This is a genomic window from Cyclobacterium sp. SOCE241, assembly GCF_056867545.1.
This window is the reverse complement of sequence record NZ_CP149779.1, coordinates 922,744-980,414: the sequence shown is the minus strand read 5'-3', so window position 1 is coordinate 980,414 and position 57,671 is coordinate 922,744. Positions and strand designations below refer to the sequence as shown.

43 protein-coding genes and 4 pseudogenes (1 of these 47 running past the window's edge) are annotated in these 57,671 nt (G+C 36.2%); 18 read left to right on the top strand and 29 right to left on the bottom strand.

All coding sequences use genetic code 11. The annotated features are described in order from the left end of the window. Positions 1–394: 394 nt before the first annotated feature. The 18 genes from WG932_RS04625 to WG932_RS04540 form a co-directional block, all read right to left on the bottom strand. The gene (locus tag WG932_RS04625; protein ID WP_483087130.1) at positions 395–652 is read right to left on the bottom strand and encodes a hypothetical protein; all 258 of its coding nucleotides are present in this window, start codon (positions 650–652) and stop codon (positions 395–397) included. Between the two features lie 140 nt (positions 653–792). Further along, positions 793–1,170, bottom strand: a complete 378-nt coding sequence (locus WG932_RS04620) for a LuxR C-terminal-related transcriptional regulator (protein ID WP_483087129.1) — start codon at positions 1,168–1,170, stop codon at positions 793–795. After that, the gene (locus WG932_RS04615; RefSeq protein WP_483087128.1) at positions 1,134–1,424 is read right to left on the bottom strand and encodes a response regulator; all 291 of its coding nucleotides are present in this window, start codon (positions 1,422–1,424) and stop codon (positions 1,134–1,136) included. The genes WG932_RS04620 and WG932_RS04615 overlap by 37 nt, the downstream gene beginning before the upstream one ends. Continuing rightward, positions 1,417–1,875, bottom strand: a complete 459-nt coding sequence (locus tag WG932_RS04610; RefSeq protein ID WP_483087127.1) for a sensor histidine kinase — start codon at positions 1,873–1,875, stop codon at positions 1,417–1,419. Before WG932_RS04610 ends, WG932_RS04615 begins: the two co-directional genes overlap by 8 nt. Next, on the bottom strand, positions 1,875–3,122 hold the full coding sequence (locus WG932_RS04605; RefSeq protein ID WP_483087126.1) for a histidine kinase: 1,248 nt from the start codon (positions 3,120–3,122) through the stop codon (positions 1,875–1,877). The genes WG932_RS04610 and WG932_RS04605 overlap by 1 nt, the downstream gene beginning before the upstream one ends. Before the next feature lie 720 nt (positions 3,123–3,842). Beyond that, positions 3,843–4,154 carry an FtsX-like permease family protein gene (locus WG932_RS04600; protein ID WP_483087125.1) on the bottom strand — a complete coding sequence of 104 codons (312 nt, stop codon included), beginning with the start codon at positions 4,152–4,154 and terminating at the stop codon, positions 3,843–3,845. Then, the gene (locus WG932_RS04595) at positions 4,151–4,999 is read right to left on the bottom strand and encodes an ABC transporter permease (protein WP_483087124.1); all 849 of its coding nucleotides are present in this window, start codon (positions 4,997–4,999) and stop codon (positions 4,151–4,153) included. The genes WG932_RS04600 and WG932_RS04595 overlap by 4 nt, the downstream gene beginning before the upstream one ends. Before the next feature lie 45 nt (positions 5,000–5,044). After that, complete coding sequence (locus tag WG932_RS04590) at positions 5,045–5,806, bottom strand: outer membrane lipoprotein-sorting protein (RefSeq protein WP_483087123.1); 762 nt, start codon at positions 5,804–5,806, stop codon at positions 5,045–5,047. Positions 5,807–5,823: 17 nt separating this feature from the next. After that, positions 5,824–7,098 (bottom strand): ABC transporter permease, encoded by a 1,275-nt coding sequence (locus WG932_RS04585; protein WP_483087122.1) that lies wholly within the window; start codon positions 7,096–7,098, stop codon positions 5,824–5,826. Beyond that, entirely contained in the window at positions 7,095–8,252 is a 1,158-nt protein-coding gene (locus WG932_RS04580) for an ABC transporter permease (protein WP_149393232.1), read from the bottom strand. The genes WG932_RS04585 and WG932_RS04580 overlap by 4 nt, the downstream gene beginning before the upstream one ends. Then, positions 8,249–8,953 carry an ABC transporter ATP-binding protein gene (locus WG932_RS04575; RefSeq protein ID WP_483087121.1) on the bottom strand — a complete coding sequence of 235 codons (705 nt, stop codon included), beginning with the start codon at positions 8,951–8,953 and terminating at the stop codon, positions 8,249–8,251. The genes WG932_RS04580 and WG932_RS04575 overlap by 4 nt, the downstream gene beginning before the upstream one ends. Before the next feature lie 10 nt (positions 8,954–8,963). Beyond that, a complete protein-coding gene (locus tag WG932_RS04570) occupies positions 8,964–9,341 on the bottom strand; it encodes a hypothetical protein (protein ID WP_483087120.1) in 378 nt (125 codons plus the stop codon). 121 nt (positions 9,342–9,462) lie between these two features. After that, positions 9,463–10,095, bottom strand: a complete 633-nt coding sequence (locus WG932_RS04565) for a hypothetical protein (protein WP_483087119.1) — start codon at positions 10,093–10,095, stop codon at positions 9,463–9,465. Then, positions 10,092–10,679, bottom strand: coding sequence for a TetR/AcrR family transcriptional regulator (locus tag WG932_RS04560; RefSeq protein ID WP_483087118.1), 588 nt, complete (start codon positions 10,677–10,679; stop codon positions 10,092–10,094). The genes WG932_RS04565 and WG932_RS04560 overlap by 4 nt, the downstream gene beginning before the upstream one ends. Positions 10,680–11,248: 569 nt before the next feature. Continuing rightward, on the bottom strand, positions 11,249–12,055 hold the full coding sequence (locus WG932_RS04555) for a hypothetical protein (RefSeq protein WP_483087117.1): 807 nt from the start codon (positions 12,053–12,055) through the stop codon (positions 11,249–11,251). Then, positions 12,004–12,777, bottom strand: coding sequence for a serine hydrolase domain-containing protein (locus WG932_RS04550; protein WP_483087116.1), 774 nt, complete (start codon positions 12,775–12,777; stop codon positions 12,004–12,006). The genes WG932_RS04555 and WG932_RS04550 overlap by 52 nt, the downstream gene beginning before the upstream one ends. A 34-nt stretch (positions 12,778–12,811) precedes the next feature. Beyond that, entirely contained in the window at positions 12,812–13,183 is a 372-nt protein-coding gene (locus WG932_RS04545; RefSeq protein WP_483087115.1) for a hypothetical protein, read from the bottom strand. Between the two features lie 204 nt (positions 13,184–13,387). Then, on the bottom strand, positions 13,388–14,365 hold the full coding sequence (locus tag WG932_RS04540; protein ID WP_483087114.1) for an AI-2E family transporter: 978 nt from the start codon (positions 14,363–14,365) through the stop codon (positions 13,388–13,390). A gap of 642 nt (positions 14,366–15,007) precedes the next feature. Here WG932_RS04540 and WG932_RS04535 point away from each other — a divergent pair. From WG932_RS04535 to WG932_RS04515, 5 genes and pseudogenes are all read left to right on the top strand, one after another. Continuing rightward, positions 15,008–16,737, top strand: a pseudogene (locus WG932_RS04535) (polysaccharide lyase family 8 super-sandwich domain-containing protein); the annotation flags it as partial. A gap of 39 nt (positions 16,738–16,776) precedes the next feature. Continuing rightward, a complete protein-coding gene (locus WG932_RS04530) occupies positions 16,777–17,193 on the top strand; it encodes a polysaccharide lyase beta-sandwich domain-containing protein (RefSeq protein WP_483088578.1) in 417 nt (138 codons plus the stop codon). A gap of 43 nt (positions 17,194–17,236) precedes the next feature. Further along, positions 17,237–18,544: a sulfatase family protein gene (locus tag WG932_RS04525; RefSeq protein WP_483087113.1), complete on the top strand. Its 1,308-nt coding sequence runs from the start codon at positions 17,237–17,239 to the stop codon at positions 18,542–18,544. 473 nt (positions 18,545–19,017) lie between these two features. Continuing rightward, a pseudogene (locus WG932_RS04520) lies at positions 19,018–22,037 on the top strand (SusC/RagA family TonB-linked outer membrane protein). Between the two features lie 24 nt (positions 22,038–22,061). Further along, positions 22,062–23,732, top strand: coding sequence for a RagB/SusD family nutrient uptake outer membrane protein (locus WG932_RS04515; protein ID WP_014022170.1), 1,671 nt, complete (start codon positions 22,062–22,064; stop codon positions 23,730–23,732). A 228-nt stretch (positions 23,733–23,960) separates the two neighbouring features. Here the strand turns inward: WG932_RS04515 and WG932_RS04510 are convergent, their stop codons facing one another. From WG932_RS04510 to WG932_RS04490, 5 genes and pseudogenes are all read right to left on the bottom strand, one after another. Continuing rightward, positions 23,961–24,200 carry a hypothetical protein gene (locus WG932_RS04510; protein WP_014022169.1) on the bottom strand — a complete coding sequence of 80 codons (240 nt, stop codon included), beginning with the start codon at positions 24,198–24,200 and terminating at the stop codon, positions 23,961–23,963. A 92-nt stretch (positions 24,201–24,292) separates the two neighbouring features. Next, positions 24,293–27,447: pseudogene (locus tag WG932_RS04505) on the bottom strand (efflux RND transporter permease subunit). Between the two features lie 8 nt (positions 27,448–27,455). After that, on the bottom strand, positions 27,456–28,505 hold the full coding sequence (locus WG932_RS04500) for an efflux RND transporter periplasmic adaptor subunit (protein ID WP_149393221.1): 1,050 nt from the start codon (positions 28,503–28,505) through the stop codon (positions 27,456–27,458). A gap of 39 nt (positions 28,506–28,544) precedes the next feature. After that, on the bottom strand, positions 28,545–29,906 hold the full coding sequence (locus WG932_RS04495; protein WP_483087112.1) for a TolC family protein: 1,362 nt from the start codon (positions 29,904–29,906) through the stop codon (positions 28,545–28,547). 72 nt (positions 29,907–29,978) lie between these two features. Then, the gene (locus tag WG932_RS04490; RefSeq protein WP_483087111.1) at positions 29,979–30,338 is read right to left on the bottom strand and encodes a GbsR/MarR family transcriptional regulator; all 360 of its coding nucleotides are present in this window, start codon (positions 30,336–30,338) and stop codon (positions 29,979–29,981) included. 482 nt (positions 30,339–30,820) lie between these two features. On the opposite strand from WG932_RS04490, the gene WG932_RS04485 reads away from it, so the two are divergent. Then, the gene (locus tag WG932_RS04485) at positions 30,821–33,277 is read left to right on the top strand and encodes a TonB-dependent siderophore receptor (protein ID WP_483087110.1); all 2,457 of its coding nucleotides are present in this window, start codon (positions 30,821–30,823) and stop codon (positions 33,275–33,277) included. An 18-nt stretch (positions 33,278–33,295) separates the two neighbouring features. Beyond that, entirely contained in the window at positions 33,296–34,642 is a 1,347-nt protein-coding gene (locus tag WG932_RS04480; protein ID WP_483087109.1) for a PepSY-associated TM helix domain-containing protein, read from the top strand. 327 nt (positions 34,643–34,969) lie between these two features. Here the strand turns inward: WG932_RS04480 and gndA are convergent, their stop codons facing one another. Continuing rightward, entirely contained in the window at positions 34,970–36,868 is a 1,899-nt protein-coding gene (gndA, locus tag WG932_RS04475) for an NADP-dependent phosphogluconate dehydrogenase (protein ID WP_483087108.1), read from the bottom strand. 119 nt (positions 36,869–36,987) lie between these two features. Between gndA and mnmA the strand changes: the two are divergent. From mnmA to WG932_RS04455, 4 genes and pseudogenes are all read left to right on the top strand, one after another. After that, positions 36,988–38,201, top strand: a pseudogene (gene mnmA, locus WG932_RS04470) (tRNA 2-thiouridine(34) synthase MnmA). Between the two features lies 1 nt (position 38,202). Next, positions 38,203–38,805 (top strand): pseudouridine synthase, encoded by a 603-nt coding sequence (locus tag WG932_RS04465; protein WP_483087107.1) that lies wholly within the window; start codon positions 38,203–38,205, stop codon positions 38,803–38,805. 149 nt (positions 38,806–38,954) lie between these two features. Then, on the top strand, positions 38,955–39,263 hold the full coding sequence (locus tag WG932_RS04460; protein ID WP_483087106.1) for a hypothetical protein: 309 nt from the start codon (positions 38,955–38,957) through the stop codon (positions 39,261–39,263). Next, positions 39,229–40,449: a M28 family peptidase gene (locus tag WG932_RS04455; protein ID WP_483087105.1), complete on the top strand. Its 1,221-nt coding sequence runs from the start codon at positions 39,229–39,231 to the stop codon at positions 40,447–40,449. The genes WG932_RS04460 and WG932_RS04455 overlap by 35 nt, the downstream gene beginning before the upstream one ends. A 45-nt stretch (positions 40,450–40,494) precedes the next feature. On the opposite strand, the gene WG932_RS04450 is transcribed toward WG932_RS04455, so the two are convergent. The 4 genes from WG932_RS04450 to WG932_RS04435 form a co-directional block, all read right to left on the bottom strand. Then, on the bottom strand, positions 40,495–41,037 hold the full coding sequence (locus tag WG932_RS04450) for a GDSL-type esterase/lipase family protein (RefSeq protein WP_483088577.1): 543 nt from the start codon (positions 41,035–41,037) through the stop codon (positions 40,495–40,497). 44 nt (positions 41,038–41,081) lie between these two features. Beyond that, a complete protein-coding gene (locus WG932_RS04445; RefSeq protein WP_483087104.1) occupies positions 41,082–41,261 on the bottom strand; it encodes a hypothetical protein in 180 nt (59 codons plus the stop codon). A gap of 121 nt (positions 41,262–41,382) precedes the next feature. Then, positions 41,383–42,795, bottom strand: a complete 1,413-nt coding sequence (locus WG932_RS04440) for a sensor histidine kinase (RefSeq protein WP_483087103.1) — start codon at positions 42,793–42,795, stop codon at positions 41,383–41,385. Positions 42,796–43,567: 772 nt separating this feature from the next. Then, the gene (locus WG932_RS04435) at positions 43,568–44,614 is read right to left on the bottom strand and encodes a glycoside hydrolase family protein (protein ID WP_483087102.1); all 1,047 of its coding nucleotides are present in this window, start codon (positions 44,612–44,614) and stop codon (positions 43,568–43,570) included. A gap of 703 nt (positions 44,615–45,317) precedes the next feature. On the opposite strand from WG932_RS04435, the gene WG932_RS04430 reads away from it, so the two are divergent. The 7 genes from WG932_RS04430 to WG932_RS04400 all read left to right on the top strand — a co-directional run bounded on the left by WG932_RS04430 (position 45,318) and on the right by WG932_RS04400 (position 56,341). Then, positions 45,318–46,496 (top strand): TonB-dependent receptor plug domain-containing protein, encoded by a 1,179-nt coding sequence (locus tag WG932_RS04430; protein WP_483087101.1) that lies wholly within the window; start codon positions 45,318–45,320, stop codon positions 46,494–46,496. Between the two features lie 19 nt (positions 46,497–46,515). After that, positions 46,516–48,690, top strand: a complete 2,175-nt coding sequence (locus WG932_RS04425) for a TonB-dependent receptor domain-containing protein (protein ID WP_483087100.1) — start codon at positions 46,516–46,518, stop codon at positions 48,688–48,690. 18 nt (positions 48,691–48,708) lie between these two features. Continuing rightward, positions 48,709–49,386, top strand: coding sequence for a SusD/RagB family nutrient-binding outer membrane lipoprotein (locus WG932_RS04420; protein WP_483087099.1), 678 nt, complete (start codon positions 48,709–48,711; stop codon positions 49,384–49,386). Further along, positions 49,353–50,384 carry a SusD/RagB family nutrient-binding outer membrane lipoprotein gene (locus tag WG932_RS04415; RefSeq protein ID WP_483087098.1) on the top strand — a complete coding sequence of 344 codons (1,032 nt, stop codon included), beginning with the start codon at positions 49,353–49,355 and terminating at the stop codon, positions 50,382–50,384. The genes WG932_RS04420 and WG932_RS04415 overlap by 34 nt, the downstream gene beginning before the upstream one ends. 873 nt (positions 50,385–51,257) lie before the next feature. Then, positions 51,258–52,481, top strand: coding sequence for a TonB-dependent receptor plug domain-containing protein (locus tag WG932_RS04410; RefSeq protein WP_483087097.1), 1,224 nt, complete (start codon positions 51,258–51,260; stop codon positions 52,479–52,481). Continuing rightward, entirely contained in the window at positions 52,472–54,646 is a 2,175-nt protein-coding gene (locus WG932_RS04405) for a TonB-dependent receptor domain-containing protein (protein ID WP_483087096.1), read from the top strand. Before WG932_RS04410 ends, WG932_RS04405 begins: the two co-directional genes overlap by 10 nt. Positions 54,647–54,664: 18 nt before the next feature. Further along, on the top strand, positions 54,665–56,341 hold the full coding sequence (locus WG932_RS04400) for a SusD/RagB family nutrient-binding outer membrane lipoprotein (protein ID WP_014022150.1): 1,677 nt from the start codon (positions 54,665–54,667) through the stop codon (positions 56,339–56,341). Between the two features lie 195 nt (positions 56,342–56,536). On the opposite strand, the gene WG932_RS04395 is transcribed toward WG932_RS04400, so the two are convergent. Next, a protein-coding gene (locus WG932_RS04395; protein WP_483087095.1) for an LruC domain-containing protein crosses the window boundary here: on the bottom strand, positions 56,537–57,671 show its 3' portion. Its footprint extends 746 nt past the window's final position; the window shows 1,135 of its 1,881 coding nt (coding positions 747–1,881); its start codon lies off the right edge, out of view; the stop codon is at positions 56,537–56,539.

Here is a 57,671-nt window from a genome sequence, read left to right as displayed (position 1 = left end):
TTTGAATTGTAAAGCCTGCCTATTCTCAGGGGGAAAAATCATTTTACATAATCCGTGGTTAGAAGCTATAATATTAAAGTTTTCCCAGGAATAGAAATTAACTTTATAATATAATTGCAATGCTTGTTTTAGGGTTCTTGGGAATTGATGTAGCATAATCGCTATTGTGTACCTGACTGACTTTAGGCAGGATGAAATTCAACAACAAGGATTCTGATTTTAAAGTGATCATATCGTGAAATGGAATTTTTATAGTGTAGTAGCGTATTAATTTGCCTAATTATAAATTTTCACCAACAAAAAAGCCTTGCCATTTAAAAATGACAAGGCTTTTAAATCTGATATGTTCTTTTTTAGTTACTCCAAACTTTAGCATTTTTTGCTTTAGGTCCGGTTACTCTTGGTCTTGTTGTAACCAAGGCTGTTTCTTGGTAATTCTTGGTTTCAAGTTCCCAAGTTTTTTATTTTTCGCGGAAGGTCCTTGTAGTTTGGTTGCAGTTTCTGAAGTATAAACCTTTATGGCAGGAGCTTTATCCTCTTGTTGCCAAGGTTTATAATTTTTTGCAGCTGGACCTTTTAAATCATTATCAGTTTGTGAAAATCCAACTGTTGCTATGGTTAAAAATGCGAATGCAAATATTAAACTTTTCATAGGAATACCTTTTTTTGTTAGTGTCTTATTTATAGTAAATTTAACGCTAAACAGTCTCTGGAGATACTCTAAGAAAATCGGTAAATTATAATAAGATGAATAACGGATGAGAAACATCCGTATTAATACGTAGGTTAAATTTATAGTAAATTTAGTTGAGCAGCTTTATTGATAAGTTCAGGGGTATTTTTCACATCCAGCTTTTTCATCATATTATTTCTATGGGTCTCAACTGTTCTGGTACTAATAAATAGTTTATGTGCTATTTCTTTCGTGGTTTGACCATCGGCAATTAATTTTAATATTTCCATTTCCTTGGGGGATAGCTTTTTAGGGCTAACTCCTTCTAAGGACATGATATTAATCATCCGCTGTGAAATATCCTGATTAAAATATTTGTTTCCTTTTAACACCGTGTCTATTGCCAAAAGCAATTCCTCCTCATCAGTATTTTTTAATAAATATCCATAAGCCCCTCCCCTTATGGATTGCATGATATAGTTTCCATCATCATGCATGGAAATAGCAATTGCTTTGATGCTGGGATACTTTTTTTCAATTTTACCAAAACCTCAAATCCGTTCATTTCTGGCATCGTCAAATCAAGTAAAAGTAAATCGGGATGTATCCCTTTTTTAAGCTTTTTAAAAAAATCTTTACCATTTTCTGAACTAATTACCACTTCAAAATTTTCCTGTTTTGACAATAGGGAATGTATTCCATCTCGGAATAACTGGTGATCATCAACAATTGCAATTTTGTATTTATTCATCTTTCAATGGTATTTCAACTTCCACTTCGGTACCGTTATGGTCAGAACTAATACTAAGATAGCCATTAAATATTTCAACTCTTTCCCTAATATTTCTTAGACCGGCTCCATATTTAATAGTTTTGGGGTCAAAGCCTTTTCCATCATCCAGGTAATACAATGAAATTTTATCATTAAATTCAGTCAAAGATATTGTGATTTTTATTGCATGAGCATGTTTCAAAGTATTGTTGATCAATTCCTGACTAACCCTAAAAATACAAATATCCAAATCCATACTTAACCTTCCCGCTCTGCCTTTGGTTGCATCATCATAGACAATTTCTATTCCACTGGATTTTTTCATTCTTTCTATAAAACTAGCCAAAGCTCTACCTACCCCAAAATCAACCAATACAGATGGCATCAAATTATAGGTCATTCTCCGAATTTCATCAATAGTGCCATCCACTACTGTATTGATCTTTTTTTATCACATGAAGATAATTCAGAGGTCTGCACCATCAACTTGAGACTAGTAAGTAAGGGACCAACTCCATCATGCAAATCTTTAGACAATCGCTTCCTTTCATTTTCTTGTCCTTCAATTAATGATTTCTTCGCCATCAACCGACTTATCTTTTCTGCATTTTCATATTCCATTAATTTCTTCTGCATCACCATCAGAGATTTCCCCAATACATCCCCTTCCCCTGAAAGCTCGTACTTTGCTTTCATGTTCATGTTCCCAATTTCCGTAGAAAAATAAATGGCCTCTCGAATAGATTTTTGAAGCTTTTTTAATGCCACAAACATTTCTTTTATCTCCTTAGTCTGATAATCATTTTCAATATTAAAATCATAATTTCCACGGGTCATAAAATTGAGGAATAGTCTCATTTTTAATAGTGGTTTGGACAATACCACAGTAATTAAAAATGAAAACGTTAAAGCAAAAAGTAACACTAAAAATGAAATCAGGAAAAGTTTATTTCTCATTATCAAAAGTGGGGCGGTTACCTCTTTTACATCAATTTCAGATAATATGGCCCAGTCTAGATTAGCAATGTCTAGTTTATGATACGAACTGTAAACGGATATACCCCGATAATCATCAATTATACCAAAACCATTAATTCCTTGCAAAGCGTGTTTAGCTCCCAATGTGGATGCTTTTATTTGACCTGGAGGTGTATCGGGCATAAATCTGGAAAGAGAACGCATACGGAAATCTCTACCTACTAAATATGTTTCACCACTCTCTCCCATTCCTGTTCGCTCCATCAGAATTTCCTGTATCGCATCAGAATTGATACACTGAATCTGTTGAATTTTATTTCCTTCCTTTTTTATCATGGCTAGTTTTACAACCCCTCTTCTTGCACATGAAGTAATATCAAAAAAACTTTCTCCATTTGGAATTAAATTCAACTTGTCTTGCAAACACTGAATATCAACCTCTTCAGCAATTAAACTGTATGGATTTGAAATGGAATCGGCAGATCCTTGGCTCAATTGTTTTTTAAACTCATCCATTTCCGCTTGTAAAAAAGCTTCAAGTTGAATTCGCTTCAGTTTTTTTATAGAGGAAAGTTGAAGTAATACCCTTTCATCAAGAGCATTTTTAAATTCTTTATAGGAAAAAATTGAAAGGGTAACCACAACCAAAAACACCAAAGAATTGATTAATAGGATTATCCATGACCTTAAGCTTTTCATTGATTAAATAAAATTTTTCTTTTGATCGATAATAAATCTATTACTCACTTCTTTTCAAAATAGTGCTTCACTTACAAGTAGGTTAATCTAATTGTACGATAAAGGATAAAATTTGAGCTTCTCCAATAGAATGATCTATTCTCAGTTTTATTTCAGTATAATTTTTAGGTGAAAATGACTCAATTAACTTATGAATTATTCAATTACCATTGAATATACTCACCCAATAACCATTAAGTTTTCCTTTATAGCAGAAAACCCATACCTTTTCGCCATTCCTAATGTTTTCCATAATAACTAAATGGTCAACAGTAGTTTTAAAGGTAAAGTTAAACTAAAAAAAATTCCCGAACCAGATGATTTTGCAATGAGATAAGAAAATCGATTTTAATTCATTGCCTCATTGCTTCAATCTTTTAAGGTTCGATTGCGGATGTAAACCTTTGAGGTCCGAGTTTAGCCTTATGAGGAAGTTAGAATTTCCTCCAACTGACTTATTGACCCTATTTTTCAAGTTTCCAATCAGTGAAATTTTAGTATTCGTAGACATCAATTTTTCAACCAATCTTACACAAATTTTATCATTAAAGAGCTTGTCTTGCAAATGCTAACCCATTGGTTACATAGGATTGAATAGCAAACAAACTTAGAATTTAAATAGGTATAGAGATGATCATTGGATTTTGACTGAAATTATAATTCTAAAAGGTATTTTACCTCTCATTGAAGTTTACCTTTTAAAGCATCTATAGGATTCATTGTAACTATCTTACGAGCGGGAATAAAGCTAACTATTGTAGCAGAAATTATTACAATAAGGGCTGAAGAAATCAAAAGTGAAAAACTAAAAGATGGATAAATCTTATCTCCCAAACCTATCCCCATGTCCGCTGTCACGGACCCGAAGGAAATCCCCTTATGAGACAGGTAGCTAAATAAAGGCGATCCAATTAGTGTACCAAGCAACATGGAAAATAAACTGTACATACAGCCTTCGAGAGTAAAAAGTCCTGCGACTTCATTCTTTGTCATTCCCAAGGCAATATAGGTCCCAATTTCTTTTTTCTCCGAAATACAGATAACACTTGAGTATCAAAAATCGCCAACAAAGCAATGCTTAATAATATGAAATAAATAATTTTTGCACTGGCTCTTTCTACTTCAATTATGTCGTTTATGTTTTGTAATAACCCTTCTTGACTCACATAATTCCAATCCTCAAAAAGGTTATCAGGCCTAGGTAGATCAGCAATCAAAATGGTTGCTTCGTTGTGCATTGCTGTAATCTCCCATAAGTCTTCCAAAGTCATCCAAATTTGACCTTGATCCACTGAACTTATCGTGGTATTAAAAATAGCAGCCACCTTCACCTTTTCTGCATCGAAAGTGCCATTTTTATCCCTCCAGCGTAAGCTTATTTCATCTCCTAAGGAAAGTTTTGCGGCCCTTGCCATTCTTTTGCCAATGGCCACGGGTATGGTTCCCTCAAGATTATTCAATTGACTGACAGGTATTTTTAACAGTCGTTGGGCTTTGGGAAGGCCTTTTAAAGTAATGGCCATCATTCGGCCATTAGGGTAAATTGTTGCAGGTCGCATCAATAAAGGAGTCAATCCTTTCGTGTTAATTTCATCAAATTTACCATGTGCCTCTTGCAGACTAAATGGGTTATATGGGTCATAATCCTTGTAATGAAATTGTCCGCAACCAAATTCCCAATTAATTGCATCTCTTTTTGCCTGTAAGTTCCAGCCATCCAACAAACCATTATAGAAAAGAATAACCAAAAAAGTAAATGTCAATATGCCTACGTTAAGCCAAGTTCTTAACCCGGCGCCAATTAGGTTTCTATAGGCAAGTTGAAAGGATAGTTTCATTGGAACATTATATTGTCAATTTAATATTCAGGTTAAATTTCCTGATTATTTTTTTAGGGAGGCCTTTGTGAAAATATAAGGAGGGATGGTTGGATTGAATTGAATTTCTTTAATAATAAAATCCGTTCCATTACCCGACTTCAGCACATCCTTAAAATTTACTTTTCTTGGGTACCAACGACCGTCAATTTTCGAAATGTCTGACATTGTTGTTTTTTTTAGGAGTTGACCACTTTTCGCAAACAATTCCTCTTTTAGTGGAATAAATCTTTCCTGATCCACCCATATTTTTCGCTTGTAATAACTTACATTTTCTACAGAAGCTGTTAATTCCAAAATCCAAGTTTTTCTTTCACCAATATTTTCTTCGCCTACAATGACTGCATCATATATTTCCTTTAGTTTTCGATCTTCCATCATGTCTTCATAGGACAAATCAGAGCCCATAACAGATTGCCGTAGCATATGACCTGATAGCTGGATGGTCCTGTCTGTGGATGGTGAATAGATCCATAATCGATCTTCCAGTTTCAACATCTTAGTTCCTCTTTCTCGCTCTGGATAAAGGTATTCTGTAAAAGATTTTTTGTTGCCTTCAGTATAGGATTTTGAACCTATGGTTTGTACATTTCTTTTGCCCTTAATGATCATTTCAGATTCCGTTATTTCTGTTTTTGAAACCATATTTTCATCAACCTTGTCAAGGATGGTTTGAGCATCCTGCGCCCGGCTGGGCATTATCCACATTATTAAAATACCGGATAAAAAGATAATCTTTCTACTATTATAAATTCTTAACGTATGCATAAATTTAGATCTTAATTTTATACTTCCAACTCTTTAAATAAAGTGGCTGTTTCTCTTTTATATATCCCTATTCCGGAAAGCATATTGCCAAAGACCATTGCAAATACACCGGGGATAAAACCAATAAAATAGAGGTTCGGCGACACTTTAGCACGCATTACCGTCGGCATCATCATGGAGGCGTTGTCCACCATACCTGCGATGTTGATTCCATAATTTTGCAAATAAAAAGCACCAGCTAAACCAATACCTGTTCCAATCATAGAGCCGATAATTCCTATAAGAGTAGCTTCCAACATTAATGAACGATAAATTCTACCTTTTGACTCTCCTAAGGCTAGTCGTATTCCAAACTCTTGGTAACGTCTAAGCCCACCTATCAGTCCGGTATTCCACAATACCACCGACATAGCTCCGACAAAAATCACCACAAAAATGGCCGACATACTGTTCGCATAATCCAGCAAGTCTCCTAAATTGTTTTGGGAGCGAAGCGTAAACATCCGGGGAGCATATTCATCAGGATTGCTCTCATATTGATTGTTGAAAGAGTTCTCCAATGCCAAAGCCGCTTTATCATTATAAACACCATTGTCAAAAAAGCCTAGTATTTCTCCGGCTCCATTTTGCATATCAAGCATTTGCCGAGCTGTAGAAATATCCAGCAAAATGGCTCCTTTATCCATGGCTGCAATACCGAAGCGAATAGTACCACTGATAGTGAGATTTTGGAATGTCATGCTGCCATTCATTGTGGTACCAAAATAGGTAACCTCATCTCCTATTGTAAGCTTTAGTTTTTTTGCAAACTCATCCCCAATTAGTGCTTCATTGGAATTTTTCGGTAATTCACCGGAGACGATGGCTTTTTTTATATTCATCCGCTCTATTTCACCACTTGCGGCATCCAACAAATTAATCGCTATTCCTGCAGCAGGGCCTTGACCCTTCGATTCACCTTCAGCATCAGGAGCATCGAGCAAGCCCCCAAAGCGTATTCTTTCAACCCATTGTAAATCCGGATAATTGGATCTTAGGTAAGTAACCAAACTGTCAACCCCAAGTAAAGCCAAATCATTGGGAAGTTGATCTTTATTTTCTGCATAAGCCCTGGACATGATTTTCACATGGCCGGTTTCAAATCTTGCATTTTGATCTATCATATCCGTCATTGCACCACTTAGAAAACCACTTAACACAATGGTAAGTGATACGCCAAGAGAGATGACAACTATTGGAAGTATGCTTCTGCTTTTGTCCCGAATAATCCCTTTAAACAAAAATTTTATCATTGTAACTTTCCTTTTAAGGCTTCAACTGGATTCATATTTGCTATTTTTTTAGCAGGTAAAAAGCTAACTATTGTTGCTGAAATAATTAATAAAATCATTGTACCTGCAATTAGCTGAAGGCTAAAAACAGGGAAAATCCTTTCAGCCATGGTCACTCCCATGCCTTGCGTTACTTCCGGAAATGAAATACCATTGATGGCTAGAACGCTAAGAATAGGTATTCCTATCAGGGCTCCCATGAGCATGGCAAGAAGACTGTACATACTTCCTTCAACTGTAAACAAACCTACTACCTGCATACGTGTCATTCCTAATGCGATGTAGGTGCCAATCTCTTTTTGCCTACGAAAAACAGACAACACCTGGGTATCAAATATGGCCAATAATGCAATGGTCAAAAGCAATAAATACATTATTGAACCGGATATTTTTTTAGATGCAATTAGTTTATTTATATCCTCCAGTAGTGTCTCTTGGGGAAAAAACCTCCAGCCGTTTCTTTTTTGATGCGAATAATTACTATTGGCGACAAAATAGCTGGCTCTATCTTTTAAACCTGTCATTTCCTGAAGTTGAGCCAAAGCTATCCACATTTGTCCGGAATCAATACTACCCACATCTGAATCAAAAATTTTAACAATGGTTACTTCCAATGCATCAAACGTTCCATGTTTATCTCTCCAACGCAACAGAACTTCATCACCTTCTTCTAAATGGGCAGTTGCTGCCATTCGTTTGCCTATGATTACAGGGATTTTAGCTTGCTCAGGGCTTAAAAATGATGTGGGTAATTTCAGTAACTTTTGATCATTCGGTATCCCTTTAAGCGAAATAGAAAGCATCCTCCCATTTGGATAAATTGAGGCCTGTCGAATCAAAATGGGTGTCAGCATTTTAAATTCCTCCGGTTGATAAGATTGGTGCCCATCTTGTATGGAGAAAGGATCATAGGGATCATAGTTTGCAGCACGCAATTCACCATAACCATATTCCCATTCAATTGAAGCCCGTTTGGCCTGGTTATTCCAACCATCCAACAAACCATTATAGAAAAGAATAAGGATAAAGGTAAAGGCTAGAATCCCAACATTCAGCCAGGTTCTCAAACCTGAACCAATAAGATTTTTATAGGCAAGTATTAAGGCCAACTTCATGATTGAAAGGTTTGGCTATTTATTACATCTGAAACAACTTTTCCATCTTTTAAAGATACCGTACGATCAAGATAAGTCATGACTTTTTCATCATGTGTTGAAAACAGGAAGGTTGTCCTCAATTCTTTGTTCAAATTTTTCATGGTTTTCAAAATGGCATGTGCATTGGCTGAGTCCAAGTTGGCTGTGGGTTCATCTGCCAGCAATATTTTTGGCTTTTTCACCATGGCCCTGGCAATGGCCACCCTTTGCCCTTCCCCACCGGATAATTTGTCAGGCTTTTTATGAGCCATCTTTTCTAAGCCAACCCATTCTAAAGCTTCCATTACTTCCTTTTTCCTTGTTTCTTTTGGTACATCCTGCAAAAGCAGAGCAAATTCTACATTTTCAAAGACCGTATATACTGGAAGAAGGTTAAAAACCTGAAAAATAAAACCAATGTGGAGATTCCTTAGATTGGCCGAAGCCTTGTGACTTAATGTAGCAATGTCTTTTCCCATTACCATTGCCTTTCCATCTGTGGGACTATCTAGGGAGCCAATGATATTTAATAGTGTGGTTTTTCCTGAACCACTCGGGCCTACAAATCCTGCGAATTCTCCGGTTTTAAATGATAATGAAACATCATTTAAAGCGGTGAAGTAACCATCACCAACTTCAAATTTCTTGGTTACATGTTCTAATGAAATGATATTTTCCATAAATATATTTTTAATGGTTATAGACCAGCATCAACCTAATTCCGGGACCTTGAAACTGGTTGAATAATTCATTTTGTTGAATGCCGGTCTGTGTATTTTCAGGATTATAATAAGCCATTAAGTAGCCGGTTAATTTTTGAAATTGGTGAGAATAATTTAGGAAGAAACTAGTATTTTTTGAAGCCCAATCATAATAAAAAACGGTACTCAGGTTATCGAAAAAACTTATGGGATACATAAAAGTAGCAGCAGAAATGTGCATGCCATTGTTTACTGAAAATTGCTTTTCATCAAAATTGACTTGCATATGTTCGAGCACCGCATTTAATCCAGTTCCTAAAGGAAAGGTATAATCAACACCAATATTTAGTAAAGTCTGGTTTGTCAAATTCTGTACATTTTTTCCTTATGTATATAAACTCCTTCAAACCATAAGCCAATGCCCAAATCCCACTTACCATCTAAGCCAATCCGGTTTTCCGGAATTTTATTTAAAGCACTTACATGACCTAAGGTTGTGGTATTTGCACTCCGGTGGTGATAAGAAAAAGCCAACTCCCCTTTTGGAACAGGGTGCTGTATCCTTCCTCCGAATTCAGGAATCGAATTACTGGTAGGAACGACATCAAACCCCTGGCCTTTTCATTGCCATACAGTCCCCAAATCCTGATATTTGCATTGTTTAAAAAGGTATACCTTCCCATAATGCCATAGACACCATTGGTCAATTGGAGTGGATCCCTTGGGTCTATCTGATTGAACCATTGTAGAGGACGTAAAATTGTAGCGGATCCAAAATCTATTTTTTGTAACCCCACCCTAAGCTCAAATTGCTTGGAACTGTACCTTATCCATATTCGGTAAGGGTTTAAATTAAAATTAGTATTAGAGGTTTCAAAATCAGAAAAAAGGATGGTACTAGATAAATTTGCTGAAGCCAGTATGTCAAAATTTTTTACGGAATCGATTTTAGTTGTAAGCCTAAATTCGGGGATATACCTTGTTCCAAGAAAAAATGGCAAATCATTTTTAGGACTAAAACTTCCTACGACCGAAGCTTGACCATGAAAGGAAGTCTTTTGGGCATTGGATGGCCTAGCGGACACAATAATTAAAATCAATACAAAGACTAAAACCTTCATTTTATTTTTTCATGAGATACAATGCCATAAAAAAAGAAATTTACCAATTCCATGATTAAGTCCTCGATACTGTCATACATGGCAATTAATTTTTCATCCATTAATTTGATGTTAATGTCGTTCATCATATGGATAAGAAATGGGAAATGCAGGTCTTTTCTTATCCACCCCTCCTTCTGCCCCTCTTTCATATGATGAATAAATTTTTGCTGGCCTTTTTTATTGGCTTCAACCATCAGCTGTTGTAATTCCTCATCCTCATTGTTGGTCACATCATGGATAAATTCCTGACTAATGCCACGAGAAAACTCATGTTCTAGTAGTATGACTTCTTTGATTTTCTGAGGAAAATCAATCTCTTTACCCATGATTTCATCATACAATTGTTCGCTTTTGGAAATAACATCTTTTAACACCAAGGTGGCGACAACTTTTTTATTGGCAAAACTTCTATAATAGGTCATTTTACTTACACCAGCTTTTGCACATATTTCCTCTACGGTAACCTTATTGATTCCGTACTTCCAGAAACAATCTTTGGCAGCTTTTAAAATCGCCAATTGGCTTTTAGTTTTCTTGGTCAAAATATATGTTACTTATTTTTTATAAAAATACATTTTTAGTAACATTAAACAAAAATAGTAACAAAAAAATAACTGTCAACGCAGCGGATTTTTTACAAACAATTTGAATTGAGAGAATTTTTTTGCGAAAAAAGGATGGCATAACCTCAAAATTAGTCCATACCACTGTGCATTTAACCTATAGATTAAGCCGTTTTTAATCCGGATTATGTAATAGGATTTCTCCGCCTTGACAATTGTCAGGAGTGAAGCCTCTGCCATGTTTACGGGAGGTGTTGCAAGACCAAGAAAATCTGACTGTTTGGAAATTATAGCATAGCACTGCTAGGGTGAAATTGAAAACTGCAACGAAATAGCCAATTTTGAAGGGATTTCTGTACGCAAATGATTGTCCCTTGTCTATTTTTGGTTTAACCTCAATTGACGGACGAGAAATTAGTTAATGGAAATTATATCAAACACTTAGGCTAAAAAAACGTCAATTTTGATCTTTACTAGGGTGTTAATTTAGGAATACAATATTAACCACTGGAAATTGGCCCCACTTAATTCAAGATGCAATGAATCCATTATTCAATTAGAATACCTTGAAATACCTTACTTTTGCCTCTATTGGCAAGACTTCTCGTCTCAATATTTACCTTTTTCCCGTCAAAGTAAAATTTAATAGTTTCGGTGTGAGGACTTTCTATGTATTTAATTTCAATCACAAGAGTTTGGAAATCTTCCCAATGGTAACTAGAAAAGACCTTATGGGGAGCAAGCCCATTTAAGGCATTCTTGGCCTGAGAAACCAGATAAGGCTGTTTTCTTTCCGTCATTCCTGCAACCCAAACCTCTTTACCGGAACTTATGTTTTGGCTTTTTTGATCTTCAATAGAATTTATTTCCAAATTATTACCCTGAAAATCAAAGTAATATTCAATTCTTCTCCCATTATCCTCAATAGCAATGCTTTTTTCATCCAGTAATCCTTCCATCAATCTATTTTCAACGCCAATTGTAGGTTTGTGAGAAAGGTTCTCAAGGCGATTTTGTAAAGCCAAATCATCCGAAATATTACCTTCACTATCAAAAGCAGGCAGTATATGGTTCCAAACCTCACTTAGTAAGGCTTGAAGATTAGAGGTTTCGGAAGTAATGACAATAACGGCTTCCTGTTTGGGTAATATTAAGATATATTGCCCAAAAGCCCCATCTGCACGGTAAGATTCGTGGCGGCTTCTCCACATTTGGTAGCCATAACCCTGAAGCCAGTCACTATTGGCTTTATCTTCCTTACTTGCTTCAGGATTTTGAAGTATTTTCAAACTTCTAGCTTCTTTTATCCAGCTTTCCGGTAATATTTGTTGTCCGTTCCAATTCCCATTTTGCAAAAAAGTTGTCCTAATTTGGCCATGTCCTCCGTTTTTACCCTAAGTCCATAACCTCCGGTATTAATGCCTTGGGGACTCATTTCCCAATCTACCTCTTCTATTCCCAGTGGTTTAAAAAGTCTTGGTTGTAAGTACTCCAATAATGTTTGCCCAGAAACTTTTTGCACGATTGCAGACAACATATAAGTGGCGATGGTGTTGTAAACAAATTGCTCTCCCGGTTGATTAACTATTGGTACAGCAAAAAATGAACTGGCCCAATCCTCGGTTTTCACAATAGAAAAAGTATAATCTTTTGCATGCCCAACACTCATTGTTAATAGGTGTTTAATCTGCAAGTTTTTAAGGTTATCACTGATTTTTTCAGGCAGAGAATGAGGGAAGAATTTTATTACTTTGTCTTCAACTGAAATCAGCCCTTCATTTACAGCAAGTCCAATGGCTGTAGCTGTATACGTTTTGCTGACAGAATACATGGTATGTTTTAATTTCGGACCATAAGGTTCCCACCACCCTTCAGCAATGACTTTTCCTCTCCGCAAAATCATCAAACTATGCAGTTCATGTTCGCTTGCTTCCACCTTATCTAAGAACGATAATATTCCTTTAGCGTCTACTTTTTCTTTTGTAGGGCTACTGTATTGGAAATCTGTTGCATTTTCCTGTCCAAAAACCTGAAAAGAAACAAATAAGAGCAATACAAATTGATAGATGGACTTCATGAGATTGGTTATTTTGGTTGGGCGATTAGGTTTATTATCGAATGTAATTTTGATAATGATGCAAGGTTCCCTGGTAATCAAACTGAAGATCTTCATGCAAACCGGAGATTAATTTCTCCATTTTCTTAACCTGTGCGGAATAAAGATTATCAATGACAGGATGATGGTATCCCAGATAACCATATCCAATTAAGTTTTCACAAAAATAAATAAGAACTTCGAGGGTTGTCACCTTGTCTTTGTTAAGTTTCAAGTTTTTATTCATCAACCTTCGGATAGCTTGAATTGATTTTTTGGCTGTGTAATAACTCCTCATATTAGCTTTCTGGAAGGCTTCTTCAAGTTCCTCCTTAACCATGTTTAAATATAATTCATGGTTATCTCCTTCAAAAAGTTGAAAGTACAAAAAGCTTTATTGTCTCGGTTTAATTTGCTCAATTGTAAAATCAAATCTACCAATTCAGCTTCATTTCTTTGTTTGAGTTCCTTTTTTATAGTAACGAGGCTTGGAATTTTCATTATAAAAACGTGTCTTAACGGTCTTTAAGGCTAATATTTTTAAAAATAGTTTGCAATTTAACTCAAGGTTTGATCGATCCACTGCTATCACCTACTTTTTTCTATCATCACCATTACTTAACAAATAGGTAAAAGCCTTGGCATCTGGTGTTTCTCGGAGAATAACAGTGATAATGGCAATAATTGGGATAGATAAAACCATTCCTATAATTCCCCATATGGCATTACCAATGATTACCGCTAAAATAATAAAAAAGGGATGTACATTTACCTTATTGCCTAATATAATGGGTTGAAATACGTAAGAATCCAGAAATTGAACAATTAAAAAAGTGACAGTAATTCCTACCAAGGTATATACTTCACCTCCTGACAGCAAACCTATAAAAAGTGCCAAAACATATCCGGCCATGTTTCCTATAAATGGAATCAGTGAAAGAAAAGCGGCAATAAAACTAATCAGAAAGAAATCTTCCGCACCAGAAATCCACATCCCTAAACTATAAAGCACAACAAGGATCACCATTAATATCAATCGGCCATTCAGGTAATGTCTTACTACCCGAGCAGAGTCATTCATTGCCCTACTTACATTATTCTTAATGGAATCAGGAAATAACTTAATAAAAAAAGTATAAAACATATGCCTAAAGTGAATAAAGAAAAAGAGGTAGACAAACATCAATAAAAAATCGGCTGCGGTTCCCAATACTTTTCCAAGCATCAAGAATGCTTCTTCTTGTGCTACTTCCGGTGAGGTAACTTTTCCCGTAGGTCTATCAGCATCATCATTTAATCCATATGTTGTTTTGTAAGCTTCCAACTTACTCCTTTCCAAGGGAGTATGCGCCAATACAAACAGCTCAACTTTTTGTGCTACGGGGCTTAACCGCTCTTTCATCACATCTGCATCCTCTAAAAATGACCTTACTTGCAAAGATATTATACCGGAAATCCCTATAAAAGCAACAAATACTACCCCCACTACAAAAGAAGTACTTAAAAGACAGTGTAAGCCTTTTTTTCCAAAAGTTGAGCAATGGGATATACCAACAAGGCCAATACCCAAGCCAGGACTAATGGAGCCAAAACTTTTGGGCCGCCATTAACCCCAAAACTAAAAAGTACAAGGCTATAATAATTAGGGCAGAAAGAACTATTGGGTTAAAACGGGTATTTCTTTTTCTCATGGGTACATTTTAGAACTAAAAACTTACATACAAAATGCAATAAATGTGCTACATTTTTTTACTACAACTGATGGATCCATTTCAACCGAAAACCTTTATCCATTGTTCAAAAAATAACACACGTATTTAGAAGCCTTGGAATTAACAATACCTGATAGTTTGTCTATATATGCTCATTTAGTTTTAACCTTTAGCAATTGGTTCTTAATGAATTATGGCGTTTATCCATCACTTTTTTGTTATATCGGATGTATTCCTCTGATAAAACCACACTTAAACCTATTGCATGAGATGAGAATTTAACTAAATTGAAATTTTGTAAAAATATATAATTTTAAAATTTATGATTAAGTATCAAGACTACCCATTGCTTTATGAGGCTAATCAACCTAAAACAGCAATATAGTATTTTGCATCTCAATTTATTTGTCCGAATGCTTCGAGTAATCTTTTATATCGTTTGGCCAAATAGTTCGAAAAATTACAATAAATGAAATTACTCCTATTAATCTCTTGAAATAATGCCAATGAATAATTTACCCAAAAAGCCTATTATCATTATTCAAATAATTTTTGTTTTACTTTATTGTACTGAGGTATGGGCTCAGGTAGATGAGATAAGGTTAATCCGCCAAAGAATAGTCTCACAATTGAAAAGCAATCCGATAAAGGCCGAAGAAGTTTCAAGACTAATGAATAACATTCAATCGGATGGAAGTTTTAAGTATATTAATTATGAGGATTTAAGTAGAACAGCAAGTTTTCCTCAAAGAAAACACACGGCCGGATTGGTAACTTTAGCTCAAGCCCACGAAACAGAAGGGAATCCTTATTATCTTAATAAAGTTTTATTGAATAAAATCATATTGGCTACCAATTTTTGGGTAGAAAATGATTTTGTGGGGGATAACTGGCACAATAACCAAATAACAACCCCGGGAAACTTGGTTAATTTAATGCTACTTATAGGAGAAAAATTACCGGCGGAACTAGTAAATAGAGCGCAACCTATTATAAGTAGGGCCAACATGAATGCTTCCGGAGCCAGACCTAGTGGAGATCGAATTGTAATTGCCGGGATTCTAGCTAAAAACTTGCTCTTTATCGAAGACAAAACAACTTTTGAAGAGATTATTAAAATTATAGCAAATGAGATAAAATTCAGCACAGGTGAACGTGGGATGCAACATGATTATAGTTTCCACCATAGGATTGACAGAGTTAACAATACTACTTCTTATGGTTATGGAAAATATGCCAATGCCTTTGGAGAATGGTGTGATTATGTGGCAGGTACCAAGTATGCTTTTGATAAAGATAAAATCAATCAATTGGTGGATTATTACCTGGATGGGGTTTATAAGCAGTTAGTTTTTGGAGTATACGAAGACATAAGCGTAAAGAATAGGAGCATTGCAAACAGGTCTACCTTCCAAGCTAAAGGGACTTTGGAGATAGAACGATTGCTACGAAGTACTTCTTATCGAAGTAAAGAATTAAAAGAAATTATTAAATTGAGAAAAGTGGAAGTCACTCCTACCCTATCCTTTGCCAAGTATTTTTGGCATTCTGAACACTTTGTTTTGCAAAGGCCCAATTATTACACCACTGTCCGAATGTTTTCCAGTAGAAATAAGAATATGGAAAAACCTTATAACGGGCCGGGAATAACTACCCACCACAGGGCCGATGGCACCAATTACCTGATGCTCAAAGGAGATGAATACCATAATATTTGGCCGATCTACGACTGGCAAAAAATATCCGGAACTACCATTCTACAAAAACCGGAATTACATGATGGTGAAAGTATACAAAAGGCAGGAATCATGGATTTTGTAGGTGCTGTAGAAAATGGACAAAATGGTGCGGTAGGTTTTGATTTCACCAGCCCCCATGATGGTACCAAAGCCAAAAAGCTTGGTTCTTTTTTGACCAAAGCTATGTTTGCTTAGGAACAGGCATTAAAGGGGACAAAGGATTACCAGTGGCTACTACCGTTGATCAGGTGCTGATTAGATCTCCAATAAGCACCTTGGAAACTGGAAAAAAAGCTGAACTACTACCTGATGGAAATCATAAGTTTAGGCAATTGAAATGGCTGTACCATGGAAATATAGGCTATTTGTTTCCTGTAGAAAGCAGTGTACATGTAACAAACAAAGTAGAAACAGGTCGATGGTCTGATATTACAGATCAAAAAAACATATCAAACAAAATCGTCTCAAGAGAAGTATTGAAAATATGGTTTGACCATGGAGTGAATCCACAAAATGGAAGCTATATTTATATGGTTTTTCCCGAGATTTCAGAAAGTGAGTTAAAATCCCTCTATGTATCCGGAACCCCTTATTCCATATTATCCAATACAAAAGAACTTCAGGCGGTAAAGAATAAGGAAGAACAAGAAGTGCAGGCAGTATTCTATCAATCCGGGAACTTACTATTAGAAAATAAATTAAATTTGAAAATGGATAGTGCAGGTATTATTTTGCTTCAACTGAACCATGGAAAGGTGCACTCCATATCCATCTCGGACCCAACTAGAAAATTGAAAGAAATAACATTTACGCTCGATGGACTATATAAGGTATTAAATAAAAACATTAGTGCCATTAAAAACAAGCAGTCGAATACAACATTTTTTACCCTTAAAATGCCTGAAAAAGAATATGCAGGGAAAAGTATTACCTTTCAACTTAAATAGTCAATATAAATCCTGATTGTTAAAGATTAACTCATTTATAAATATGAAAAATGCACTAGTACTTTTAATTCTTATTTCTTGTTCATTAACCCTCCTAAATGCCCAAGATAAGCCAAATATTATATTGATCATGGCAGATGATTTGGGTTACGAAGCACTGGAAGCATATGGCAATGATTTTAACAAAACCCCACAAATTGATAAAATGATTTCGAAAGGCATGAAGTTTGAAAATACGCACTCTATGCCATTGTGTACTCCATCTAGGGTTCAGTTAATGACTGGAAAGTATAATTTTAGGAATTACCTGGGGTTTGGGATTTTGGATCCTAAAGAAACAACTTTTGGACATCTATTAAAAGCGGAAGGCTATGTTACTTGTATTGTTGGCAAATGGCAGCTTTATGGAAATGAGGTACAAAGAAAATTGGCCAATGGGCAAGGAGGAAGCCTACCTCTTGATGCCGGCTTTGATAAATACAGACTTTGGCAGGTCAAGGACCTTGGCTCCAGGTATAAAGATCCATTATTAGATAGCCGTGAGACAGGAGTGGAATTCTTTGAAGGAAAGTACGGTCCGGACTTGTTTGTGGATTATATGGAAGATTTTATGGAAGACCAAGGCAATAAACCATTCTTTGTATATTACCCAATGGTCTTGACTCATGATCCATTTGAGCCTGTTCCTGCATCAAATGCATTTGCCTCCTATGATCCAAAAACCCGACTAAACGATCCGGAACTATTTCCTAACATGGTAACACATATGGATCATTTGATTGGTAGAATAATAAAGAAAGTAAATGATTTAGGAATTGCTGAAAACACCCTGATTTTATTTATTGGGGACAATGGAACAGACAGAGATGTGGTGTCTACTGTGAATGGAAAGCAGTTGAGGGGAAATAAAGGTTATACAAATGATTTGGGCACACATGTACCCATGATTGCTTACTGGCCGGGAACAATTAAAGAAGGTAGTGTCAATAATAACCTTATAGATTTTACAGATTTTGTACCTACGTTAATGGATGTTGCCGGGGCTAAAAATAAAAAGTCATTTACTGATGGAATCAGTTTTTATCCACAACTCACTGGTAAGCATAATATTAGGGAGGTTCGGGAATGGGTTTTTTGCCATTATGATCCTAATTGGGGAAAATTTGCTCCAAGAACATTTGTTCACGACACCAAATATAAGTTGTATCAAAATGGAGAAATTTATAATCTTAAAGAAGATTTGTATGAAAAGGATGCCTTGAAGAAAAATGACCTAAATAAAAAAGAAAAGAAAATAATTAGCAAATTTGAAAAGGTTTTGGATGAAATGAATTTAAGTGAAGGAGATTAAGTTCAATCTCCAATTACTTTGATTTTTCAAGACAAAAAAATATATTTTTTCCCTTTTAGTTTCATTCTTATAATACCTACTTTTTTATAGGTATCAATTAATTTAAAAAAGAATTAATAAGGCCTGGAAGTTCAAATCCGGGCCCTTTCATATTTTTTAATTTTCTTATTTTCATATAAATAAAATAAGAATTGCTTGCCCCCTATTTTCCGTAAACTATAAGAATAATATATATTGCAAATTTAGTTGGTTTTGTCTAGTTTTGATAAATTTTAAAATTTATTAAACCTAAATCAGCTTATGAATAAACTCAAATTTTTATTGCCAATGTAAAATCCATTGAATGGATTAAAGCCCAAAGGATTACTAGTTAAAACGTCTAACTTTTTATTTAAAATATCAAATAATTAGCTGGAACAAGTAAAATCCTATTAATATTACCTAAACAATTAAAAATTAAACCTAAAATTACCATGCAAAAATTATCCTTAAAATTAGGGTATTTAATCCTTTTGATTGGATTAAATACCCAATTGCTCATGGCCCAAAATGTGGAGATAAGTGGGAGAATTGTAGATGAAAATAACATCGGCATACCAGGAGCTTCTGTACTGATTAAAGGTACTTCCACCGGGGCTGCTGCTGATGTAGAAGGGAACTATAACCTTTCAGCCCCTTCCAATGCGACACTTGTGTTTTCCTTTATAGGATATTCATCCAAAGAAGTAAAAATTGAAAACCAGACAATAGTAAATGTTCAATTAGAACCGGACATCTCCGATCTCGATGAGGTGATTGTTGTTGGTTATGGTACTACTAAAAAAAGTCAACTGACAGGTGCCATTTCTTCTGTAGGAAATAAAGAAATTTTAGAACTACCAATTACAGATGCGAGACAAGCCCTACAAGGACGTGCCACAGGGGTGGACGTCACACAGGCTGGTAGTAAACCAGGAGCTGAACCACAAGTAAGAATCAGGGGCAGACGTTCATTTAATGCCGGCAACGATCCCCTATACGTTGTCGATAACATTCCTATTGTAGGTGGAATGACTGACTTTAACCCACAGGACATTGCCTCAATGGAGGTGTTAAAAGATGCTTCAGCTACTGCCATATATGGATCGAGGGGTGCAAATGGTGTGGTTATCATTACCACCAAAAGAGGAAATGCAGGAAAGACCAGGGTCTCGGTAGATTCTTATTATGGAATCAGTAAAAGTCTTGGAAGAATCCAAAATTTTAATGGAGAAGAGTTTGCAGAATATAAAAGAGAGTCCAGAAGAGCTGTTGGAGAATATCCTGAAGGCCCTGCAACTCCGGAGGCGGACGCTTCTCTATTTGAGCCTAATGAATTAGAAAGCATAGAATTGGGAAGAAGTTTCGATTACATTGATGCTTTAACTAGAACAGGATCCATTCAAAATCACAATGTCAGTGTAGGGGGTGGTAATGAAAAAACCACTTTCTTTATTTCTGCAAATTTTTTAAAGACATTGGCGTAGTTAAGTTACAAGATTTTACCAGACATACTTACCGGATAAATCTTGACCATAAGTTCAATGATAAATTTAGAATTGGTACTTCTACTTTAGCTACCTACAGTGAAAGAAACGGTGCTAATTTTAATCCTATCGGTGGTGCACTCCAGGAAAATCCTTTAGGAAAAACCTTCAATGATGACGGGACCATTAACTTCAAACCTACCCAGGATGGTTTAAGGACAAACCCGTTGGCTGAAATTGTACCAGGTGCTCATGAAGACTTAACCAAGAGGTACAGGATTTTTAATAGTTTTTATGCAGTTTATGACATTACACCTAGTTTAACTTACCGATTTAATTTTGGTCCTGATATAGGTATAAGTAGAAGTGGCAGATTTATAGGATCTCAAACCAATGCCAGGCGGGAAGGGGATCCTACAGGTAGTATTTCTGAAGAATTTCAATTCAACTACACAATTGAAAATATCATCAATTACACCAAAATTCTAAATGAATCCCATACTTTTCAATTTACAGGACTACAATCTTTACAAAGAGACAATAGGGAATATTCAAGTATTAATGTATTGGGAATCCCTGCAGAAAGCCAAAGTTATCACCAATTAGGCGATGCAAGTCAAATAACAGGTGCCAATACCAATTTAATTCAATGGACTTTATTGTCATTTATGGGGAGGTTAAATTACGATTACCAAGGTAAATACCTGATGACTGCTACTTTAAGAGCTGATGGTTCATCAAGGTTTGGTAAAAACAATCGTTTTGGCTATTTCCCTTCGGTAGCATTAGGCTGGAATATTGGTGATGAGCGCTTTCTACAGGAAAGCACAGTTTTAGACCAGTTAAAACTAAGGATAAGTTACGGAGCCATCGGCAATCAGGGTATTGCACCTTACCAAACTCAACCTTTGCTTGCTAGAACTTCATATGAATTTGGATCAAATGCTGCTTTTGGCTACTTACCCAACACCATTGGTAATCCGGATTTAAAATGGGAAACTTCTACTACAGCCAATGCCGGTCTTGATTTTGTTTTCTCACAGGGAAGAATTGCAGGTTCTGCAGAATATTATATTACCACCACCACTGACCTATTGGCTCCCCAACCCTTGCCTAATTCAACAGGTTTTGGAGGTTTTATTACCAATATAGGTAAAACGCAAAATAGAGGTATTGAATTGACTTTAAACACAATAAATATCGATAAAGGAAATTTTAGGTGGTCCACAGATTTTATTTTTAATAGAAACAGAGAGGAAATTCTAGAATTGGCTGATGGAGATGATGTAGGTGCAGGACGCTTTATCGGAGAACCTTTAACGGTATTCTACGATTGGAACAAAATTGGCATTTGGCAAGTAGATGAAGCAGATGAAGCCGCAGTTTATAGTGATCAACCCGGTATCATTAAAATAGAGGATGTGAATAACGACGGACAGATCAATGCAGACGATCGCCAAATTCTAGGTTCACCGGTTCCTGATTTTGCAGGAGGAATCACCAATAGGTTTTCTTACAAAGGGCTTGATTTTTCCTTTTTTATTTTTGGAAGGTTTGGGTCCATGATCAGAAGTGGTTTTCATACAGGCGGGTTCAATGCACTTGCAGGTAGATACAATAATTTAAACGTGGATTATTGGACCCCGGACAATCCAACGAATGATTATCCTCGTCCAAATGTAAACCAAGAATTTCCAAAATATTCCTCTTCTTTGCAATATTTTGATGGCACCTTCCTTAAAATTAGAAATATAAATTTTGGTTACACCATGCCGGAAGGCATTGTTGAAAGACTCAAAATGGAAAGCCTTAGGGTTTATACCAGTATTCAACAACCATTTATTTTCTCAAAATACAGAAGCAGACATGCAGGAATTGATCCTGAAACCTTTATAGATGGAGAACAGGGCGTAGAAGGTGGAGTTATCAATTCTAATATTGCTCCTGCTGTTACACAGTTTACTTTTGGAATTAATGCTAAGTTTTAAAACTGAACCTAAATTTTGCTAAAAATGAAAATTAACTATAAAAATAAATTATTAAGCTATTTTAAAGCCAGCTTGATAAGTGCAGCAATTTTTGCGGCAGTAAGCTGTGAAGGTTTATTGGAAGAAAATGTTGTTTCAAACATTGGAAACGATTACTTAAACACACCCAGTGGGCTGAATGATGGGCTGCAAGCCGCTTACAGCTCTTTTAGGTCATGGTATGGAACCGAAAGGGGAAATAATTTTACCGTTTTCGGTACTGATACTTATACCAATGGATCTGATGGCTCCTTTAAATACATGAATTTTTACACTTCTGATTTTGATTCTCAAAACTCACATGTAAGAGAGGTTTGGGACCAGCTTTATCAAGGAATTAATACGGCCAATGCTGTTATTGAAAGAGCACCGGAAGTTGAAGGTCTATCAGAAGAAATTCGGCAAATTAGAATCGCAGAAGCCAAATTCATTAGAGCCCATCATTATTTTATTTTGGTGCAGCTTTTTGGTCCTATTGACTTACAGCTTTCCGAATCAGTCATTCCAAATAATGAAGTAACGCGTACACCTGTTCCGGAAATTTATGCTGCAATTATTAATGATTTAGAAACAGCTATTCCTGAGCTGCCAGCAGTTTCTCAAGCGGATGATTATGGAAGAGCCACCCGACCAGCAGCAGAAAATTTATTGGGTAAAGTTTATGTTACTAAAGCTACTTCTGAGGCAGCCGCCAATGATGATTACGCCAAGGCTGAATCCCTACTACAATCTGTGATTGAAAATTACAGTTTTAGGCTTCTGGATAATTATGGGGATATACATGCCTTTGGAAATGAAGTAAACGACGAGGTAATATTTGCAACGCAATACAGCAATAACCCATTGACCAATGGAACTGGCAATAATACACATGTTTTCTTCTTAATGGAATATGATGTTCAGCCTGGAATGCGAAGGGATACAGAAAATGGTAGACCGTTTAAAAGGTACATGCCTACTGATTATACCTTAAATGTAATTTTTGCAGATAGAGAAAATGACAGCAGGTATCAACAATCTTTCAAACACACTTATTATTCTAACAATCCGGGAACTTTCAATACTAGTTTTGATCACTCCAAATCTCAAGTAAATTTTGCTGCAGGAGATACTGCTATATATGTGCCAGGTTACGAGATGTCAGAAGAAGTAAGGGCACAAAAGCCTTACCAGGTATTGGTGCCAAGTGCCTATACAGAAAGGTTGTTCCCTACTCTCAATAAACACCTCGATCCGGGGAGAGCAGACTTAACTCAGTTTCAAGGTACGAGAGACTATATCTCATTTAGGTTGGCAGATACTTACCTTCTTTTAGCTGAAGCTCAATTGAAGCAAGATAAAATTGCAGAGGCCACCGAAAATGTCAATATGGTAAGAAGAAGGGCTGCTTTTCCCGGCAAAGAAGGGGAAATGGAGATTTCTACTTCAGATATGGATATGGAAATGATTATTGAAGAAAGAGCAAGAGAACTATTGGGAGAGCAACAAAGATGGTTAGACTTGAAGCGATGGGGCATTCTTGTGGAAAGAGTCAGGGCACATAACCCTAAATCTATCGGAATAGAAGAGTTCCATGTTTTAAGACCTATACCTCAAAATCAAATAGACCGCGCCCAAGGTAATAGTGCAAATTTCCCTCAAAATCCAGGGTATTAATAGATATCGAGAGAGTCACTGGTTCTTTCTGAGCTGAAGATTTCACTGGTAGTTGAGACCAAAAGTCATATAATAATTTATTCACAGACTTAAGGGTTTTTACTTATTTAGGAGATCTTCGGATGCACAAGAATTACAAGAGAATAAGTTTTAAAGTAAAAGGTCTGGATAGAATCCAGACCTTTTTTATGACCTAACCTAAAAAGGTTATATTGATAATAAATGTTTTTAGTTCTGATGTTGGAGAAAATATTGAATTAAATCTTCTGGTTTTTTCAAGGAATTCACAATTTCCTCATTTAGCTCCATCTGGAGAACATTTTCCACATCAAAGATCAATCCATTGAGGAAAACCTTGTCAAACCCAAGATCGTCTACAAAATCAGCTTGTCTTACCTTGGCTACAGGAGAAATACCATATTGTCCCATTACCTCTACAATTGCTTTTAATCTAGTGTAATTGTTCATCTTATTTGATTTAATTGTATGTAGTAAGCTAGTATTAAGCTGTTTAGGAGTAAACGGCCTAATACTAACTTTTATTTTAAATATGATTCTATTTATACATAAGCAGCTACTTCGGAATCTTCTTCGGACAATTCCGTTTCTTCTACCACAATTTCCTTTTTCTTATCCATACCAAACTTGGCCAATATCCTATCAAAAACATAATAGATAACCGGTACAATTACCATGGTCAAAAACATAGAGGAGATCAGTCCACCAATCAAAGCCCATGCAAGTCCATTTTTCCATTCAGCACCGGCACCGGAAGCAAGAGCAATAGGAAGCATACCAAAAACCATCGCAAGAGTGGTCATAAGGATCGGTCTAAACCTGATCTCGACAGCCTTAAATAGAGCTGTTTTAACTTCTATGCCTGCAGCTTTCAACTGGTTGGCAAAATCCACCAATAAAATCGCATTTTTAGCAACCAGTCCCATTAGCATAATCAATCCAAGAATACTAAATATGCTTAAAGAAGAACCTGACAATGCCAAGGCTAACAAGGCACCTATGATAGCTAGGGAAGCGAGAACATCACCACCAAAGGATATACGTAATTGTCATAAAGAGCGACCATAATTAAATAAATTAGTAATATGGAAGCCAATAATGCAATACCCAAACTACCAAAACCTTCATCCTGCATTTTCATATCACCTTCATAAGAAATACTCACTTCATTGGGCATGTCAAGCTTTGCAATTCTATCTTTAATCTCCTGCCCTACTGTTCCTGTTGGTCGACCTGAAACCTGGGATTTAACCGAAACAGAAGTGATTCTATCTTGACGTTCAAGTTGACTTGGTCCTTCAGAAGGAATGGCAGAAGCAAATTGCTTTAGCAAAATCACTTCGCCTCTTTTGTTGACAAAAGCCAAATTTTCTATGTCAGCAACAGATTTTCTATCAAACTCATCCAACTTAATGTTAATGTCATATTCAAAGTCACCATCCCTGTATTTTGTATCAGTATTTCCATTGAAAGCAACTTGCATGGTACCACCTACCAGTGCCATGTCAAGCCCCAAATCGGCCATTTTTGCTCTGTCTACTTGAACACTTATTTCCGGGTTTCCCTCTTCTAGGGAGGTTTGTACCTTTCTTGTACCTGGAACTTTACTAACTTCTTCCAAAACTTTATCAGAGAAAACTTTTAGTTCATCTAAATCCGGACCTGAAAGAAGGATTTGGATAGGTGCATCACTGGCTGTCCCTGTAATGGCAATGGGCACAGCAGTAAATTCAGCCCCCACAACATTTTCCTCTAAAGCAATTTCCATTTCTCTGGCAAATTCAGGAGCGGTTGTATTCCTCTCATCTGCAGGAACCATTTTAACTGTTAGTTCAGCAGCATATGGTGTGGAAGTTGCACCTGAAAAACCTCCTGTAGTTTGCCCTACTGAAGTAAAGATTCCACTTATCTCCGGGTAATTTCTTAGGAAGTGTTCTGCCTCCATGGTTTTGAAATTTGTTTCCTCTAAAGTAGCGGATTTAGGTAGTTCAATCCTCATAAGAAACTCTCCCTTATCACCTTGTCCAACAAATTCGCTCCCAATAAAACCATTGCTTACCAACATAAAGGAGGAAACAAACATTACAAAAGTCAAGATTAATGTAATGGCTTTGTTGTTGAATGCCCAGCTAAGAATACCTGTAAGCCAAGCCACAATGCTGTCAAGAATCTTTTCAAAACCGTTGATTATTTTACCAAAAATACTGTTAGCATCTACATGTTCTAATTTTGAAAATCTAGAAGTTAAGAGTGGAATTAAAGTAAATGCCACCAATAAACTGATCAAGGTAGCCACTGCCACAGTAATACTAAATTGTGTCAATATTCCTGCAATCAAACCGCCTGTTAAGGAAAGTGGAACAAATACAACAACGATTACTAGGGTAATGGAAACCACCGTACCACCTATCTCTCGAATTCCATCATAAGAAGCTTGAACAGCAGATTTTCCCTTTTCCATATGTCGGTATATATTTTCAATCACCACAATGGCATCATCGACCAGAATCCCCACTACTAGTGAAAGGGCTAACAAACTCATTAGGTTAAGTGTGAAACCTGCCAGATACATTAATGTAAATGTAGCGATGATAGAAGCAGGTACTGCTATCATTACAATCACAGCATTTCTGATACTGTGCAAAAACAATAACATGATTACTGCCACCAATACTACGGCTATAACTAAATCGTGAATCACAGCATTTGCAGCTTCTAAAGTAAAAGTTGAGCTGTCTTGAGAAACTTCAAACTTCAGGTTATTGTCTTTATAAGTATCTTCTAGGCCGGCTAATGCAAGGGTTACATTTTTAGCAACATCCACCGCATTGGCATCCGATTGTTTTTGAATGGATACTCCAATGGCAGCATTTCCATTTAGCCTACTCAAAATTTCTTCGTCTTTATTGGAATCAACTACCTCGGCAAGATCTTTTATTCTAACGATTGAAGCACCATTTTGAGCTACAACAAGATTCCTGATTTCATCAACAGAAGTGAATTTCCCCGCCAATCGAATCAATATTTGCTCGTCATCATTTATTAGCTTACCTGTAGGAAAATCTAAATTTTCTGTAGCTATGGCTTGATTCACTTGAATTGGCGAAATACCCAAAGCTTCAAGCTTATTTTGATTCAAGTTTACCTTAATTTCTCTTTCAGTTCCCCCCAATAAATTTACCTGTGCTACACCATCAATCTGAGCCAATGTAGGCTGGATTCGTTGGTCCATTAGGTCATAAAAATTAGTGGCACTCATTGTGGAGTAGGCTCCCAACTGCATGATAGGCATATCATCTAAACTAAATTTGCCTAAAGAGGGAGGGTCTACATCATCTGGAAGATCCCCTAATATGGCATCAATCTTACGCTGAGCATCCTGTAATACTACATCTACATCTACTTCATCTTTTAACTCAATGGTGATAATAGAAAAACTTTCCAAAGAGGTAGATTTCATCACATCAATCCCTTCAAGAGAGGCCAATGCATCCTCCAGTTTTCGTGTAACTGAATTTTCAACTTCCGAAGGTGCTGAACCCGGATAAAGAGTAGATACAGTAACTACATTTGGACTGAACTTCGGCAATAGCTCATAAGACATTTGACTGTAGGAAAAAATTCCTAGAGAAGTCAATATGGTAAAGAGCACCACCACTATGGTGGATCTCTGTATGGATATTTTAGTAATTTGCATCGCTTCTACTATTGAATTTCAGTTACAGCCATTCCATCTTTAAGGTTGATCAATCCGGAGGTGATCAACTTATCCCCAATTTCTAAGCCATCAAGAAGCATCAATTTATTGTTACCTACCTGAGCAATTTTAATTTCCTTTAAATTGGCTTTGCCATCTTTGAGTACGAATACCTCTGGATTCTTTATTCCTCTGATAAGGGATGTTCTCTCAATCATTATGGCCTCTTGGGCAGGATACTCAAATGTGGCATAAGCAAACATTCCCGGTTTGATCTTTTCTGATGCCTCTTCCAAATCAATTTCTACCTTATATTTAAGGGAAGCATCCCCTTTGCTACTTGTAAATGAAACCTTACCGGTGAATTCCTGATCAGGGATTACACCTACTTTAACCTTTACTGAATCTCCAACCTGAATATTCGCAATTTCCATCTCCGATACGTTCACTACCAATTTTAATGGCATCACATTGACGATTTCAACGACATTCATACCCGGACTCATTAAGGTACCTATTTCAATAAAATCTTCATTGATAAACCCTGATATAGGTGCAGTGATTACGGTGTTGGCAAGTCTTCGGTTGATCATTTTTATTTCCGAAGCTCCCATTTTATGCGCATTCTGAATTTCCTCAAGTTGTTTTTCAGTAATTGCCTCCGTGCCCGCTAGGTTTTCATACCTGCTGAGGTCTCTGGTATATTGATTAAATTTAGTTTCTGCAATAGCTAGTTCAGCTTGTATTAGTTCATCATCTAATTTCGCTATAACTTCTCCCTTCGAAACTTGATCTCCTTTTTCTTTAAAAATCTGTGTTACTTTACCACTTCCTTCAGATTTAAGCAACAATTCTCGACTTGGAATAAAAGTACCATTAATCGTAAATGAAAGTGCATTCGAAGTTTTAGCAATCTTTTGTGTTCTCACAGGAATAGATGTACTAGTTTTCATTGCTTCTTCTGCTTTTACTTCCATTTCTTGTTTATTTTTATAAAGTGTAAAACCAATAACAGCGGCTATAAACACAAATACCAAGGGTGTGATTAATTTTTTCATAATTATTTGAAACAATTTTCTTTTTAATTTCTATTTATTTTATTCTGCTATCTTTTCAATTTGACCAATGGATTGATAAAAATCTGCTTCCGCAGTTTTAACATTGATCATTTGATTAAAATAAGCGGCACGTGCTTCTCTAAGTGCAGTTTCTGAATCCAAAACATCTGTTAGCGGAGATAAGCCTTCTCTATACAGTTGATTTGTTTGATCAAAAACGGTCTCTGATAAAACCAAATTAGATTGCTGAGCCTCTAAACTTTTTAAGCTGTTATTTATTTTCTTAACCGCATTCAAATAGTCAGCTTGTGCTTTTTGTTCTGCCAAATATTGATCATGTTTTAATTTTTCACTTTGCATCCTCGCTTGCGCAATCTTATTTTTTCGCTGATTTCCATCGAAGATTGGTATGTTTAATTGTATGCCAACTAAAGAGCCCCTATACCATTGGTGGCTACTCGATAAAAAATCAAAACTATTTGAAAATGCATTGTAATTTAGATCTGCAAAGGCAGCAATAGTGGGATAATAACCCGATTTTATATTTTTTATATTAAGCGCGTTCAACTCCTGTTGTTTGTCCAATACCTGAAGGTCATAGCGATTGCTTAAGTCAACATCTTCAAGCAATATTCCATGTTGATTGGAATGGTCTTCAAAGTTATATGCAGCAAGAGACAATTCATCTGTTACCGGAATACCCATAACCAATTTCAAATAATTACTCCTTTGTTCAATAAGCGTTTCCAGGTCATCCATTTGTGTTTCTAAACTGGTAAGGTTTACCTTAACCCGATTATAGTCAACTTTTCTGGCCAAATCATTCTCGTATTGGGACTTAATAATAGCTTCAAGCTTTATAAGTTTGTCATGATTTGCCTCAAGATTGATCATTTGAAGTTGGGTAGCAATTACCCCGTAATAATTCATGGCAATATCATAAATGATGTCTTCGGTTGTCATTTCTGTAATAAGCCTGTAAAACTCTTCAGAAGTTTTTGCAGCCTTTAAGCCTATAAGATAGGATTGACTAAATACCAATTGACTTAATTGAACGCCTCCTTTCAAACTCTGAGGAACTCCAAAGGCGATCACATCCACACCATTCGGATCAGAGTTTGGATCTAATATACCTCCCGGAATTGCTTGAGGATACACATCCAAAAAATTATTGTAGTTACCATAGGCTTCTAACTGGGGTAAACCGGTGCCGGTTATTTCTTTTCTTAAATATCCAGCTTCTTTCTCATCTAGAATTGATTTTTTAATTTCAGCATTATTTTTTAAACCCAATTCAATACATTCTTTTAAGGTATATCCTTCCTTATTTCCCTCTTGTGCATGCACCACTCCTCCAAATAAAAGGAATAAAATAAGAGGCAACCAGTTTTGTTTTTTCATTTTATTTAATTGTATTATATTTAGTAAATAATAGTTTGTTCTGTATTTTATGAACCAACCGAATCAAAAAAATTATTTGATCTGATTTTTATAAGTTTCAATCATTCTTGGTAACTCTGCTTTCATGAATTTCATGAAATTAGAAACCTCGATCAAATACCCATTAAACTCTTGATTCTTTTCTCCTCTAAGCACAATGATTTCTTCGATAATATCATTGAATTTAAAAACACCCTTCATGTCTTCATGAATATCTTCTTTCCAATTACGAATTTTCAGTCTAAAGTATCTTTTCCTTTCTCCCGGTTTAGTAGTATACTCAACTTTATTTTGCCCTTGTAACAAAGTTAAGGCTTGACTTACAGCACTCTTACTTACAAATAAAGCATTTTGAATATCTTCAAATGTAGCCTCTGCCTCATCAACAACCATTAGTAATCCTATGATTCTACCTAATATTGGTTGGTTTCCTTTTTCTCAAAAAATACCCCAATCTTTTCTATAATCTGTTGTTGTTCTTTGGTAAGTGTCATAATGGTTTTTTATTGCTTTATCCAATTAACGATGCAAATATACAAAAGGTTTTTTGGTTCATAATTTAATGAACTAAACTTTAGAATTTTTTTAAGAACTGAAAAAAAGGTTAGCATCAAATACATGGTTGATCAATTCTATTTTTCCTCATCATTAAAATACTATCAAAAATTGAATACTTTTTTATCCTTTACAATAGTATGGTTGTGTTTTTTCTTGCCATTATACCTGGCTTAGTAGCGTTCTCAATATAAATAGTTGAATATTTCATACCACTAATTTTAATTAGATTTATTCTAAATAAATGAGGAAATTCTTTGGGAAATTAACAGTTAGCCTATACTTTTGCCACTGTTAAGAATAATTCTAAATAATAAACTATGAAATATATTATACCATTACTATTTTGGCTAATAACAGTTCCGGCTATTGCACAAACCGGGAATTTATCAGGCTCAATAAAAAACAATAAAGGTGAACCTCTTGAATTTATCAATATACTGATAAAAGGAACCCAATTGGGTACAATAACTGACAAGGACGGGTATTATTTAATTACCGGAGTACCTATTGGAAGCCTAACGGTGATCGTAAGTTCATTAGGTTATGAAAGTCAAGAAAAAATTGTGAAAATATCCGAAAAGGAAACTTTTGTTTTGAACATCGAAATGACTGAATCTGAGTTAACATTGCAGACAGTTGAGATATTGGGAAGGTCAGAAACCTCCTATCAAAACAAATCATCTTTTATTGGAACCAAATCTGCGACGGCACTAAAAGATGTACCACAATCGATAGGTTATGTTACCAAAGAGTTGGCTTTAGACCAAGGAGCTTTCCGGGTAAACGATGTAGTAAAAAATATCAGTGGTGTTAATCAGTTCACTTTTTACAATGATATCACCATCCGAGGTCACAGAATCCAGGGACAAAAAACTTCTGGAAATCTAGTGAATGGTATGAGGGCCATGACCAGTTTTTGGAAACAACAATTAATTCCGCATATAGAACGAGTAGAGGTAATTAAAGGACCCGCTTCAGCTTTATTTGGTAATGCCTCGGCAGGTGGAACCATTAACCGGGTAACCAAAAAACCTTTGAAGGAGTCGAGAAAGTCGGTAAGTTCTACCCTGGGTAGTTTCAATACCTTTAGAGTTTTGGGTGATTTTACCGGACCTATGACTGAGGATGAATCTTTATTGTTTCGATTAAATTTAGGATACGAAAATTCAGGGAATTTTAGAGACTTACAATATGATAAAAATTTGGTGGTAGCTCCCTCCTTTTCATTTTTACCTTCAGACAAAACTAGGTTAAACTTGGACGTTGTTTACCAACAGTCTGATGGAAGATTGGACAGAGGTCAGGCAGTATTCGGCAATGGAGATTTATTTTCAGTACCAATTACTAAATCTCTAAATGCTGTTAATGATTACCTAAAAGAAGAAAGTGTCAATGCTACTATCTCCTTAAACCACCAATTTAACTCCAATATTAGCTTTAACTCCGTTTATATGCGTTCCAACTATGCAGAAGATTTACTTGAACATAGGTCCAACAACGTCTTTGCCTTAAATGGAGATGGAAGCATAGATCCTGAAAAAGTAGGTATGCGTGTCGGTATTCGTAAGCGAAATTGGAGCAATAACAACTTTAGCAATTACTTTAACTTTGATTTTACTACCCAAAAGATTTCACATAAGTTACTTCTAGGTTATGATTATTTCCAACAAGTATTGCTTCCGGGAGGTTCTCAATTAGCGGCTAGAGGGTACTATAGTGCTGATGGACAAAGTGCCATAAATTCTTATAACCCGGAAAATAAATCGGATTATTTGCTCGACAGTAACGGCAACCCTGTTCCCATTGTTGCACATTTTGATTTGACAGACCCATTTGCCAATCAAATGAGAGACATGAGTAAGTACATTTATAGTACAAGTAATTTTGCACCTTCAAAGCTTAATTCCCATGGTTTTTATATTCAAGAACAAGCCAGTATTGGAGACCTTAAAATCCTTTTAGGTTTGAGGCAAGAATTTTATAGGGATATCTTGAATTATAAAGTAGGAACAGAAGAAGATGTAAGTCAAGACGCCCTGATTCCCAGACTTGGACTAGTATATAGCATCAGCCCTAAAATTAATGTGTATGGTACATATGTTCAAGGGTTTCAACCACAAACAGCAACGGTTATAAATAATCCGGATGCCGGAGGACCGTTTGATCCATTAACCAGTGAACTTTTAGAGATGGGGGCGAAAAGTGAATGGTTTGATGGTAAATTAAGTGGAAGTCTTGCCTTATATAATTTAAAAGAATGGGGTTCTTTATACAATGCCAATGAACCGGGTCAACCTGATCTTTTGGTACAAAATGGAGAAGAGGTTTCCAAAGGTGTAGAAATAGACTTAGCTGGAAATATTACTCCAAATTGGAGCATAACGGTAAGTTATGCATTTAATGACGCCGTGATCACACAAAGTGATGATGAAAACCTGATAGGAAGACAAAAGCCCAATGCACCAAGAAACACAGGTAATATTTGGACCAAATACTTAATAAAACAAGGTAGTCTAACAGGTCTAGGATTTGGTTTTGGTGCCAATTTCGTTTCTGAACGTTTTGGTTCTTTAGGTTCTTCCGAAAATCCACCAATATTCCCTAGTTATGAACTATTCGATGCGGCAGTTTACTATAAAATGAATAGGTTTCAAATTCAAATGAATGTCAACAATCTGTTTGATAAAACCCACTGGGTAGGTGGCTATGATTACCTTCGCGCATTTCCGGGTGCACCTAGAAATGCCATGACTACTATCTCCTATATATTTTAATTAACCAAACAACCTTTCTTGAACATTTCAAGAAAGGTTGTTTACTTTAATATGAATAAAAACTTTCTCTGGAAAATTCACAATTGGCTAGGTCTTTATACCGGTATAGTTATTCTATTTCTAAGTATAACTGGTGCTGCAGCTTTATTTAGACCGGAAATTGATCTTTTGCTAAATCCAAACCTAAGGCAAGTAGAAACAAGCCCTGAAAAAGCATCTTTGACAGCAGCAGTGGACAAAGTTCTTCCCATGCATCCAGACAAATACCTTTTTGAAGTGGAGATGCCAAAGGGCAATTTAGACACCTGGATTATTCGGATGATGCCAAAGGAAAAAAGCAGCCTAAACCCAATGATTTGGGAGGTTTTTGTGAATCCCCACACGGGAGAAATTCTAGGAGAACGCAATTACTTTAAATCGTTCAGCTACTTTTTAAGGAATATACATGTACGGTTTTATGAAGCCTATTACGGTAGGCAAATCGTAGGCCTAGCTGGGATAGCCCTATTTTTGTCTACCATCACCGGTCTTTTGATATATGGGAAGTTTATGAAAAAACAACCATTTGGTAAGATCAGGAAAAGCAAACTTAGAATCACACAGGCAGACATCCATAAATTGGTGGGCATTAGTTCACTTGCCTTTAACTTGATGATAGGCATCACTGGTGCCTGGTTAGGCCTTCAGGCCTATTTGATGGTGGGACTAAATATTGAGCAACCTAATAGCTTTACCCGTTCTATAAAAGTTTTAGATGCCGAGGATGACCTCAACTACCAATTGGACTTTGATGCGATCTATGAGAAATCCAGAATAGCATTTCCAAACATGATCCCTTGGTTTATACGGCCTACCACCAATGGTGAAGGCATCGTGCAGGTTCTAGGAAATGTTCCAGGACAAGCCTATGAAAGGCGCTCTAATAAGCTTGTATTTGACAAGCAGAATCAAGATCTCCTTTTTAAGTACAATATTAGTGAGCAGAACGTTGGAGCTAAATTATACTTCGTTCAGGAATCTTTTCATTTTGGAGATTTTGCCGGAATATCTTTGAAAATAGTATATTTTCTATTGGCCTTGAGTTCAGGATTTCTTTCTTTGAGTGGCTTTATTATTTATTTGGAACGTACCAGGAAATCCAAATCTAGCCTTGGAAAATCCATCCCTTTAAAATCTCAGATAAGCCGATGGACAATTGGTATTTTGGGTACAATTGTAACCATTGGCATCCTGAGTATGAATTTCGGCTTAGGTATTCCTGCCTTGCTGGTAGGGATAGCATTTTACGGATTTTTTATTGTCATGATTATTAAAAAACTCCTATCAAAATTTAAAGGAAGTTCATTGATTAACCCGAAAATATGAGAACCAAAACAGATAGAATGACCGAGCACTACCTAATTCCCATACTGCTTTTTTTAGCAGTATATTTTTGGTGGCAGGTATTTTTTATTGGAATGAATGGTTGAATGTGTATTCAGAAAACTACCTATCACCCTTTTACCCCTCAGGGATCTTGGAGGCCGTAGGGACTTCTTAGCAGCCACCAGTATACATGCCCTATGTTATTTAACAATTGCAATGGTGAGTATTGGCTCAATTGCCCTTAAAAACAAAATCCTGTGTGTTTTTAGCATTTCCCTTTCCTTGATAGGCTTTTTTCTCCTATTTTATTAAATAAAACCTCTCCTTTTATTCTTTCCAATTGGTATGAAAAGCCTGATCTGCGTCTTTATCATTCCTTCGATAGGTATGAGCACCAAAATAATCCCTTTGCGCTTGAATTAAGTTGGCGGGTGAGTTTGCGGTTGTGACTCCCAATAAGTAATTGATGGCATTGGATAATACCGGTACGGCAAAACCATTTTGTAACGCCTGACCCACTACATAGGATAAATCACCTTGGTAACTTTTTAAGGCTATTATGGCTTCATAATTAAGTAAGATATGGTTACTTTCCTTAAAAATTTCTACCAATTCTTCCATTAATTTAGAACGTATGATACAGCCGTTGGTCCAAATTCTAGCTATTTCGGAGAAATTTAAAGCCCAATTGTTTTTTTCTGAAACTTCCAGCATAAGTGAAAAACCAACTTCATGGTTGATGATTCGTGTCGCCTGGTAGGCCGCCTGTAATTTATCCAAGAAGTTGTCTACATCTTCTATTCCCGGAAATCTTTCAAGATCATAAAGGCCTGATGAAATCATCCTCAGTCCCTTTCTTGCGGAAAGATTCCTTGCCATTACTGCTTCGCCAAGCACCCCATAAGGCACCCCATATTCCAAAGCGGTATTTAAAGACCAACCACCTGTTCCTTTTTGAGCAGCTTGATCCAGTATCTTATCTATTAAAGGTTCCCCATTTTCATATTTTCTTAAAATATCAATGGTAATTTCTAACAAATAACTGCTTAAATCACTGTCCATCCATTTTTCAAAAATAGAAGCAATTTTAATAGGATCTAATTGCAAGTAATTTCGCATCAACGAATACACTTCAGCAATGGCCTGCATCTCTCCATACTCTATGCTGTTGTGCACCATCTTCACAAAATGACCGGAACCACCGGGTCCAACATAAGTAACACAAGGATTGCCTTGAAAATCCTTTGCAGCAATCTTTTCTAGAAAGCCTTCTATTTTAGAAAAACCCTCCTTATCACCCCCAGGCATAATTGAAGGACCTCTTCTTGCTCCTTCCTCACCTCCGGAAACTCCAGTACCGACAAATAATATCCCTTTCTCTTTTAATAATTCAGATCTTTGAATGGTATCCTTGTAAAATGAATTTCCCCCATCAATAATAATATCTCCTTCATTCAGTAAAGGAATCAATTCCTGTATTTGAAGATCCACTGCTTTTCCTGCAGGAATCATTAGCAATATGGATTTAGGAGAGGAAAGTGAAGCAACGAACTCCGAAATATTTTCAAAAGGTTGAATAGTAAGGTAAGCAGGATTTTCCTCCAAAACTTTTGCAGCTACGCCTTCTTCTTTTCCTTCAACATATCTATTATAAATTGATATATTCACACCATTATCAGCCAAATTTAGCGCAAGGCTTTTGCCCATCACTCCCATACCAATCACTCCAAAGTCGGATTTACTTTCCATTTTCTTAAAATTTTTGATGATGTCTTGAACAATTTTTTCAGGTGAACTATCAATGGTCACCTTTAAACCATAATCAGGAACTTCCAAAGCTTCCATTTGTGAAGCAAGTAATGCAGGATTCATAAAGTGTCCTACCCTATCTCCTAATCTTTTTTCTACAAGTGATTTTTTTCCATCAAGTAAAACCCATTCTATATTTGATGTTACTTTTAAAATGTTTCTGTATTTTTCATTCAATGCTGAACAGGCCAAAACAGCTCCTTTTTCTTTGGCAGCATCCTGCAACTTCTTGGCAACATTTCTTAGCCAAGGGATACGGTCTTCGTCATCCAAAGGTATGCCGGCATTCATTTTGGTTTTATTGGATTTGGGGTGAAAATCATCCGCGTCAAGAAAAGGTAATTCCATTTTATTTGCTAATAATTCTCCAATGGTACTTTTTCCACAGCCTGTAACCCCGTAAACTATTATAATCATAAACGAAATTATGAAATTCAACCGGATCAAACCATTTTAAATTGTAATTTTACCATTTGAACCATATCATTTATTTTTATTGTTACCTATTGAATTTGGGTTCAAGGATAATACAAATTATGTCTCAGCGTAAAAAAAGAGTAGTAGTAGGCCTTTCAGGAGGTGTGGATAGTTCGGTTACCGCTTATTTGCTAAAAGAGCAGGGCTATGAGGTAATAGGTATGTTTATGAAGAATTGGCATGATGAATCAGTAACCATTTCTAATGAATGTCCCTGGGTGGAAGACAGTACTGATGCCATGTTAGTGGCCCAAAAGTTAGGCATTCCTTTTCAAGCCATAGACCTTAGTGAAGATTACAAATCCAGAATTGTAGCTTATATGTTCTCTGAATACAAGGCAGGAAGAACACCAAATCCTGATATTCTATGTAATAGAGAAATAAAATTTGACATTTTTTTAAAGGCAGCCATGAAACTAAAAGCGGATTTTGTTGCCACCGGACACTATTGTCAAAAAGAAGAAATAAGTGTCAACGGACAACCTATGTACAAATTGATAGCAGGGGCAGATAATAATAAAGATCAAAGTTATTTCCTTTGTCAATTGGATCAAGAACAATTGAGCAAGGCTTTGTTTCCCATTGGCCACCTGCAAAAAGCAGAAGTCAGGGAGATCGCCAAAAAACAAGAATTAATAACTGCCGAGAAAAAGACAGCCAAGGATTATGCTTCATTGGTAAGGTGAAGCTACCGGACTTTTTACAGCAACAGCTCAAACCCAAAAAGGGGGATATTCTCACTGTACCTGCTGAATCCCCAATTTATGCTACTATGGGAATTCCGGCAGGTGTGGCCTTTGAAGATTTGGACACGAACCAGTTGAATGAAACCTGCTATCCATTACAGTACGAGGCAAGCATGGGTGAAAAAGTAGCCAAGCACAATGGTGCACACTATTTTACCATCGGGCAGCGAAAAGGCCTCAACGTGGGGGGGACAGGTAAACCATTATTTGTAATTGCAACAAACACCAAAGATAATATTATTTACACAGGTTTGGGAGAAGATCATCCCGGACTTTTAAGACATGGTCTTTTTGTCAAAAAGGAAGACATCCACTGGATCAGACCTGATAAAACTTTAAATGTGGGGGATTCAGCTTCCTATGTTGCAAGAATTCGGTACAGGCAACCGCTATCTAAGGCCACCCTACTAATGAAGGAAAATGGTTTATATGTTTTATTTGATCGTCCACAAAGGGGAATAGCCTCCGGACAGTTTGTGGCGTGGTATGAGGGCGAAGAAACGATTGGATCAGGAGTAATCTATTAAAATGCAACAGCTTCCGATTCTATTTGAAGACCAACACTACATTGCCATCAATAAACCATCCGGTGTTTTGGTCCACAAGACGCCCTTAGAAAAAGATCCGGAGGCTTTATTTGCGGTTCAAATGCTAGAGCATCAAGTTGGGTACAAAGTTTACCCGTTACACCGAATAGATCGGCCAACTACCGGTGTTTTGTTGTTTGGAAAAAGTGCAAAGGCTGCTTCAACCATTCAAGCTCAATTTATAGACCATAGCATAAAAAAATATTACTTAGCCATTTTAAGAGGCTATTTACCAAAAGCTCATGGAATGATTGATCATCCTTTGGCCAAAGATTTGGAATTTGTACTTCAGGAGGCAAAAACGGAATATTGGACATTGAAACAATGTGAAATTCCTTTTGCTTCTACAGGGAGGTATCCAAGTAGCAGGTATTCTCTAGCCAAGATTTATCCTCATACCGGTAGAATGCATCAAATTCGAAGACATTTTGCACATTTGAGACATTATATTATTGGTGATACCACTCATGGAGATAATCGGCAAAATAATTTTTTTCTAGCCAATTTCAACTTGAAAATATGCTATTACATGCTTGGGAGTTGACTTTTTTCCAACCTTTTTCTAAAGAATCCATTACCATCAAAGCAGATTTACCTTTACATTTCCTTAGCATCATGAGAGAATTTAATTGGCCCGAGAAGGAATTAAGTAATCATTTAGTATAATTGTATATAAGCCTGAAAAAAAACCATATGATAAACATAAAATACCTCCTAGCAATTGTATTTTCATCCATGTTTTTCTTTGTAAGTTTCCAAGGAATAGCCCAAAAAGTAAAAATAGACGGGGTCATTGAAAGAGCAGAAGCCTTGTCTCATTTTAAATTTTTGGCTTCAGATGAATTGAAAGGTAGAGACCCAGAACGTCCTGAAATTGATATTGCAGCTTATTATATTGCCAATCAATTTGAAAAATATGGTGCCATTCCACTTTCTTCATTGAATGCCTATTACCAATATGTACCATTTGTCGCATCCTCCCTCCAACTGTTGGAGAATTAAATGGAAAGGCTCCAAGTTTAAGCATGGAGAAGATTTATTGGTATTGGGAGGAAACGATTTGTCAGGAGATTTTGAAATGGTAGTTGCCGGCTATGGCTTTGAAGATGACTATGCCGATAAAAATGTTAAAGGGAAATGGGTCGTTGTAAGGGTTGGTGCACCCAATCGACTCACTCCTACCGAACTTTTTAAAGCAGGGAGAGAAAAACAAGCCCTTGCCAAGTCCAAAGGCGCCATCGGTTTAATTGAGATGTACAATGTACCGACAACCCCTTGGAGAATGTTGGTAAACTATCTTAACAAATCTCAATTAGCTTTAGATTTAGACCCTGACAAGCATGATGATTTGCCTTATCTTTGGATGAAAGATCTAAAAGGAGAGATCATTAAATCCATTGCTTCCGGTAAAAATGAGATATCCATCGATATAAAAGGTAAGAAGAATAGAAAAATTAAGGGTAGAAACGTGGTAGCTGTGATTGAAGGAACCGATCCTCAATTAAAAGACGAGTATGTGATGCTATCAGCCCATTATGATCATTTGGGTATTACCAAACCTAATGCTGAGGGAGATTCCATATACAATGGGGCAAGAGATAACGCAGTAGGAACAGCAGCATTGATCCAAGCAGCAAATTATTTTGGTGAGCACCCACCAAAAAGATCCATTCTTCTATGTGCATGGACAGCAGAGGAAAAAGGCCTACTAGGTTCCTCCTATTTTGCCGATAACCCTCCATTACCATTAAAAGATATAGTTTTCAATCTTAATATTGACAATGGAGGCTATAATGACACCAGCTTGGTTACCATTATTGGCTTAGGCAGGTCATCGGTAGATCATCTTATTTCAGTTGCAGCAGAGGACTATGGCTTGGAAGCAATAGCAGATCCATCACCGGAACAAGGGTTATATGACCGTTCCGACAATGTAAACTTTGCCAAGAAAGGTATTCCGGCACCTACTTTTAGTTTAGGTTTTACTGCCTTCGACCAAGAAATCGGTAAGTATTACCACCAGGTATCTGATCAGGTTGATAATTTTGATTTGGATTATGCCATAAAATACTGGAAAACCTATATTCTATCTGCAGAGAATATTGCAAATAATCTTGAAAAACCAGTATGGAAATCCGGTGATAAATATGAAGAAGCATCAAATGCCTTGTATGGCATAGGCAATTGATCTTCCCGAATTCAATAAATAGATTGGTAAGTAAAAATTGAAAATTTATTTCATCAATTCCTCAATTTTAGGATACAAGGCTTCAAACATCAATCGATGCCCTTCAGGGTTTGGGTGAAGAAAATCTGGCATCAATTCACGGTTTACCTTTCCGTCTTCGTTATAATATACATCCGATATATCCATGTAATGAATTCGAGAATTATCTTTGGGAAACTTAGCAATTAAACGGTTGGTGGTTTTATTAAGATTGTCTCTATGATTGGGTTTGTAACCATAAGGTAAAATCCCCATCAATAAAATCTTTGTCTCCGGTAGCTTTTCTGTAATTAGGCTACAAATTTTGTGGATCCCTCCAGCCAATTCTTCCGGAGTACTTATGCTAAGATAATGATTGCCATCTGTGTTATTTGTTCCAATCAATACGACTGCAACCTTGGGGTTAATGTGTTCTAACGAGCCATTTTCCAGCCTCCAGATAACATTTTCGGTTCTGTCCCCCGAAATTCCCATATTAATTGTTTGAAACGGATTCAAATATTTTTCCCAAACCTGATTACGGTCCTCATTATCTAAGGAGTGAAATATAGAATTGCCAACTAAAATTAATTGGGCTTCAGGAGTACGCCTTCCTAGAATTTTTTGGTGACGACTAAGCCACCCTTCATCCTCTTTTTCTGAGCAATAGCAGCAGGATTTTCTTGACTTTCAGCTATTTCATTACCATTTCTAGGATGTTTGCTTTTATTTTTGCTCGGTCCGCAAGCTATTAGGATAAAGAAAGGAATAATATAAATCAAAGGTTTTATCATGGAATATTTAGTCTTATGGAGCTTTAAAGATATTATTTATTACCAATATTTTACCACACAAACAGGACACACATTTCTTTTTTAAAGACCTCCTTAAAGGAAAATCATTTTCAAACCCTGATCAAATATTAGGTAATTCTACTATAAAAACAGTACCTACCTCAATATTGCTATCAACATAAATCTTCCCACCATTCAATTCAATAAATTCTTTACAAAGGGCAAGACCTATCCCTGTTCCCTCCTCATTATTAGTGCCTTTTGTTGATATTTTCTCTTCAATTTTAAATAATTTTTTTAGGTTCTCTTTAGGAATACCAATTCCATTATCCTGAACAAATACCTTTACCATTTTTCTATTGGGGGATGATTTTATTCTCACAGTTCCTCCCGGATTGGTAAATTTAATAGCATTAGATATCAAATTTCTAAAAACCGTATCTATGGTATTTCTGTCTGCAAAAACATTTAACCTATCATCAATTTCATTGATTAATTTTATCTTTTTATTTTTCGCATTTTGGAGTTGTAAATCGAAATTAACCTTTATCAGGTCATGAATGGAAACCTTTTCCGGATTTAATGTTATCTCATTGGTTTGTGAGCGAGACCAGCTTAATAAATTTTCCAAAAGCTTAAATAGCTGAGCACTTGAATTATATATTTCCTCAAGCATATTTGTTTTCTCCTCTTCTGAAAAGGACTTTGGATTCTTCAATAACAAGTCTAACAAAACCAATAGGCCTGAAAAAGGGCTTCGTAAATCATGGGCAAGAATAGAGAAAAACTTATCTTTTGTTTTAATGTTATGTTTTAATTCTTTCGTTCTTTCTTCAACAATGAATTCCAATTCTCTCTTGTTCTCTTTTAAAAGATTTTCCTCATTTTGTCTAGCGTTCACAATAATATTGATCATGATAAAACCCATTCCAAAAAGCCCCACAATAATAAGTAGCAAAATCTTACGCATAAAGAGGTACCCTTTCAATGCCTCATTAGCGTTTATTCGAGTAGCCACTCCCATATTTAAGGTATCATCCCATACGCAAACTTCATAAATATTTTCACCCTTATAATCTTCAATTTCACTGAGCACATAACCGTTACATAAGGAAAATTTATTTTCTTGACTAACCCTAATTGAGTCTGTTTCATTTTCGAGCCTATTCTCAAGATTGAATTCTTTAATACCTTCAAGTTTTTCGTCAATTCGACTATTAGTAACTATTACACCTTGACTATTGAAGCCATATGATTCCCCACTTTCTCCTATTCTACCCATCTCTAGAATTCTAGAGAAATCTTTTTGGGTATCTAAGCGAATAGCAAATGCAGCAATGATTTTTTCTTGTTGGAAAATTGGGGTAACCAAAAACATGGTATGCCATTTTTCTTTGGTGTATTTACTTTCCAAGGCTACATCAGACTTAATTGGAGGAACCAAGATGGTTTCACCACGCAGAAGTACTTTGTCCAATAATGATTTACTTTCTTTGGCGATTAGGTTGAAACTACCTGTGTTTGAATCCCTCATTGAGAAAACACTTATGTAATTAGGAGATATCAAGAAAACTCCTAAATCTTCATTAGTATCCAAAATGGGTTGAAAAAAACCCTTAATTCTGAAGTTATAGGGGAAGATATCAATGAAGATGAATCCCTAGGTAGTTGTAAAATTTCGGAGGTTTTATTAACTAAAAAATCATTACTTCCTAACTTTTTAATATTGTTTTTTCGGAATTGGATCCATTGTTTAAGTGCTTCATGTGAAGATTTATTGACAGTAATCAAGGATGTTTCTGCCGATTGTATACTAAAACTTTTTAATTCTTTTAAGCTGAAAATAATTAAAACAACTGCAATAAAGAAACTTATTACTAATAATAAGTATTCATGTTTTTTTAAGGATAGTATTTTTTTCATGAAAAATATTATTTTACAAATAATCTTATCTTACCCTATACTGTGTGTGATAGGAGATGTAATTAAAGTTTAACCGGAAGTAAATCATTCTTTACTATTTGGAAAATTTCGGGTTAGTTTTAAGGATAAATCTAAAGAACTAGGTACGTAATAGGTGATTAAATGCTCTTTATGATTAGAAAAACGAAGAGTGATAAATTATTAGGTAAAAATTAACTTAACCTTCTGTGCAAGGTAACAATTTTTCATCTAAAAAACATTGAATTAATTAGAAAATCGGTACAATTAAAATGGAAAAAGGGTTTTTATTGTATTATTTTTATACAAATTCTTTTAAAAGGAATAGCTACCTATGCTAACATAAATTTCAAAAGGTAGGGATGTTAATTAAAGGCGATAGGTATAAAAACTGTATAGGATTGTTCGCCTTTTTTCACTGCCAAGCACAATGTTTTAGGTTGATTATTTTCAAAATAAACAAATGGTCTTTCCATCCTATCAGGTCGGATGAGATCTCCATTTGCCAAAGGAATTTCTTTATTGAAAACTTTAAAATTAGAAGGTTTCTTCCAATTAATTCCATCATTTGAATAAACCAAACCTATGTATTCATGTGCATGAAAAACACCATAAAACTTCTGATTTTCAGAATCGTAATAAAGCGACATATCCTCTGTATCCTGGTAATCTATCACAGGATTCGGCTGCATTTGAAAGGGACCTACCGGAGAATCTGAAATGGCAATAGCTTGATTTCTAATAAAACGTTCTTCATCGGGCTTATCACCTTTTACTATTAAATAAAAACGATTATCCTTTCCCTTCGCTATGGCTGGATTTACTGTTAAGGTGGTGATAGGTCCTGAAGGCTGTATGATGGGCTGATCCAGCCTTTCCCATGGTCCATCTAGTGAGGAAGAAACTGCAACACCGGTCCTTTGGTTTTCTCTCAAGGTTTTACGAATTAAACTTTGATCTAACGATTTTCCATGAGAAGCTATTAGATCATTATCACTATACTCCATCTCACCTAAATTAGTGGCAATATAATATAGGTAATATTTACCGTCAAAATACTTGATTTTTGGATTGTGTGCAGTAATAGCATCCCAATAACCTTTACCTCTACCCTTCAATACCGTTTCCCGATATTCCCAAGGTCCGTTTGAACTACTAGAAGTGGCATGTGCAATTTCAGAAAATGTCAGCCAAGCCGAAAAATCCATCTGCCACCTAGAATAAAACAAGTGATAAAGGCCATCCTCACCTTTAATTATAGATCCACCCCAGTTATAAAATTGGTGATCTTTATAAAGGTTATCTTCAGTAATTGGCTCAAATTTACCTTTGAGCAATAAAAAATCTTCTTCTTGAGTATATCCTTGGAGAAAATTCCCAATAAAAAATAAAACCAACAAACTGATTCTCATTCTTTTAATATTTTAATCAACACAATAAAAAGAATTCAATAGAAATTCTTACTGAGATTTCGGAAACAATAAAAACCAAAATTTTTCAATATTCCTAGTTTTAATATGGTGTAACCTAGCATTATTTCGGTACCCATAAGTTTCGCAAATTTTCCTATCAAAAGCATAGGCTTCAACATCCTGGTTAAAAAGTATAATTAAAATTTAAAAGGTATATAATAAATAATTAAGGGCCTTTTATCCACTAAATATTTCTTATTAAATAGACGATTTTTTTATGATTCCGGCTTATAATCATAGCCAAGATTACAATAGCCAACAAAATTAGGTAAAACCAATTGGCAATCCCTCATAAGGAAAGGTGCTATTATTTGATTAATTAATCAAGTCAATTTATTGGAAATTCGTCCCTTATTTAAACAAAAAATTATTCAAATATTATTAAACGATGATGATTGTTGAAATCGCTTAATCAGCTATTGCATTTGAATCTGTATTTACAATATTGCCGAAAATTTAAGCAAATGATCAAAAGTTTTAACCCGCTTTTGCCTTAAAATCATGATAAAGTATTAATAAATAAACCTTCCGAAAAACAATAATAGGCCTATGATGTAAAACCAAACAAAATGAAATAACTATTAGTTAGCGCCTGAATTAATGGCGTAAAGAGTCAAAAATTTCTATTTAAGAATTTCAAAAAATGAAAAAACATCTACTTTGTGAAGATTTAACCGGTCTTCCCCTTAAAACCAATCAAGTATTGCGGTTGTGCTTGATTATGTTAATACTTCAAACTGCATTGTTTAAAAGTAACACTGCATTTTCTCAACAATCTCCAAACAAAACAATTACTGGCGTAGTTACAGATTCTGAGGGATTTCCGCTTATAGGGGTAGCTGTCCTCGCTAAAGGGACTACAAACGGTACCGTAACCAAGCTTGATGGAGATTATTCCATAAACGTTCCTGCCACTACAGAGGTGTTGCAGTTTTCCTACATTGGTTACCAAGCACAAGAAATAACTATCGGATCACAATCTATTATTGATGTAACCCTTACTGATGCAGTGGTAGGACTAAACGAAGTGGTCATTACAGCCTTAGGTATTTCGCGTGAAAAAGAATCCTTAGGCTATTCCGTTGGAACCGTTGATGGGGAGGAATTAAATAAAACACCACAGGCTAGTGTACTAAGCTCTATGCAAGGAAAAATAGCAGGTGTTCAGATTTCTCAGACTTACGGGGTGAAAGGTTCATCAATGAATATGGTAATCAGAGGAGCTTCCTCTTTAAACTCAGACAATCAACCTTTGTTTGTTATAGACGGAGTGCCCGTTTACAACACTACGGATAACCTATTCAATCAGGCTGACCTTGGTAATGCTATCTCAGACATTAATCCGGAAGATATAGAATCAATGTCTGTATTAAAAGGACCTAGTGCAGCAGCTCTCTACGGGTCACGTGCAGCAAATGGAGTAGTACTTATTACGACCAAATCAGGTACAGGTGAGAAAAAAGGTTTAGGGGTGGATTTTAATTCATCATTTATTGTCGACAATCCATACGAATATCTTCCTGTGCAAACTGAGTTTGCTTCAGGCCAAGAAGGGGCTTTTGTATTTGAAAATGATGCTTATGAATTTTGGGGTCCTAAGCTAGACAATGGTTTTATTGCCCAACAAAGAAACCAGGATAGTCCAAGTGAATTGGTTTCTCATGAGAACAATATCAACCGTCAAAAAGATTTTTACCAAAACGGCTGGACACAGGTAAACAATGTGGGCGTTAGCGGTAACTATGACAAAGCCAATTTCCGCGTTTCTTTGGGTAATTACCTTAACAAGGGTATTATGCCGAATGTAGATTTGAAAAAATAATATCAGCATCAATGGAACGATGAACCTGACTGATAATTTGGAGGTAACAGTAATGACCTCTTTGAATGAGTCAAGTTCAGGCAATAGACCAAATACCAATGATGGTTTTCTTACGCCAACAAGGGCAATTTTAACTGTAGGACCACAGGTTGACATGTCTTTGTATAGTAATCCTGAAACATGGTGGATGCCCAACCAAGAAGGTATCGTTCAAACCCGCTGGAAAGAAAGGTGGAACAATCCTTACCTGATGCAAGAGTTGGCCACAACAAGTTTTGATAGAGTTCAGGCCATGACTAAAGTACAAGTAGGTTGGGAGTTTGCCAAGGACCTGCGCTTTACAGGAAGGTATTTGCGAAGTCAATTGAACCAAAGAGCAGTTAACCAAAGACCGTGGGATACAAATAGTGCCCCCAAGGGAAATTATGATATTCAGAATTCCAGTTTTAGGGAACAAAACTGGGAAGGTCTTTTCTCCTATAACAAAACATTTGGAGATTTTGACCTACAGGCCAATGCAGGTGGAAACCTAAGGTACAACTACCAGGAAAACATTCACAATTCAACCACTAATCTGGTTATTCCCGGTTTGTATACCATTAGTAATGGAGGTCCCGGTTCTGTAATATATAATAACTTCTTGAGTAAAAAGAAAGTAAACAGTCTTTTCGGCCAAACTTCCATTGGCTATAAAAACATGGTTTACCTAGACCTTACTGCTAGGAATGATTGGTCTAGTACATTACCCAAAGAGAATCGCTCGTATTTTTACCCTTCAGCTTCTTTAAGTGTGCTGGTAAATGAAATGTTTGATATGCCGGCTTGGGTTAGCCTTGCCAAGGTTCGTGCAGGTTATGCTCAGGTAGGTAATGATGTAGATCCTTATCAGCTTCAAAGGTATTATAATTTTGGTGCAGATTGGGGAGATACCAAAAGAGCCAGTATTGCCAAAGTTGCTAAAAATTCTCAACTAAAACCTGAAATAGCTACATCCAAAGAAGTGGGTATTGACCTTTCTTTGTTTAACAACAGACTAACACTAGATGCAACCTACTATACCATGGACAATAAAAACCAGGTACTTGGCATTAGCACTCCAATTACTTCAGGGGCAAACAGCAAACTGATCAATGCAGGATTGGTAAGAAGTAATGGTTGGGACATTACCCTAGGTACCTCTGTAATCAGACAAAAAGATCTTTCATTTGATTTAGGATTAAATTTCACTAGAAATAGAACTACCATTGTGGAGCTAGCTGATGGAGTTGAATACTTTGGTTACAGCCAAGGGTATGCTTATTTCTATACCTATCCGGGAGATCAGGTAGGAGATATTTACCAAGCACCATACTTTAAAGTAGAAGATCCAAATTCTGAGTACTATGGTCATGCCATTATTTATAGCAATGGTAAGCCTGAAAGAGATCGAAATCCTGAGAATTTAGAAAAAATTGGTAACTATAACCCTGATTTCATATTGGGTATTAACCCAAATGTGCAATATAAAAACTTTAGTTTTTCAGCAGTTATTGATTGGAGGTCAGGCGGTCAATTCTATTCAGAGACTTTGAGGCAAGGTAAGAATGATGGTAGATTTCCTGAATATATCAATGGTAGTGTAGATTATGACCCCAATGTAGACATCGTTCAGCAAATCAAAGATAACCCTGAGAAGTTTTCACACGAATGGGTTGGTGGACGTGATTCTGAATATGGTGGTTTTGTATGGCAAGACGAGGAACAAAGAGAAGCCAGAAGCTATATTAATGCGGATGGGGAAAAAGTTTATGTAAACGATGCCAGTTTTGATGTAGGTGTTAGAGAAGATGGCCAAGGTGGATACATAGAGAATTTTGGAGGACCGGGTACAATTTGGCTTAGTCCGTATAATGCTCAAAAAGGAGCGGATAGATACTTGGCCTCAGCTAACCTGTACAGTGCAACTTATGTGAAATTAAGAGAAGTATCAATTACTTATAGGTTCCCTAAGGCTATCGTAAATAAATTTAACCTTCAAAACATGTCTTTATCGCTACTGGGTCAAAATTTGTTTATGTGGACAAAGCACAATGTATTTATCGATCCTGAAACTGCCTATACCGCTGTAGGAAACAGGAATGAACCTGGTTATGAGTTTTACAATGTGATTCCACGAACCCGCAGTTTCGGTATGAAATTAAATGTTGGGTTTTAATTATAATATATATTGATCATGAAGAAAATTATAATAATAATATTATCTATTGCATTCATTCCAATTTTAAACTCCTGTAGCGATTTTGATAAATTGAATGTAAGCCCCAATGATGTAAACGAAGTTGATCCAAACTTCCTCTTAACGACAAGTACCTATAATTTTGCCAGTACCTATAGTGAATTTGGCTATTGGGGTTCAAGAATTCCTTCCTTATTGCAGTATTACCAAGTGGGTGATGGTTATAAATCTGAGGAATTTAACGCCCTGTATTGGACACCGGGACAAAGTAGTCCGTGGGGAACGATCTACTCTAATTTAGTAGATGTTCAAGCGATGTCCGACCTTAGTGTTGAGCAAGAAAACACTTTCACAGAGGCTGTAGCTTTAGTATATCAAGCCGGACTTATAGATCTAGCTACAAAGATTTATGGTGATGTGCCCTTTTCAGAAACCAATCAGCTGGAGGAAGGAATTGTTTTCCCTAAATATGATCGGCAGAAAGAGATTTATGAAACCTTGCTGATTAATTTAAAAACAGCAAAAAATATGATTGAAGCCCTTCCGGGGGAGGAAGTCCCCGTGTTGGATGGCTATGATCTATTGTACAATGGAGATAAAGACAAATGGATAAAGTTTGTTAATTCTCTCAGAATCAGGATGTGTTTGTTGTTGAACAACAAAAAAATGAATTAAGTATTGATTTAGATGCTGAGTTCCAAGATGCTGCACAAAATGTGTTCACCAGTACAGATGACAATGCTGTTTTAGATTATATAGGAAATTCTGCAACTACTTCTTTTCGAGGTGGGTCATTTAGGGCTTCAGAACTTACTTATGCGAGAAGAATGGGCTTAGGTTTTCTTAATTCTTTAAGGGATCAAAATGATCCGAGATTGTACAGATGGTTAAGGCCTGTAGAAAAGAAATGGGACAAGGATATTGCTACCGCAACAACGATTCAATATACGGATCCATTGGGACAAACCTTCCCTGTAGAAGTGTTGCCCTACCCTAGTGGGTATGATGACCTGGATACTAGCCTGTACGTTGGATTACCTGTAGGTAGCCAAGCTTCATGGACAGCTTATAATGCAGGTCCTCAAGCAACATCTGTTGAGCCCAAAACTACTCCGTTTAATAGTCGTCTCAGTGAGATATATTTTCAAAATGCCAATCAATATGTTGGCATGAACATTATTACCTATTCAGAAGTGGAATTTATTTTGGCAGAAGCTGCGGCCATTGGGGCATTTGGTGCCAGTGATGCAGAAGGTCATTACAAAAAGGCGATTGAAGCTTCTATGGATGAATGGGGTATATACGGTGACTATGTAGGAGGATTTGATTTTGAAGAATTTTACAGCCAGGAAGAAATAGACTTAAGTCAAGCAACCAATGTGCATGAACGCATTATGACTCAAAAATACATATCCATGTTTTTCAGACCTGAGCCTTGGTTTGACTGGCGTAGAACAGGTTATCCGGATTTTGTACCTCCTGTAGATGGTGCACAACCTGCCATTCCAATAAGGTATCATTATGATACACCTACCCCTCCGGATCCTCAGAATGTTGAAAAATACAATGACGCTGTAGAGAGATTGGAGAAATCTGAATTTGTACAGGTGCCAACGAATGATGATACCCGCTCACGTATGTGGTTATTGCAAGGAACCAATATTCCTTACTAAAATTATAAAATAGGAACCAGTTTTATAAGCACTAATTCTTTTCTGAAGGTTTACTGAGAGCAATTTCGGTAAACCTTCTTTTATTTGCTTGGGTCAATAAGACTAGCCTCATAAACTTAAAAAGCGATATATTTTGCAAACCGGAGTACCATACTTCCTAAAACCAGATTATTTAATAGGTAATATTTATTATTTCCAAATTTTATTTGTTTAGCTTTTCCGCATAGAGATTCATAATTTATCACTTTCGCCTTTTCATTTTTATAAATAATATTTACAACCCGTAATCAAATTGCATCCCTAATAGGATTATTCTAACCCTTAGCCTAATTGAGACTGAAAAATAAATTATTCCGAATTTTATTATTTAATATGTCATACATTTGTATTTTATTTAAATTTGCATAATATTTAAAACTGTTTTGTGCCCAAAGCCTGAGCATAGACCAGTTTGATTAACAATAAACCAACTATTTTTAGGTAGGTGTTAAACCTACAAAATTACTATATCCACCTGACTTCCAATATTTATTGAGATGTCGGGATGGTAGGCAATACTATTTGAATTGCTACTACTACACAAAGTATTTCTTTCAATTGTTAAATTTATTACTGCTACCACTTATCTTGTTTTAGCCTCCATTATCACCCAATAATGCCCGCTAATAATAAGAAAAAGTGATAAAGAACTTTGGCTTTAAATCAAAGATGGAACACCCATTTAATACTGTATTTAAAATATTACTTAATCAAATTTTAACCCCATAAAGTCTGCCTATGAAATAAACCAAAACAAACGATCAAAAAGTAATGACAACCGAGAATTACTAAAACAAGCTCGGTTCAATTGAATTTTATTTAAAATCGAAAAAGATGAAAGAAAAATTATTTAAAAGAGATTTTGTGAATCTCCCACGTAAAACAATGCGGATTTGGCAGTTGGGTCTGTCTTTGTTGGTGTTCAGTGCTGCAATGCTCCATAATACAATTACTTATTCCCAAAATACAGGCATTAATCAATCTCAAAGTAATACAATTACAGGAGTAGTATCAGATTCAGAAGGTTTTCCACTAGTAGGTGTTGCAGTATTAGCCAAAGGGACTACAAACGGTACCGTAACCAAGCTTGATGGAGATTATTCCATAAACGTTCCTGCCAACACTGAAGTGTTGCAGTTTTCTTATATAGGGTATCAGACGCAAGAGGTGGCTATTGGATCCAGGTCCATAATTAATGTTACTTTGGAAGAAGACCTTGTAGGATTAAACGAAGTGGTCATTACAGCCTTAGGCATTTCGCGTGAAAAAGAATCCTTAGGCTATTCCGTTGGAACAGTTGGTGGGGAGGAATTAAATAGAACACCACAGGCTAGTGTACTAAGCTCTATGCAAGGAAAAATAGCAGGTGTACAGATTTCTCAGACTTACGGGGTGAAAGGTTCATCAATGAATATGGTAATCAGAGGAGCATCTTCTTTAAACTCAGACAATCAACCTTTGTTCGTAATTGATGGCGTTCCGGTTTACAACACCACGGATAACCTATTCAATCAGGCTGACCTTGGAAATGCTATCTCAGACATTAACCCGGAAGATATAGAATCAATGTCAGTTTTAAAAGGACCTAGTGCTGCGGCCCTTTATGGTTCACGGGCAGCGAATGGTGTCGTGCTTATTACAACCAAATCAGGTTCAGATCAGAAAAAAGGGCTAGGTGTAGATTTCAATTCATCATTCATTATGGATACTCCATATGCCTATCTTCCTATTCAAACTGAGTATGCTTCAGGCCAAGAAGGAGCTTTTGTATTTGAAAATGATGCTTATGAATTCTGGGGACCTAAGTTAGACAATGGTTTTATCGCCCAACAAAGAAACCAGGATAGTCCAAGCGAATTGATTTCTTATGAAAACAATATAAATCGTCAGCAGGATTTTTATCAAAACGGCTGGACTCAGGCAAATAATGTAGGTGTTACCGGAAACTATGACAAGGCTAACTTTCGCGTTTCTATGGGTAATTACCTTAATAAAGGCATTATGCCAAATGTGGACTTAAAAAGAATAACATCAGCATCAATGGAACCATGCACTTAACGGATAAATTGGAAGTGACTGTAATGACCTCTTTGAATGAGTCAAGTTCAGGCAATAGGCCAAATACCAATGATGGTTTTCTTACCCCAACAAGAGCCATTTTAACTGTTGGACCACAAGTGGACATGTCACTTTATAGCAATCCGGACACCTGGTGGATGCCAAACCAAGAAGGTATCGTTCAAACCCGCTGGAAGGAAAGGTGGAACAACCCTTATCTGATGCAAGAGTTGGCCACAACCAGTTTTGATCGCGTTCAGGCCATGACTAAAATACAAGTGGGTTATGAGTTCGCTAAGGACTTGCGTTTTACAGCTAGGTACTTAAGAAGTCAATTGAACCAAAGAGCAGTAAATCAAAGGCCTTGGGACACAAATAGTATGCCTAAGGGAAACTACGATATTCAAAATTCCAGTTTTAGGGAACAAAACTGGGAAGGTCTTTTCTCCTATAACAAAACATTTGGAGATTTTGATCTACAAGCCAATGCCGGTGGAAACCTAAGGTACAACTACCAGGAAAATATTCATAATTCAACAACTAATCTGGTTATTCCCGGCTTGTATACCATTAGTAATGGAGGCCCTGGTTCTGTAATATATAATAACTTTTTGAGTAAAAAGAAAGTGAACAGCCTTTTTGCTCAAACCTCTATTGGCTATAAAAATACGGTATATCTTGATCTTACGGCTAGAAATGACTGGTCAAGTACATTGCCCAAAGAAAACCGCTCCTATTTCTACCCTTCAGCTTCTTTAAGTGTGCTAGTAAATGAAATGTTTGACATGCCGGCTTGGGTTAGCCTTGCCAAGGTTCGTGCAGGTTATGCTCAGGTAGGTAACGATGTAGACCCTTATCAGCTTCAAAGGTATTATAATTTTGGTGTAGATTGGGGAGATACTAAACGGGCCAGTATTGACAAGGTTGCTAAAAATGCTCAGCTAAAACCTGAAATAGCTACCTCCAAAGAAGTTGGTATTGACTTGTCACTTTTCGATAACAGAATATCGTTAGATGCGACCTACTATACCATGGATAATGAAAATCAGGTTCTTGGAATTAATACGCCTATTACTTCAGGGGCAAATAGCAAACTAATCAATGCAGGTTTGGTAAGAAGTAATGGTTGGGATATCACGCTAGGTAGCTCTATTGTTAGAAAAAAGGATTTTTCATTTGATTTAGGAATAAATTTCACTAGAAATAGAACTACCATTGTAGAGCTAGCTGATGGGGTTGAATATTTTGGTTATAGCCAAGGATACGCATATTTCTATACTTATCCGGGAGATCAGGTAGGAGATATTTATCAAGCGCCTTATTTTAAAGTGGAAGATCCAAATTCTGAATATTATGGTCATGCCATTATATACAGCAATGGTAAGCCTGAAAGAGATCAAAATCCTGAGAATTTTGAGAAAATAGGTAACTACAACCCTGATTTTGTATTGGGTATTAACCCAACTGTACAATACAAAAACTTTACCCTTGCTGCAGTTTTTGACTGGAGATCAGGAGGTCAGTTTTATTCAGAAACTTTGAGGCAAGGTAAGAATGATGGTAGATTTCCTGAATATATTAATGGTAGTGTAGATTATGATCCCAACATAGATATCGTACAGCAAATCAAAGATAACCCTGAGAAATTTTCACATGAATGGGTTGGAGGTCGAGATGCTGAACTGGGAGGTTTTCCTTGGCCAACAGAGGAACAAAGAGAAGCCAGAAGTTATATAAATGCTGATGGGGTAAAAGTTTATGTAGAAGATGCCAGTTTTGATGTAGGCGTTAGAGAAGATGGTGAAGGTGGTTATATCGAGAATTTTGGTGGTCCGGGAACAATATGGTTAAGTCCGTATAATGCACAAAAAGGCGCTGATAGATATTTAGCATCAGCTAACTTGTACAGTTCAACTTATGTGAAGTTAAGAGAGTTATCCATTACTTATAGGTTTCCAAAAGCTGTAGTAAATAAGATGAAACTTCAAAACATGTCTTTGTCTTTGTTAGGTCAAAATGTATTCATGTGGACAAAACACAATGTATTCATCGATCCTGAAACTGCTTACACGGCCGTAGGAAATAGAAATGAACCTGGGTATGAGTTTTACTCGGTGATTCCACGTACCCGTAGCATAGGTTTGAAATTAAATGTTGGGTTTTAATTGTAATAAATATTGATCATGAAGAAATTTATAATAATAATATTATCCATTGCATTCATTCCAATCCTAAACTCATGTAGTGATTTTGATAAATTGAATGTAAGTCCTAACGATGTAAACGAAGTTGATCCAAACTTTCTATTAACTACAAACACATATAATTTGGCTAGTACTTATAGCGGGCTGGGTTATTGGGGTTCAAGGATCCCTTCCTTATTGCAGTATTACCAGGTTGGTGATGGTTATAAATCGGAGGAATTAAATGCACTTTATTGGACGCCGGGACAAAGTAGTCCTTGGGCAAGTATTTATTCTAATTTAGTGGATGTTCAAGCCATGTCTGACCTCAGCAAAGAGCAAGGAAACGTTTTTACTGAGGCAGTAGCTTTGGTATATAGGGCTGCATTAACCGACCTAGTTACGAAGATATATGGAGATGCTCCCTTTTCAGAAACGAATCAGCTGGAGGAAGGAATTGTTTTCCCAAAGTATGATCAGCAGAAAGAGATTTATGAAACCCTTTTGATGGATTTGAAAACAGCAAAAAATATGATTGAAGGAATTTCCGGCAATGAAGTGCCGGTTTTGGATGGATATGATTTGCTTTACAATGGAGATAAAGATAAATGGATAAAGTTTATTAACTCCCTTAGAATCAGAATGTGTTTGTTGTTGAACAATAAAAAGGGAGAGTTAAGTGTTGATATAGATGCTGAATTTCAGGATGCTGCTCAAAATGTTTTTACTAGTAGTGAAGACAATGCTGTTCTAGATTATATTGGAAATTCTGCGGCTACTTCTTTTCAAGGGGGCCCATTCAGGGCTTCTGAACTAACTTATGCTAGAAGAATGGGCTTAGGTTTTCTTAATTCTTTAAGAGACCAAAACGATCCCAGATTGTATAGGTGGTTAAGGCCTGTTGAAAAGAAATGGGATATGGATATTGCTACAGCCACAACGATCCAATATACGGATCCTCTTGGACAGACTTTCCCTGTTGAAGTGTTGCCATACCCTAGTGGGTATGATGACCTGGATACTAGTCTGTATGTTGGATTACCGGTTGGTAGTCAGGCCTCATGGACAGCCTATAATGCGGGTCCTCAAGCTACATCAGTAGAGCCCAAAACTACTCCATTTAATAGTCGTCTTAGCGATATTTATTTCCAAAATGCTAATGAATATGTGGGTATGGATATTATTACCTATTCTGAAGTTGAATTTATATTGGCAGAAGCTGCAGAAATTGGGGCATTTGGCGTCAGTGATGCAGAAGGTCATTATAAGAAGGCTATTGAAGCTTCCATGGATGAATGGGGAATATTTGGTGACTATGTAGGAGGTTTTGATTTTAATGAATTTTACAGTCAGGAAGATGTTGACTTGAATCAGGCAACCAATAAACATGAGCGCATCATGACTCAAAAATACATATCTATGTTTTTTAGGCCCGAGCCTTGGTTTGATTGGAGAAGAACAGGTTATCCGGATTTTGTACCACCATATGATGCAGCACAGCCTGCTATTCCAATTAGGTACCATTATGATTCACCCAACCCTCCCGATCCTCAGTATGTTGAGAAATACAATGAAGCGGTAGAGAGACTGGAAAAATCTGAATTTGTTCAGGTGCCATCAAATGATGATACCCGCTCAAGAATGTGGTTATTGCAAGGAACAGGCTTACCTTATTAAACACCTATAACCACCAACTAAATTAAAAAGGTTTACTGAAAGTAATTTCGGTAAACCTTTTTTAGTTTCGGTATAAACGCTTAAAGGGATAAAGTCAAAAACAACAATTAAGATTAACTTAGTCACTGCAAAAAAACACCTTGGAAGATGATCTTCTCAAGGTGTTTGCGGTGATATTAAACAATAATAATCTCCCTATTCAATTAAATCTTCATTCCTATTTCCGGGATTATCTTTGTACCAATCCTCATAGGCAGTTCCTCCAGATTCCGCCCAAGCTCCAAAGAAATTATAAGCTGAATTAATATCCACTTTCTCTTTGGGAACTTTAAAATCATGAATAATGCTTATTGCCCATGGGTAGCCATTTTCAGAGATAAAATTCCCATCGATGTCTTTGTTATCCCCCGTGAATACATAGCTTTGATTGCCCAAGCTGGTAATGCTTTTATAAGGTAGATGTACTTCTTTTTCCCTCTCCTTGTTTATGATTATAAACGGATTAAAAGGTGCTACACCGAGTTCAGAGGTACTAATAGGTTCAACAAAACTAATCGTTATTGTGGTTTCGTTCAATAAATTGTCGACATCATCGGCTAAAATAATAACGGTATTCTCTTGATCAGCCTCGGTACCATTGTCATTGGTGGTAATATAACCTTGATTCAATACTGTACCTGTAACACTCGCCACTTTAGAAGGATTAAGACCTTCTATTTCAAAGCCTATGCCATTGGTATAGCCCGCCCCATTGGCTTTTATATTACAAATAAGCTCCAACCTAACTGCTAGATTGTCTGAATTTAAAATTGCGATGGCTTGATAACTCAATGCAGCATCATTAAAATCGTAATCACCGGAAGAAGGCCATAAATCTTCAAAAGCAATGGTACCTCTACCATACTTACTCGGAGTAAAAGACTCAAAGGCAGCATCTGCATCATCTGGAAAAGCATCATCAGAATCTTTAATGCCATCACCATCCGAATCCGTTTCATCAACCACATCGGAATACACCCTAAATGTAGTTAGGTCATTTAACTTCCTTCTATAACTTGTACCATTATTGGCACTTGCACCATATTTGTATTCCCATCCACCTGTTTCTGTGTCCATTATAATCAAATCTGCACTTGAGGAGGCTTCAGCCAACCATAATTCTTTGTTAGAATCAAAGGTCATTGAGGTTGGGGTAAATGGTAAATTATCGGCACTGATTCTAGTACTTGAATAATCTCCATCATCATTTAATTCCAACTCATATAAACCAGAAAATGTACAAATGAAAAGTGTTCCATCTTCTGCAAATGCTAAATCCCCACCAGTAGTA

Excerpts from the sequence above, each read along its gene's own strand:
- WG932_RS04525 (WP_483087113.1), top strand. The coding sequence starts at position 17,237 with ATGAAAAATGCACTAGTACTTTTAATTCTTATTTCTTGTTCATTAACC.
- WG932_RS04425 (WP_483087100.1), top strand. The coding sequence starts at position 46,516 with ATGAACCTGACTGATAATTTGGAGGTAACAGTAATGACCTCTTTGAAT.
- WG932_RS04420 (WP_483087099.1), top strand. The coding sequence starts at position 48,709 with ATGAAGAAAATTATAATAATAATATTATCTATTGCATTCATTCCAATT.
- WG932_RS04550 (WP_483087116.1), bottom strand. The coding sequence starts at position 12,777 with ATGAAGTCCATCTATCAATTTGTATTGCTCTTATTTGTTTCTTTTCAG.
- gndA (WP_483087108.1), bottom strand. The coding sequence starts at position 36,868 with ATGATTATAATAGTTTACGGGGTTACAGGCTGTGGAAAAAGTACCATT.
- WG932_RS04435 (WP_483087102.1), bottom strand. The coding sequence starts at position 44,614 with ATGAGAATCAGTTTGTTGGTTTTATTTTTTATTGGGAATTTTCTCCAA.
- WG932_RS04575 (WP_483087121.1), bottom strand. The coding sequence starts at position 8,953 with ATGGAAAATATCATTTCATTAGAACATGTAACCAAGAAATTTGAAGTT.
- WG932_RS04625 (WP_483087130.1), bottom strand. The coding sequence starts at position 652 with ATGAAAAGTTTAATATTTGCATTCGCATTTTTAACCATAGCAACAGTT.
- WG932_RS04400 (WP_014022150.1), top strand. The coding sequence starts at position 54,665 with ATGAAGAAATTTATAATAATAATATTATCCATTGCATTCATTCCAATC.
- WG932_RS04600 (WP_483087125.1), bottom strand. The coding sequence starts at position 4,154 with ATGACAAAGAATGAAGTCGCAGGACTTTTTACTCTCGAAGGCTGTATG.
- WG932_RS04590 (WP_483087123.1), bottom strand. The coding sequence starts at position 5,806 with ATGCATACGTTAAGAATTTATAATAGTAGAAAGATTATCTTTTTATCC.
- WG932_RS04620 (WP_483087129.1), bottom strand. The coding sequence starts at position 1,170 with ATGCATGATGATGGAAACTATATCATGCAATCCATAAGGGGAGGGGCT.
- WG932_RS04500 (WP_149393221.1), bottom strand. The coding sequence starts at position 28,505 with ATGAAAAAATTAATCACACCCTTGGTATTTGTGTTTATAGCCGCTGTT.
- WG932_RS04585 (WP_483087122.1), bottom strand. The coding sequence starts at position 7,098 with ATGATAAAATTTTTGTTTAAAGGGATTATTCGGGACAAAAGCAGAAGC.
- WG932_RS04430 (WP_483087101.1), top strand. The coding sequence starts at position 45,318 with ATGAAAAAACATCTACTTTGTGAAGATTTAACCGGTCTTCCCCTTAAA.
- WG932_RS04495 (WP_483087112.1), bottom strand. The coding sequence starts at position 29,906 with ATGAAAAAACAAAACTGGTTGCCTCTTATTTTATTCCTTTTATTTGGA.
- WG932_RS04440 (WP_483087103.1), bottom strand. The coding sequence starts at position 42,795 with ATGAGGGATTCAAACACAGGTAGTTTCAACCTAATCGCCAAAGAAAGT.
- WG932_RS04465 (WP_483087107.1), top strand. The coding sequence starts at position 38,203 with ATGCAACAGCTTCCGATTCTATTTGAAGACCAACACTACATTGCCATC.
- WG932_RS04460 (WP_483087106.1), top strand. The coding sequence starts at position 38,955 with ATGATAAACATAAAATACCTCCTAGCAATTGTATTTTCATCCATGTTT.
- WG932_RS04580 (WP_149393232.1), bottom strand. The coding sequence starts at position 8,252 with ATGAAGTTGGCCTTAATACTTGCCTATAAAAATCTTATTGGTTCAGGT.
- WG932_RS04510 (WP_014022169.1), bottom strand. The coding sequence starts at position 24,200 with ATGAACAATTACACTAGATTAAAAGCAATTGTAGAGGTAATGGGACAA.
- WG932_RS04445 (WP_483087104.1), bottom strand. The coding sequence starts at position 41,261 with ATGATAAAACCTTTGATTTATATTATTCCTTTCTTTATCCTAATAGCT.
- WG932_RS04490 (WP_483087111.1), bottom strand. The coding sequence starts at position 30,338 with ATGGTTGTTGATGAGGCAGAGGCTACATTTGAAGATATTCAAAATGCT.
- WG932_RS04405 (WP_483087096.1), top strand. The coding sequence starts at position 52,472 with ATGCACTTAACGGATAAATTGGAAGTGACTGTAATGACCTCTTTGAAT.
- WG932_RS04515 (WP_014022170.1), top strand. The coding sequence starts at position 22,062 with ATGAAAATTAACTATAAAAATAAATTATTAAGCTATTTTAAAGCCAGC.
- WG932_RS04595 (WP_483087124.1), bottom strand. The coding sequence starts at position 4,999 with ATGAAACTATCCTTTCAACTTGCCTATAGAAACCTAATTGGCGCCGGG.
- WG932_RS04615 (WP_483087128.1), bottom strand. The coding sequence starts at position 1,424 with ATGAATAAATACAAAATTGCAATTGTTGATGATCACCAGTTATTCCGA.
- WG932_RS04605 (WP_483087126.1), bottom strand. The coding sequence starts at position 3,122 with ATGAAAAGCTTAAGGTCATGGATAATCCTATTAATCAATTCTTTGGTG.
- WG932_RS04485 (WP_483087110.1), top strand. The coding sequence starts at position 30,821 with ATGAAATATATTATACCATTACTATTTTGGCTAATAACAGTTCCGGCT.
- WG932_RS04530 (WP_483088578.1), top strand. The coding sequence starts at position 16,777 with ATGGTTTTTCCCGAGATTTCAGAAAGTGAGTTAAAATCCCTCTATGTA.
- WG932_RS04410 (WP_483087097.1), top strand. The coding sequence starts at position 51,258 with ATGAAAGAAAAATTATTTAAAAGAGATTTTGTGAATCTCCCACGTAAA.
- WG932_RS04565 (WP_483087119.1), bottom strand. The coding sequence starts at position 10,095 with ATGAAGGTTTTAGTCTTTGTATTGATTTTAATTATTGTGTCCGCTAGG.